This window comes from Mesorhizobium sp. M1423, from assembly GCF_040317575.1.
Classification (GTDB): Bacteria; Pseudomonadota; Alphaproteobacteria; order Rhizobiales; family Rhizobiaceae; genus Mesorhizobium.
The window spans coordinates 1-56,709 of record NZ_JAMYKU010000019.1; the positions used below are offsets into that span (position 1 = coordinate 1).

51 protein-coding genes and 9 pseudogenes (1 of these 60 only partly in view) are annotated in these 56,709 nt (G+C 61.4%); 28 read left to right on the top strand and 32 right to left on the bottom strand.

The window, feature by feature from the left end:
• The 4 genes from NKG95_RS22310 to NKG95_RS22325 all read right to left on the bottom strand — a co-directional run.
• The coding region (locus NKG95_RS22310; protein ID WP_353042559.1) for an ArdC-like ssDNA-binding domain-containing protein at window positions 1–375 on the bottom strand (375 nt) is incomplete at its 3' end.
• A gap of 487 nt (window positions 376–862) precedes the next feature.
• Window positions 863–1,183 carry a sunset domain-containing protein gene (locus NKG95_RS22315; RefSeq protein WP_352468497.1) on the bottom strand — a complete coding sequence of 107 codons (321 nt, stop codon included), beginning with the start codon at window positions 1,181–1,183 and terminating at the stop codon, window positions 863–865.
• A gap of 58 nt (window positions 1,184–1,241) precedes the next feature.
• On the bottom strand, window positions 1,242–1,469 hold the full coding sequence (locus NKG95_RS22320) for a hypothetical protein (protein ID WP_353042561.1): 228 nt from the start codon (window positions 1,467–1,469) through the stop codon (window positions 1,242–1,244).
• A gap of 135 nt (window positions 1,470–1,604) precedes the next feature.
• Window positions 1,605–1,856: a helix-turn-helix domain-containing protein gene (locus tag NKG95_RS22325; protein ID WP_023722035.1), complete on the bottom strand. Its 252-nt coding sequence runs from the start codon at window positions 1,854–1,856 to the stop codon at window positions 1,605–1,607.
• Between the two features lie 117 nt (window positions 1,857–1,973).
• Between NKG95_RS22325 and NKG95_RS22330 the strand changes: the two genes are divergently transcribed.
• Window positions 1,974–2,243: a DNA -binding domain-containing protein gene (locus NKG95_RS22330; protein ID WP_023722036.1), complete on the top strand. Its 270-nt coding sequence runs from the start codon at window positions 1,974–1,976 to the stop codon at window positions 2,241–2,243.
• Window positions 2,244–2,338: 95 nt separating this feature from the next.
• On the opposite strand, the gene NKG95_RS22335 is transcribed toward NKG95_RS22330, so the two are convergent.
• The 11 genes from NKG95_RS22335 to NKG95_RS22385 all read right to left on the bottom strand — a co-directional run bounded on the left by NKG95_RS22335 (window position 2,339) and on the right by NKG95_RS22385 (window position 15,504).
• Window positions 2,339–4,246, bottom strand: coding sequence for a putative bifunctional diguanylate cyclase/phosphodiesterase (locus tag NKG95_RS22335; RefSeq protein WP_353042563.1), 1,908 nt, complete (start codon window positions 4,244–4,246; stop codon window positions 2,339–2,341).
• Window positions 4,247–4,548: 302 nt separating this feature from the next.
• Entirely contained in the window at window positions 4,549–5,730 is a 1,182-nt protein-coding gene (gene ubiM, locus NKG95_RS22340) for a 5-demethoxyubiquinol-8 5-hydroxylase UbiM (RefSeq protein ID WP_353042648.1), read from the bottom strand.
• Between the two features lie 422 nt (window positions 5,731–6,152).
• The gene (gene ccoS / locus NKG95_RS22345; protein ID WP_023679633.1) at window positions 6,153–6,305 is read right to left on the bottom strand and encodes a cbb3-type cytochrome oxidase assembly protein CcoS; all 153 of its coding nucleotides are present in this window, start codon (window positions 6,303–6,305) and stop codon (window positions 6,153–6,155) included.
• A complete protein-coding gene (locus NKG95_RS22350; RefSeq protein WP_353042565.1) occupies window positions 6,302–8,590 on the bottom strand; it encodes a cation-translocating P-type ATPase in 2,289 nt (762 codons plus the stop codon). Before NKG95_RS22350 ends, ccoS begins: the two co-directional genes overlap by 4 nt.
• Window positions 8,587–9,084 carry a FixH family protein gene (locus tag NKG95_RS22355; protein WP_353042567.1) on the bottom strand — a complete coding sequence of 166 codons (498 nt, stop codon included), beginning with the start codon at window positions 9,082–9,084 and terminating at the stop codon, window positions 8,587–8,589. The genes NKG95_RS22350 and NKG95_RS22355 overlap by 4 nt, the downstream gene beginning before the upstream one ends.
• On the bottom strand, window positions 9,081–10,640 hold the full coding sequence (gene ccoG, locus NKG95_RS22360) for a cytochrome c oxidase accessory protein CcoG (RefSeq protein WP_352780551.1): 1,560 nt from the start codon (window positions 10,638–10,640) through the stop codon (window positions 9,081–9,083). Before ccoG ends, NKG95_RS22355 begins: the two co-directional genes overlap by 4 nt.
• Before the next feature lie 131 nt (window positions 10,641–10,771).
• A complete protein-coding gene (gene ccoP / locus NKG95_RS22365; RefSeq protein WP_352780553.1) occupies window positions 10,772–11,635 on the bottom strand; it encodes a cytochrome-c oxidase, cbb3-type subunit III in 864 nt (287 codons plus the stop codon).
• 2 nt (window positions 11,636–11,637) lie between these two features.
• A complete protein-coding gene (locus NKG95_RS22370) occupies window positions 11,638–11,787 on the bottom strand; it encodes a cbb3-type cytochrome c oxidase subunit 3 (protein WP_352690201.1) in 150 nt (49 codons plus the stop codon).
• An 11-nt stretch (window positions 11,788–11,798) separates the two neighbouring features.
• Window positions 11,799–12,530 carry a cytochrome-c oxidase, cbb3-type subunit II gene (gene ccoO / locus NKG95_RS22375; protein ID WP_352780557.1) on the bottom strand — a complete coding sequence of 244 codons (732 nt, stop codon included), beginning with the start codon at window positions 12,528–12,530 and terminating at the stop codon, window positions 11,799–11,801.
• Entirely contained in the window at window positions 12,521–14,152 is a 1,632-nt protein-coding gene (ccoN, locus tag NKG95_RS22380) for a cytochrome-c oxidase, cbb3-type subunit I (RefSeq protein ID WP_352468490.1), read from the bottom strand. Before ccoN ends, ccoO begins: the two co-directional genes overlap by 10 nt.
• A gap of 605 nt (window positions 14,153–14,757) precedes the next feature.
• Window positions 14,758–15,504: a Crp/Fnr family transcriptional regulator gene (locus tag NKG95_RS22385; protein WP_353042570.1), complete on the bottom strand. Its 747-nt coding sequence runs from the start codon at window positions 15,502–15,504 to the stop codon at window positions 14,758–14,760.
• A 154-nt stretch (window positions 15,505–15,658) separates the two neighbouring features.
• Here NKG95_RS22385 and hemN point away from each other — a divergent pair, with 154 nt between their 5' ends.
• Window positions 15,659–17,008, top strand: a complete 1,350-nt coding sequence (gene hemN / locus NKG95_RS22390; RefSeq protein WP_353042572.1) for an oxygen-independent coproporphyrinogen III oxidase — start codon at window positions 15,659–15,661, stop codon at window positions 17,006–17,008.
• 558 nt (window positions 17,009–17,566) lie between these two features.
• Here the strand turns inward: hemN and queE are convergent.
• The 3 genes and pseudogenes from queE to queC all read right to left on the bottom strand — a co-directional run bounded on the left by queE (window position 17,567) and on the right by queC (window position 19,351).
• Entirely contained in the window at window positions 17,567–18,301 is a 735-nt protein-coding gene (gene queE / locus NKG95_RS22395) for a 7-carboxy-7-deazaguanine synthase QueE (protein WP_352453860.1), read from the bottom strand.
• Complete coding sequence (queD, locus tag NKG95_RS22400) at window positions 18,298–18,654, bottom strand: 6-carboxytetrahydropterin synthase QueD (RefSeq protein ID WP_023722053.1); 357 nt, start codon at window positions 18,652–18,654, stop codon at window positions 18,298–18,300. The genes queE and queD overlap by 4 nt, the downstream gene beginning before the upstream one ends.
• Window positions 18,654–19,351, bottom strand: a pseudogene (queC, locus tag NKG95_RS22405) (7-cyano-7-deazaguanine synthase QueC). The gene queD and the pseudogene queC overlap by 1 nt, the downstream one beginning before the upstream one ends.
• Window positions 19,352–19,962: 611 nt before the next feature.
• Here queC and NKG95_RS22410 point away from each other — a divergent pair.
• From NKG95_RS22410 to NKG95_RS22425, 4 genes and pseudogenes are all read left to right on the top strand, one after another.
• Window positions 19,963–20,352 (top strand): hypothetical protein, encoded by a 390-nt coding sequence (locus tag NKG95_RS22410; protein ID WP_023722055.1) that lies wholly within the window; start codon window positions 19,963–19,965, stop codon window positions 20,350–20,352.
• Window positions 20,353–20,384: 32 nt separating this feature from the next.
• Window positions 20,385–20,513 carry a hypothetical protein gene (locus tag NKG95_RS22415; RefSeq protein WP_352593363.1) on the top strand — a complete coding sequence of 43 codons (129 nt, stop codon included), beginning with the start codon at window positions 20,385–20,387 and terminating at the stop codon, window positions 20,511–20,513.
• Window positions 20,514–21,027: 514 nt separating this feature from the next.
• Window positions 21,028–21,912 (top strand): annotated as a pseudogene (locus NKG95_RS22420) (IS1380 family transposase); the annotation flags it as partial.
• A 168-nt stretch (window positions 21,913–22,080) separates the two neighbouring features.
• A pseudogene (locus NKG95_RS22425) lies at window positions 22,081–22,245 on the top strand (LysR family transcriptional regulator); the annotation flags it as partial.
• On the opposite strand, the gene NKG95_RS22430 reads toward NKG95_RS22425, so the two are convergent.
• Window positions 22,232–23,437 (bottom strand): beta-ketoacyl-[acyl-carrier-protein] synthase family protein, encoded by a 1,206-nt coding sequence (locus tag NKG95_RS22430; RefSeq protein ID WP_352453892.1) that lies wholly within the window; start codon window positions 23,435–23,437, stop codon window positions 22,232–22,234. The pseudogene NKG95_RS22425 and the gene NKG95_RS22430 overlap by 14 nt on opposite strands.
• Window positions 23,438–23,713: an acyl carrier protein gene (locus NKG95_RS22435; RefSeq protein ID WP_353042575.1), complete on the bottom strand. Its 276-nt coding sequence runs from the start codon at window positions 23,711–23,713 to the stop codon at window positions 23,438–23,440. It lies immediately after the preceding gene.
• 576 nt (window positions 23,714–24,289) lie between these two features.
• Between NKG95_RS22435 and NKG95_RS22440 the strand changes: the two are divergent.
• Window positions 24,290–24,391 (top strand): annotated as a pseudogene (locus NKG95_RS22440) (LysR family transcriptional regulator); the annotation flags it as partial.
• Between the two features lie 97 nt (window positions 24,392–24,488).
• Window positions 24,489–25,829 carry an IS1380 family transposase gene (locus NKG95_RS22445; RefSeq protein ID WP_353042577.1) on the top strand — a complete coding sequence of 447 codons (1,341 nt, stop codon included), beginning with the start codon at window positions 24,489–24,491 and terminating at the stop codon, window positions 25,827–25,829.
• Between the two features lie 695 nt (window positions 25,830–26,524).
• Here the strand turns inward: NKG95_RS22445 and NKG95_RS22450 are convergent.
• The 8 genes from NKG95_RS22450 to panB form a co-directional block, all read right to left on the bottom strand.
• Complete coding sequence (locus NKG95_RS22450; RefSeq protein ID WP_352496595.1) at window positions 26,525–26,785, bottom strand: helix-turn-helix domain-containing protein; 261 nt, start codon at window positions 26,783–26,785, stop codon at window positions 26,525–26,527.
• 415 nt (window positions 26,786–27,200) lie between these two features.
• Window positions 27,201–29,021, bottom strand: a complete 1,821-nt coding sequence (glmS, locus tag NKG95_RS22455; protein ID WP_353042579.1) for a glutamine--fructose-6-phosphate transaminase (isomerizing) — start codon at window positions 29,019–29,021, stop codon at window positions 27,201–27,203.
• Window positions 29,022–29,836: 815 nt separating this feature from the next.
• Complete coding sequence (locus tag NKG95_RS22460; protein WP_353042580.1) at window positions 29,837–30,148, bottom strand: DUF2285 domain-containing protein; 312 nt, start codon at window positions 30,146–30,148, stop codon at window positions 29,837–29,839.
• 158 nt (window positions 30,149–30,306) lie between these two features.
• On the bottom strand, window positions 30,307–30,681 hold the full coding sequence (locus NKG95_RS22465; RefSeq protein WP_353042582.1) for a transcriptional regulator domain-containing protein: 375 nt from the start codon (window positions 30,679–30,681) through the stop codon (window positions 30,307–30,309).
• Window positions 30,682–30,684: 3 nt separating this feature from the next.
• Window positions 30,685–31,326, bottom strand: coding sequence for an acyl-homoserine-lactone synthase (locus NKG95_RS22470; RefSeq protein ID WP_353042584.1), 642 nt, complete (start codon window positions 31,324–31,326; stop codon window positions 30,685–30,687).
• 93 nt (window positions 31,327–31,419) lie between these two features.
• Window positions 31,420–32,145: a LuxR family transcriptional regulator gene (locus NKG95_RS22475; protein ID WP_352518022.1), complete on the bottom strand. Its 726-nt coding sequence runs from the start codon at window positions 32,143–32,145 to the stop codon at window positions 31,420–31,422.
• 94 nt (window positions 32,146–32,239) lie between these two features.
• Window positions 32,240–33,100 carry a pantoate--beta-alanine ligase gene (panC, locus tag NKG95_RS22480; protein WP_353042586.1) on the bottom strand — a complete coding sequence of 287 codons (861 nt, stop codon included), beginning with the start codon at window positions 33,098–33,100 and terminating at the stop codon, window positions 32,240–32,242.
• Window positions 33,097–33,957 carry a 3-methyl-2-oxobutanoate hydroxymethyltransferase gene (panB, locus tag NKG95_RS22485; protein WP_352458526.1) on the bottom strand — a complete coding sequence of 287 codons (861 nt, stop codon included), beginning with the start codon at window positions 33,955–33,957 and terminating at the stop codon, window positions 33,097–33,099. Before panB ends, panC begins: the two co-directional genes overlap by 4 nt.
• Before the next feature lie 173 nt (window positions 33,958–34,130).
• Here panB and NKG95_RS22490 point away from each other — a divergent pair, with 173 nt between their 5' ends.
• From NKG95_RS22490 to NKG95_RS34340, 11 genes and pseudogenes are all read left to right on the top strand, one after another.
• On the top strand, window positions 34,131–35,099 hold the full coding sequence (locus tag NKG95_RS22490; protein ID WP_353042649.1) for an NUDIX hydrolase: 969 nt from the start codon (window positions 34,131–34,133) through the stop codon (window positions 35,097–35,099).
• Window positions 35,100–35,165: 66 nt separating this feature from the next.
• Window positions 35,166–36,140 (top strand): quinolinate synthase NadA, encoded by a 975-nt coding sequence (gene nadA / locus NKG95_RS22495; RefSeq protein ID WP_352610560.1) that lies wholly within the window; start codon window positions 35,166–35,168, stop codon window positions 36,138–36,140.
• Window positions 36,137–37,678, top strand: coding sequence for an L-aspartate oxidase (locus tag NKG95_RS22500; protein WP_352610563.1), 1,542 nt, complete (start codon window positions 36,137–36,139; stop codon window positions 37,676–37,678). The genes nadA and NKG95_RS22500 overlap by 4 nt, the downstream gene beginning before the upstream one ends.
• Window positions 37,678–38,532 (top strand): carboxylating nicotinate-nucleotide diphosphorylase, encoded by an 855-nt coding sequence (gene nadC / locus NKG95_RS22505; RefSeq protein WP_352503117.1) that lies wholly within the window; start codon window positions 37,678–37,680, stop codon window positions 38,530–38,532. The genes NKG95_RS22500 and nadC overlap by 1 nt, the downstream gene beginning before the upstream one ends.
• Before the next feature lie 95 nt (window positions 38,533–38,627).
• Complete coding sequence (gene bioB, locus NKG95_RS22510) at window positions 38,628–39,626, top strand: biotin synthase BioB (RefSeq protein WP_352972412.1); 999 nt, start codon at window positions 38,628–38,630, stop codon at window positions 39,624–39,626.
• Window positions 39,623–40,762: an 8-amino-7-oxononanoate synthase gene (locus NKG95_RS22515; protein WP_352503071.1), complete on the top strand. Its 1,140-nt coding sequence runs from the start codon at window positions 39,623–39,625 to the stop codon at window positions 40,760–40,762. Before bioB ends, NKG95_RS22515 begins: the two co-directional genes overlap by 4 nt.
• A gap of 11 nt (window positions 40,763–40,773) precedes the next feature.
• On the top strand, window positions 40,774–41,409 hold the full coding sequence (gene bioD, locus NKG95_RS22520) for a dethiobiotin synthase (protein ID WP_023679599.1): 636 nt from the start codon (window positions 40,774–40,776) through the stop codon (window positions 41,407–41,409).
• The gene (locus NKG95_RS22525) at window positions 41,409–42,674 is read left to right on the top strand and encodes an adenosylmethionine--8-amino-7-oxononanoate transaminase (protein WP_352503072.1); all 1,266 of its coding nucleotides are present in this window, start codon (window positions 41,409–41,411) and stop codon (window positions 42,672–42,674) included. The genes bioD and NKG95_RS22525 overlap by 1 nt, the downstream gene beginning before the upstream one ends.
• The gene (gene bioZ, locus NKG95_RS22530) at window positions 42,671–43,654 is read left to right on the top strand and encodes a 3-oxopimeloyl-[acyl-carrier-protein] synthase BioZ (RefSeq protein ID WP_353042589.1); all 984 of its coding nucleotides are present in this window, start codon (window positions 42,671–42,673) and stop codon (window positions 43,652–43,654) included. Before NKG95_RS22525 ends, bioZ begins: the two co-directional genes overlap by 4 nt.
• A gap of 51 nt (window positions 43,655–43,705) precedes the next feature.
• Window positions 43,706–44,037: pseudogene (locus tag NKG95_RS22535) on the top strand (aspartate 1-decarboxylase); the annotation flags it as partial.
• Between the two features lie 71 nt (window positions 44,038–44,108).
• Window positions 44,109–44,272: pseudogene (locus tag NKG95_RS34340) on the top strand (NrtR DNA-binding winged helix domain-containing protein); the annotation flags it as partial.
• Between the two features lie 343 nt (window positions 44,273–44,615).
• Here NKG95_RS34340 and NKG95_RS22540 read toward each other — a convergent pair.
• Entirely contained in the window at window positions 44,616–45,086 is a 471-nt protein-coding gene (locus NKG95_RS22540) for a S46 family peptidase (protein ID WP_353042591.1), read from the bottom strand.
• A 536-nt stretch (window positions 45,087–45,622) separates the two neighbouring features.
• On the opposite strand from NKG95_RS22540, the gene groES reads away from it, so the two are divergent.
• The 7 genes and pseudogenes from groES to NKG95_RS22575 form a co-directional block, all read left to right on the top strand.
• Complete coding sequence (groES, locus tag NKG95_RS22545) at window positions 45,623–45,919, top strand: co-chaperone GroES (protein WP_353042593.1); 297 nt, start codon at window positions 45,623–45,625, stop codon at window positions 45,917–45,919.
• Between the two features lie 62 nt (window positions 45,920–45,981).
• Window positions 45,982–47,637 (top strand): chaperonin GroEL, encoded by a 1,656-nt coding sequence (gene groL / locus NKG95_RS22550; RefSeq protein WP_353042594.1) that lies wholly within the window; start codon window positions 45,982–45,984, stop codon window positions 47,635–47,637.
• A gap of 209 nt (window positions 47,638–47,846) precedes the next feature.
• Window positions 47,847–48,080, top strand: coding sequence for an ABC transporter permease family protein (locus NKG95_RS22555; RefSeq protein ID WP_353042650.1), 234 nt, complete (start codon window positions 47,847–47,849; stop codon window positions 48,078–48,080).
• Window positions 48,077–48,340: an ABC transporter permease family protein gene (locus NKG95_RS22560; RefSeq protein ID WP_353042595.1), complete on the top strand. Its 264-nt coding sequence runs from the start codon at window positions 48,077–48,079 to the stop codon at window positions 48,338–48,340. Before NKG95_RS22555 ends, NKG95_RS22560 begins: the two co-directional genes overlap by 4 nt.
• A gap of 721 nt (window positions 48,341–49,061) precedes the next feature.
• Window positions 49,062–50,144: an HPP family protein gene (locus NKG95_RS22565; RefSeq protein WP_352753200.1), complete on the top strand. Its 1,083-nt coding sequence runs from the start codon at window positions 49,062–49,064 to the stop codon at window positions 50,142–50,144.
• A gap of 1,570 nt (window positions 50,145–51,714) precedes the next feature.
• Window positions 51,715–53,370, top strand: coding sequence for an MFS transporter (locus NKG95_RS22570; protein ID WP_352915566.1), 1,656 nt, complete (start codon window positions 51,715–51,717; stop codon window positions 53,368–53,370).
• 32 nt (window positions 53,371–53,402) lie between these two features.
• Window positions 53,403–53,820, top strand: a pseudogene (locus NKG95_RS22575) (ABC transporter ATP-binding protein); the annotation flags it as partial.
• Here NKG95_RS22575 and NKG95_RS22580 read toward each other — a convergent pair.
• Together NKG95_RS22580 and NKG95_RS22585 are read right to left on the bottom strand one after the other, a co-directional pair.
• Window positions 53,795–54,412, bottom strand: a complete 618-nt coding sequence (locus NKG95_RS22580; protein ID WP_353042596.1) for a cold-shock protein — start codon at window positions 54,410–54,412, stop codon at window positions 53,795–53,797. The pseudogene NKG95_RS22575 and the gene NKG95_RS22580 overlap by 26 nt on opposite strands.
• Before the next feature lie 261 nt (window positions 54,413–54,673).
• A pseudogene (locus NKG95_RS22585) lies at window positions 54,674–54,890 on the bottom strand (3-methyl-2-oxobutanoate hydroxymethyltransferase); the annotation flags it as partial.
• A gap of 147 nt (window positions 54,891–55,037) precedes the next feature.
• Between NKG95_RS22585 and NKG95_RS22590 the strand changes: the two are divergent.
• Window positions 55,038–56,000, top strand: coding sequence for an NUDIX hydrolase (locus tag NKG95_RS22590; RefSeq protein ID WP_352452634.1), 963 nt, complete (start codon window positions 55,038–55,040; stop codon window positions 55,998–56,000).
• A 73-nt stretch (window positions 56,001–56,073) separates the two neighbouring features.
• Here NKG95_RS22590 and NKG95_RS22595 read toward each other — a convergent pair.
• A pseudogene (locus NKG95_RS22595) lies at window positions 56,074–56,373 on the bottom strand (transposase); the annotation flags it as partial.
• A gap of 119 nt (window positions 56,374–56,492) precedes the next feature.
• On the opposite strand from NKG95_RS22595, the gene NKG95_RS22600 reads away from it, so the two are divergent.
• Window positions 56,493–56,709, top strand: the 5' portion of a protein-coding gene (locus NKG95_RS22600) for a hypothetical protein (RefSeq protein ID WP_352690235.1). Its footprint extends 68 nt past the window's final position; the window shows 217 of its 285 coding nt (coding positions 1–217); the start codon lies at window positions 56,493–56,495; its stop codon lies off the right edge, out of view.

Consider the following 56,709-nt stretch of genomic DNA (forward strand, 5'->3'; position numbering starts at 1 on the left):
GCGCTCCTTCTCGTCCTTGGGGACAAAGCGGTCGGCATGCACGATGGTCGTGCCGCGCTCGCCCTTCCTGACATTGCCGCCAAGGACGAGCGCCTGCCGGAAGGTGAGCCAGTTCTGGCTGGGATAGCTGCGCTCGATGACCGCGCCCCACAGGATGAGGATATTGATGCCGGAATAGATGCGCCCCGTAGACGCATTGCTCGGCAGGCCAAGGCCTGCCTTTGCGCTGCCCCATGGCTTGACCCATGGCACGGTGCCGCGCTCCAGCTCGGCAATGATGCGGTCTGTGATCTCCTGATAAAGGCTGGCGCCGGGGCGCCCGCCCTTGCCTGCGCCAGCCTCTCCGCTGGCGGAACGCTTGCTGTTTGCATGCATCGTCTCATCCTCCGCTCGCCAATCGCCGCGCCTTTCCCCGGAAGCGGGGTGGGCGGCGAGTCGCGACCGGAAAGGCCCGCCGTGGTAGGCGGACCGCATCCGAAGGACCGGAACGAAGAGCAGGACCCTGAGCGGCACGCGAAGGGTTGCGGGCTGCCGCGGCGGGCCTAGAAGGGAGTGCCGCCCACCCCGCGCCACCGGGAAAGGCCAACAGACAAACCGCGCCGCCCGCAAGGGCGGCGGCCGTCTCAGCCCGAAGGGCTGCCCACGCCAAGGGGCGAAGCCGAATGGCCGAGACCGCCTGAGCTTGCCGAAGAAAAGCGGGCTCGGTTCACGAGCACCTGGTGCGCGTCGTCAGGCGCGCGGGCGCCCGCCAGGACGGCAGGCTGGACAGATTTTTCGAACGGATCGCGATAAATACTTCAAATGAATGCTGCACCGAAAACATGTGCGATGCAGCATTTTCGCAAGCATTTACCACGGACGCTCAGACCCGAGACTTCCGCCACCCAGCCTTGCGCGCGGCTTCCTCCGAACAAAACCAGCGCTCGCCTTTCAACAGGTTGATGCGCGTCTCCCAGTAATATTCCTGTCCGGGAACATGATAGATGCGCTCGCCCGTGTTGTAGCTGATATTGGCTTTGATGTTGCAGCCGAGAGCGGCAGGGCCGATTTCGAAGGCAAGAAAGCCAGCCAGGATTGTTCCACCAGCAACGATCTTTGCCCACAACGGAACGTCCTTCGAACGATGGCGCTCGCCATACCTGCGACGGTTGTACCGATTGTCTTGATAGCGATGGTTGCCCACGCCCCTTCTCCCCGAAGAGAGAATGCGACGTTTGCAGCCTGGAGTCTATAAGTCTGGTCTAATTCACCGGTCCTGTTCCGAACCATTGAATGAACGGCGCATCCTTACCGGTGATATCCTTCACCGTCTTTAACAGCGCTTCATGGGTGCGTTGGAGAGCCCGGTAATGGCTGCTGCTAGGTGATAGAAGCGGCTGGACGATGCTCTTGTGCAGCCGTTCCGCCTCCGCCAGAAAGCGCTCGATTTCAGCCTGTGAAAGCTGCTTGGAAAGTTTGGTCCTAGCCATTGCGATCTCCGTTGAGGAATCGCCCCACCTAGGATTATCATCCTATATCGGCATGGCTTGGTAAAGACCCACCCGCAGCGGAATGGCAGCTTGCCGAAGAAAAGCACGCTCGGTTCACGGTACCGGCGCGAGCCGTTAGACGCGCAGGCGCCCGTTAGCCCGCAGGCTGGACAGAATCTCGCACGGATCAGCGTCAAGCGCCGCAGTTAAGTCGAGAAACTCGATGACGTCGAGACGCCGCTCTCCACCTTCGTACTTGGCCACGAAGGATTGGGGACGATCAAGCTTCTCGGCCACCTGCGCCTGAGTCAGGCCTTTGGCCTTGCGCAGGGAAACCAGCTGGGCCAGAAACCGCTGGTGGCGGGGCGAGCGAAGAGATTTGGGCATGTAGGCGAACCGGTCGGGTAAAGACCGGATCAGCGACTAATCCCGGTTTCGGATTATCCCATTTTGGGATATGCTGCGGGCGCTCAACAGGCGAGGTTCGCAGGCATGAATCGATCAATGGGAACAGATGAGACTCGAAACTCAACTCTGTGCGACGAAGTCCCCTGGTCGGAGAACCTCACGAGCTACGACAGGGAGCATTTCACGATCTACCTGCGGATCCTGGATGCCTGCGCCGACAATGCCAGCGAAGAGGAGATGGCCGATCTCATTCTAGGCATCGACCCGGCCCTTGAACCGGTCCGCGCCCGCAAGGCTCTTCGCAGCCATATCGACCGGGCGAACTGGATGGTGACGACCGGCTACAAGGAACTGTTCGCCGGCTGACGCACAGCACGGATTGTCATGCTCTTCAAACAAGGAAGTTCAGATACCCCTCACTCATGAGCGCACGGCCGCGAGAGACGGCGCGGCGGGAGCGGTCACAACTGGTTCGCGTGCTGTTTGACTGCCATTTCCAGTGCTTGGCTCAGAGGCACAGCCTTGGAGAACAGGAAGCCTTGAGCGGTTCGGCAGCCAAGCTTGTGCAGGGTTTGCCGATCCGCCTCCGTTTCGACGCCCTCGGCCATGACCTCGATCCCGAGCATGTTACCGAGATCGATGACCGATTTGACAAGCAGTCGGTCCTCTCGGGACTTGGCCAAGCCGCGAATGAAGCCCTGGTCTATTTTCACCTTGCGTATCCGACTGTCCTTGAGCGATGCCAACGTAGAAAAGCCGGTGCCGAAGTCATCGAGCGCGATGGAAATGCCGGCATGTGAAAGCCGTCCGAGCTTTTCATCCACTCTGTCCGGGTCCACCGGGGATTCTTCGGTAATCTCGATCTCGAACATTGTTGCAGGGAGGCCTTTTGCCGCCAGACCATCCAAAACCATGTCGTCGATATCGCCGGCTTCCAGTTCGCGCGGCGAAACATTCATCGCCACGCGGAGATCACGACAGTCAGCTTTCACCAAACCGTCGATAAAAGCACAACAGTCGGCGAATACGGTTTGCGTCAGCAGCTGAAGCATTCCGGTTTCGCGTGCAGCTGTGATGATTTCGGGTGGAGAGATGGCACCATGAGTGGGATGGGACCACCTCAGCAAGGCTTCAAAACCGACCACGGCCTCGGTGTCGAGTTTCACGATCGGCTGGAACCAAGGTTGCAAGCTTCTCGTCTTTATCGCCGAATGAAGGTCCCGTTCGACGGACTGGCGGCGTTGCAGTTCCCTGTCGAGTTCGGCATCGAACAGGCAAAATTCGTTCCTGCCACGACGCTTGGCCGTATAAAGGGCGATATCCGCCCGCAACAACATTTCGGTCAGGCCCGGGCTTTCCGCCAGGTATATTCCTATCGATGCCCCGACACGGACGGACGCGACCTCGATATAGGGTCGGGCAATTTTGGCTATGATATTGGAGGCGAGATCACTGGCAGAAAGCGAAACCCTCGTTGAGGGAAAAAACAGCACGAATTCATCGCCGCCGATACGAGCGAGCGTTGAGCCTTCCGGTGCTTCCTCCTCTATGCGGCGGGCGATCCTGACAAGCAGTTCATCACCGGTCCTGTGACCGTAGGTATCGTTGACGGATTTGAACCCGTCCAGATCAACCAGCATTGCCACGAAGGGGCCATCCGCGGTCTCGAAACGTCCGATTGCGTCTTCGAGGCCACGCCTGTTGAGAAGGGCCGTCAGGTGGTCCTGCCTGGAACTGGCCTTCATCTCCGCCGCAAGCCGCTCGGCCTCATGCCTCAGGCGGCTCGCTTCGCGGAACCGTGCTTGCCCAACAAACGAAGCTCGAACCAAGCCGCCCATGAAGAGCAGAACGGTAAAAGCCAGAATGTAGTCTTCAAAATTGCCTTTCGCCAAAAGGCAAGCCACCGTGATGAGGAGCGGAGGTGTGATGAAGTTGGTCGCCGCCGCGGCATACGAACTGCCGTATGTAACCGCACCAGCGGAAATGCCCGCCAGAATGACCAGATGCAGCGGTGCTTGAGGTGTCGTGTATCCAACAGTCAGGACGGCCAGGAAGGACCAGGCAAACCCTGCCAGAAGAGCAAGGATGCCAAACCAGCGAAGCCGCGGCAAAACCCCCACTAAACCGTCATGGCGCCCCGTTTCCTTTAGCTGATAACGCGCGAGTGCAAGGCGGGCGGCATTTATCGCATTGACGACCAGGAACCAGATTGCAGCGGCAAAGCCGCTGCCAGAAAGGGCGTGCACCGCCCAAATCAGGCCTGACAGGATACCGCTTATCGGCATCGACACGAAGAGGCCGGTCCTCAGGTCAGCAAGCTGATCCTGACGGATTTTGGCCTCCAGCGTGTCTACTATCTTCGGGGCCATGGACGGACCAGCTTGCTCCCATCGTTGTTCGCGAGGACAAGCTTACGCAGGCCCACTGAAGGACGGGTTAACTATCCAGCGGGGGTAACCAGTGCGCTCACCATGTCTTCGGGGCGCACGTCTGCTCTTGGCCTTGCCGTCTGACCATCGAGCTCTTGCCCGCAGGCGTGCCTTGATCGGAATCATCCCAGGATCGGCAACGTCACCATGGAAGCAGCCCTGCCAACGGTATCAACGCGCCCGGCGAGACAAAAGGAAGCCGGGCCGAGATAGCGTTCCAGAGCGGCAGCGCTGCCTGCGATTCACCGCCTGAGCATGGCCGAAATGCCATGGCGGATAAAGGGAAGATATTGGGCAAAGCGAAGCCCTGCATGTCTTGCAAGCCGTGCCGCCGGGTGCTCGCCTGAGTAGAGAGCGACAAGCGCATTCGTAGCATGATAGAGCGGTGCCGCCGACAGACGCAGCCGGCCTTCGTATCTGCCGAGTATGTCGGGATCAGCAATGTCGCGGCGCTCGCGACATGCCGCCAGGATTCTATCGGCGAGTTGCTTCTGGCCACTGAGGCCGATGTTGAAGCCATGCGCGGTCACCGGGTGCATGCCGAGGGCAGCATCGCCGATCAGTGCCGCACTCGGAGCCCAGAACTTGTGCGCCCAGGTCGTGACCAGCGGATAGGCATGGCGGGTGCTTGCCAAGGTCATCTCTCCGAGGCGTCCTCGACACCGGCTCGTCGATTCCATGAGGAACAAATCGTCGTCGAGAGCAAGCAGTCTGTCGGCCTCGCTTGAGCGCAAAGTGAGAAGCAGCGACGACACGCCTTCCATGAGCGGCAACATCGCTATCGTCTGATGGTGATCGAACCATTCGACCGCGATCTGGTGATGGGCGCGCTCGTGCCTCACCCGGCAAATCAGCATGGAGTTGCCAAGCCGATTGATGTCGGCGCCAATGCCGAGCAGGTCGCGCGTCGCGGACAAACGCGAATCCGCTGCAACGAGCAGCCGAGCGGCCAATTGCCTGCCATCAGAGAGCGTTATGACTGCTTCTTTGTGGCTGGTTGTTGCATTGACGACTGAGCGGCCGCACAGCAGCTGGGCATGATCCTGGAAGTGGACAAGTTTGAACAGGGCGTCGCGGATGCGACAATTTGGGACCAGAATTCCGAGTGGTTCCCCAGATCCGCTGGGAGAATCGAAGCTCAGGGCGAAAGGGCTCGATCCGTTGAGCACGCGCGCGCCTTGTAGCGGTGATTTGTCCGAAGCGGGGATGGCATCCCAGGCGCCGAGCTCGCGAAGGATTCCAACCGATGCGTGGGTCAGCGCGATCTCGCGACCGTCGAAAGCCGGATTCGCCAGGCTTTCGAGCGACTGCCGTTCAACCACTGCCACCTTGAGTCGGCTCTGGGCAAGCGATGCGGCGAAGGAAAGTCCGACCGGCCCGGCTCCGACGACAATAACGTCGAATCTATCGACAGAGCCGGCCATCAGCGTGCGGCCATTGCGTCGGCTATCTGCGACGAAGGGCACTGGAACGCATCGCAATCGATCCACGGTTTGCGGCTCATCTCCCCAAGCGTCTCCACGCGACCTAACCGTCCGTTAGACATCCGTTCTCCGTTCAAAAATGCTCAATAAACCATGCCTATGAAGAGATAACCCTGATGTGGATCAACCAGGCTCGATAAACGCGGCAACGGCGGGTTCACGGTCGACTGGTCGATCGCCACGCCATGGTCTGGTCAGGTCATCATGGAATGGCCGGCCTCCCGTTCGGTGCGGCCCTTTCCTGGCCGAAAGTTCGGCAACGTATTCTGGCTGATCCGTTCGCACCCGTCGCGCGCCGAAATCGGCATGACGCGAAGCAACCGCGGAAAATATTCGAGCGAGTCGTCGCAGGGCAGGCTGGGTCAGCTGCGTGGCTCGTCGCGGTCGATCAGGATCCGCTCGGCGGCGCCATCGAGATCTTCATATTGGCCGCTCCTCAAGGCCCACAGGAACCCGGCCAGCCCAAGCGCTCCGAGGAACAGGGCCACAGGTATGAGGTAGGCGAGCGTCGTCATGAGGATTGTGCCAGTGCGCCAATGTCGGAGTGCCTGTCATGTCGGGCATCTTGCACCGATGCATTTGACACGAAACCTTGCAAGCGTAGCGCATTGCCGATGACCAGGAGGGACGAGGCGGACATCGCGACCGCCGCGATCAGTGGCGTAACGTGCCCCAGAATGGCGACCGGCACGGCGATGCCATTGTAAACGATCGCGATGGCGATGTTCTGCCGGATCAGCCGTCCGGCCTTCCGCGAAATGTCTAAAGCAAGTGGGACCGCCAGAAGACTTTTACGCAGGAACACGAAATCCGCGGCGTTGCGACCGATATCCGCCGCCGTGGCCGGAGCGATCGAAACGTGTGCGGCGCCCAATGCAGGCGTGTCGTTGAGCCCATCGCCGACCATCAGCACCTTGTGGCCAGTTCGCGTCAATGCTTCGATGTGTTCGACCTTCCCGGAGGGAAGCAACGCGGGAACGAAGCGCTCGACGCCCAGTGCTTCCGCGACTTCGCCGCAGGCAGCTTCTGTGTCGCCCGACAGCATCTCCACCGACACGCCGGCGCCGTTCAGTTGCTCGATGGCCGCCTTGGCATCGGCACGCAGCTCATCCTCGAAATCGAAAGTCGCGACAATGACCCCGTCCTTCGTCAGAACGGTTCCGCCATAGCCTTGTTTGCCTTCGCCGCCGGTCCGAGCTTTCCACTCACGCCATCCGCGGCGACCCAGCCGCCAGGTACTGCCCTCGGCGATGGCTTCGATGCCGAAGCCCGGATGCTCGCTGACGGACGCGAGTTTCGGCTGGCCGGCAAAGGCTGCATTGCCAGCGATTGCCTTCGAAAAGGGATGGCGGGAATGCGCTGCCATCTCGGCCGCCATGGCGAGCATCGTCGGATCGATGGACGGCGCATTGATCAGCCTGGGCAGTCCGAGCGTAATCGTGCCGGTTTTGTCGAACAATGCCGTGTCGATCCCGGCCAGGCGCTCCATGGCGGAGCCGTCCCTGACCATGACGCCGCTTTCAAACAGCCGCCGCGCAGCGACCACCTGCACGATCGGCACGGCGAGACCGAGCGCGCACGGGCATGTAATGATCAAAACGGCGATCGCGATTGTTATTGCCCGGTGCCAGTCGCCGGTCGCCGCCATCCAGCCGAGGAACGTCACAAGGGCGGTGAGGTGGACCACGGGGGCGTAGAGCGCGGAGACGCGATCGGCGATCCTGCGATGGCGGGCGCGGCCGCCCTCTGCCGCTTCCATCAGCCGAACCATTTCGGCCAGGAAGGAATCCTTCGCGGCGGCCGTCGCCTCGATGGTCAGCGGACCGGTGAGATTGAGTGTACCGGCCTGGACCTGCGCCCCCGGGCCCACCGTTCTGGGCGTGCTTTCGCCGGAAACCAGGGAACAGTCGAGATCCGACGCCCCGCCAATGATCCTGCCGTCGATGGGCATCCTCTCGCCGGCCGCGATCAAGAGCTCCATTCCTGATTCGATCTCGCCAACCGGCAAGTAGTCGCGCGAACCATCCTCGCGCAGCACCATGGCGCCGCGCGCCGCCAGCCGAGCCAGTCCGTTTACGGCCGTCCGAGCCCGTTCCCGCATCACGTGATCCAGCGTGCGGCCGATCAGCAGAAAGAACAGCAGCGACACCGACGCGTCGAAATAAGCATGGTCGCCATGGTTGATCGTCTCGTAGAGGCTCATGGCGTAAGCGAGCGATACCCCGACCGCGATCGGCACGTCCATGTTCATGCGGCTGTGGCGCAGCGCATTCCAGGCCGAGCGAAAATAGATGCCGCCGGCGAAAGCGAGCGCAGGAATGGCAATCAAGGCCGAGACCCAATGGAACAGGTCGCGGGTCGCGCCTTGCGCGCCGGACCAGACGGAGATTGATAGCAGCATGATGTTGCCCGCCGCAAAGCCGGCGACCGCGACGGCGCGGATCAGTTCCGAGAGCGCCTTGTCCTTCCCGTCAGCCTCGGGATCGAACAGGTGCGCGCCATAGCCCAGCCGTCCAAGTGTGGCGACGAATGGCGGAACCTCGTCGCCGCGCCACCGGACCGAAACACGTTTCGTCGAAAGATTGACACGAGCGCCTTCGACCCGATCCAGCTTGCCGATCGCCGTCTCGATCGTCTGGATGCAGGCGGCACAATGCACGGCCGGCACCGAGAGGTCGGTCTGGCGAAGATTTTCGCCAATCGAGCGGCTCGCCAGTCTGATTTCCTGGCTAGAAGGCCGGACGAGTGCGACCTTGTCCAGGTCCAGCGCCATTTCGGCGCCTGGCGCGCAGCAGCTCATTGCAGCGCTCCATCGGAGATCATGATCCTGCGCACGTCGCGGAAAGGTCTTGCCAGACCGGCATCGGCGTCGATGTCGACGATCCACACACCGTCCCTTGGGATGTGCTGCAGTACAAACTCCTGGCCCGAGGCGGCGGCGAGCGTGATGGACTCATCTTCTTTCTCGTAGGCGGGATGGCGAAACAGCACTTTGACGCCATGCAAGGGAACCGCCTTGCCGGCGGCGTCGGTGACGCCATAGCGGACCTCACCGCCTGCGATGGTCAGTTTGCCAGTCCAGCCGAGGGCTGCCTGAGCTCGCCCTTGCTCGGCCTTTTTGTTGAATTGCTGGCTCGCCACATAGGTGTTTTCGACGACAAGGCCGGTCCAGCTCGTGTTGGCGAGCGTCGCCATGGTCAGATTGACCGCTATGACCACGCCGAAGAAGCCAAGGATGGTGAACAGCATATGCCTGCCGGTGAATTCGCGGGATTGTCGCGAGGTGTCGCTCATCTGGCGATCTCCGGTGCGTTGAAAGTGGCCGTGTATTCGTCCGACTCGAACGTTGCCTTGTTTTCGACCCGGAACTTGAAGCTTTGCGCTGCACCCCGAACCTGATCTGCCGGCTGACGCACGAAAACCTTGAGCATCTTCAGCCGGTCGGGTTCGACCGGGATGGCGAAGGAGCGATCCGCCGGCAGGTCGATGCCGACAACGCTCATTTCGGCTCCATGCAGGCCCTGCATCGTGACAATGATCGTTCTTGGTTCGGGGATCATGTTGAGCAGCTTGACGATGTAGCCGTTGCGGATCGAACCGTCGGACAGCGTCACGAACTGCGGGTTGCGATCGTGCAGGACATTCAATTCGAGCCGTTCGCGGGTCAGCAGCGAATAGAGCAGCGCGAGACCGACTGCCGACCAGGCGCCCATGTAGATGAAGGTGCGCGGGCGAAAGATCTTGCGGATATGGAAACGGGCCACCTTGTCGGAGAACAGGCCGTCAGCGCTCCTGACCAGTGACGGGTTGACTGAACCGGAGCCGCCCGGGGTCGCCAGCATCATGTTGGCGTTGTAGTCGGCCAGCGTCGCATAGGAAATCAGTCCGCGCTCCCTGCCGAGCTTGTCCATGATACCGTCACAGGTATCGATGCAGAGCGCGCAGGTGATGCATTCAAGCTGCTGGCCATCACGAATGTCTATCCCCATCGGGCACACCGCGACACAGGCATTGCAGTCGACGCAGTCGCCGACGGGCTGCCCGGCGGCAAGGACCCTCTTGGCGTGACGCGAGCGCGGTTCGCCGCGCCAGTCATTATAGGTGACGGTGAGGGAATTCTCGTCGAGCATGGCCGCCTGGATGCGCGGCCATGGGCACATGTAGGTGCAGACCTGCTCGCGCATCAGCCCGCCGAACGTATAGGTCGTCGCCGTCAGCACGGGCACGGTGATGTAGGCAACGGGGGCGGCGGTGCCGGTGAAGAGTTCCCCAAGCAGCGTCGGCGCATCGGCGAAATAGAAGATCCAGGCGCCGCCGGTCAGCACCCCTATGACCAGCCAAATGGCGTGTTTCGATGTTCGCACCACGAGTTTGCGCGCAGTCCAGGGACCGGCATCGAGCTTGACGCGCGCGTTGCGGTCGCCCTCGATGGCTCGCTCGACGACCAGAAACAGATCGACCCACACGGTCTGCGGGCACGTATAGCCGCACCAGGCCCGGCCGACGGTGGATGTGATCAGGAAAAGGCCGATACCGGCCATGACCAGCAGGCCGGCGACGTAGTAGAATTCCTGCGGCCATATCTCGATGAAGAAGAAGTAGAAGCGGCGGTTGGCAAGATCGACCAGCACGGCCTGGTCCGGGGCAAATGGCCCGCGATCCCACCGCAGCCAGGGCGTCAGGTAGTAGATCCCCAGCGTGATTGCCATCACCGACCACTTGAAGCGGCGGAAACTGCCAGAGGCCCGGTTCGGGAAGATCTTCTTGCGTGCGGCATAGAGCGGCTGACGGGTCTTGGCGGAGTTGACCGCATCGGCTTCGAGCCGTTCTATTTGCGTGTTATCGAGCACGAGAAGCTCCAGTCACCAGCGACGATTTTGCCGGAAGCCCAACCCATCGGTTTCTGGATGATGCCGAGGCCCGGCTCGCGCCGGGCCTCGTCGCTTGGCGGTGGGGGGAGGACGAGAATAGGCTTGCGTACCTATTCTCCGCCACCAAGCGAATGGATATAGACCGCGAGTTCCTTGGCCTTGATCTCGCCGAGACGCCCGATCCAGGCCGGCATGACGCCGTGCTTCGGCGCGCGGACCTGCGCGGCGATGGCTGTTTCGCCAGACCCGTAAAGCCAGATCGCGTCGGTCAGGTCGGGTGCGCCGAGCTCCCTGTTGCCCTTTGCATTCTCGCCATGACAGGCCGCACAATTCTCGGCGAAAACATTGGCGCCGAGTTCGATCTGGCTTGTGTCCTGAACAGGATCGGAGAGGCTTGCGACATAGGCGCCGACCTGCTTGATCTGATCCGTCGTGATGATGTCACCAAAAGCAGGCATTTCCGACAGGCGCGTATCCGGGTCTGATGCGAAGCGGATGCCGTGCGCAATCGTTTGCTGGATCTGTTCGGCGTTGCCACCCCACAGCCAATCGTCGTCGTTTAGGTTGGGAAAACCCTTGGACCCTTGAGCGCCCGAGCCATGGCACTGCACGCAATTGACCTTGAACGCGGCGCCACCTGCGGCGACGGCGAATTCGCGTAGCGTATCGTCGGCAGTAATCTCGGAGACGGTCTTCGCCTGAATGGCAGCGACAAATTTACCCTTGGCCACTTCGGCCGCCGCCAGTTCATTCTTGACGTCTCTGCGGCTCGAATACCCCAGCACACCCCTGGTCGCGGAAGTCAGCATCGGCCATGCCGGATAGACGACGGTGTAGCCGATCGCCCAGGCAATGGTGATGTAGAAGGTGATGACCCACCAGCGCGGAAGCGGGTTGTTGAGTTCCTTGATGCCGTCCCACTCATGGCCGGTCGTCGAGATACCCGAAACCTCGTCGATATGCTCGCTGCCCATGATCAGTCGTCCTTGAGAGGAATGTGAGCGGCTCTCTCGGCTTGCCTGCGGCTGCCGGGGCGAAGTGCAAAGGCAACGCATCCGACGAAGAAAAGCGCCATGGCAAGCAGGCCCCAGCTGTCGGCAAACTCCCGCATGAAATTGTAGGTCATCGCCATTCTCCTCAGCGGTAGCCGGCGGCTTCGTCATAAGTCCTGAAATCGACCAGCGTGCCGAGCATCTGGAGATAGGCGACCAGCGCATCCATTTCGGTGACCTGCTGCGGATCGCCGTCGAAGTCCCCAACCTTGGCTTTCGGATAGCGTCTCTCCAGGCCCGATGTGTCGGCATTCGCATCGGCCTGCGCCATGAGATCGGCATTGGCATGAGCGATCATGTCGTCTGAATAGGGCACACCGACACGGCTGTTGGCGATCAGATGCGTCGAGAAATTCTTCACCTCGATTGGCATGTCCTTCAGAAACGCGTAGCTCGGCATGATCGATTCCGGCACCACGGAGCGTGGTTCGGTGAGATGCTGGACATGCCATGCGTTGGAGTAGCGGTCGCCGACCCGGGCGAGATCCGGCCCCGTGCGCTTCGAGCCCCACTGGAACGGGTGGTCGTACATCGACTCGGCCGCCAGGCTATAGTGGCCGTAGCGCTCGACTTCGTCGCGGAATGGCCTGATCATCTGGCTGTGGCAGAGGTAGCAGCCCTCGCGCACATAGATGTTGCGCCCGGCGAGCTCGAGCGGCGAATAGGGCCGCATGCCTTCGACCTTCTCGATGGTGTTGTCGAGATAGAAGAGCGGTGCGATCTCGACGATGCCGCCGACCGTTACGACCAGCAGGGACCCGAGGAGAAGCAGTGTGGCGTTCTTCTCGATGACCGCGTGTCTGTCCATCAAGCCCATTTTCTGGCTCCTGATCGCACAGGCTGGAGGGCGGGGATGGAGCGCGGCATCGGATCCTCCTCGCGCCGGTAGCCGAGGATGGTCATGGCGATGTTCCAGGCCATGATGAGGGCGCCCGACAGATACATCGCGCCGCCGATGGCACGCATGATGTAGTAGGGATGCATGGCTGCGACGGTTTCGGCGAAGGAGTAGACCAGGAAGCCCTGCTCGTTGTATTCGCGCCACATAAGGCCCTGCATGACGCCGGAGACCCACATCACCGCGGCGTAAACGACGATCCCAAGCGTCGCCAGCCAGAAGTGCCAGTTGACGAGCCGCAGCGAATAAAGCCGGTCGCGGTTCCATAACTTCGGGACCATGAAATAGATCGCGCCGAACGAGATCATGCCGACCCATCCGAGCGCGCCCGAATGGACGTGACCGATGGTCCAGTCGGTGTAGTGCGAGAGCGAGTTGACGGCCTTGATTGACATCATCGGGCCTTCGAAGGTCGACATGCCGTAGAAGGCGATGGCCATGACCATCATGCGGATGATCGGGTCGGTGCGCAGCTTGTCCCAGGCGCCCGAGAGCGTCATCAGGCCGTTTATCATGCCACCCCATGACGGCATCCAGAGCATGATGGAGAACACCATGCCGAGCGTCTGGGCCCAGTCCGGCAGGGCGGTGTAGTGGAGGTGGTGCGGACCGGCCCAGATGTAGAGAAAGATCAAAGCCCAGAAGTGGATGATCGACAGCCGGTAGGAATAGACGGGTCGGTTGGCCTGCTTGGGAACGAAATAATACATCATGCCGAGGAAGCCGGCGGTGAGGAAGAAGCCGACGGCATTGTGGCCGTACCACCATTGCGTCAGGGCGTCCTGTACGCCGGAGAAGGCTGAATAGCTCTTGGAGCCCAGGAAGGAGACCGGCATCGACAGGTTGTTGATCACATGCAGCATTGCGATGGTCACGATGAAGGCAAGGTAGAACCAGTTGGCGACATAGATGTGCGGTTCCTTGCGCTTTAGGATCGTGCCGAGGAACAGGATGAGATAGGCGACCCAGACAATGGTCAGCCACAGGTCCACATACCATTCGGGCTCGGCGTATTCGCGGCTCTCGGTTATGCCGAGCAGGTAGCCGGTCGCCGCCATGACGATGAAGAGCTGGTAGCCCCAGAACACGAACCAGCCGAGATCGCCGCCGAACAGCCGAGCGCGGCAGGTGCGCTGGACGACATACAGCGACGTGCAGAGCAGCGCATTGCCGCCGAAGGCGAAGACGACGCCCGACGTATGCAATGGCCGTAAACGGCCGAAATTGAACCAGGGCTGGATGTTGAGATCCGGGTAGGCGAGCTGCAGGGCGATGACCACGCCGACCAGCATGCCGACGACGCCCCAGAATACGGTGGCGATGGCACCGTAGCGGATCGGCCCATCCATGTAAGCGGCGGGGTCGATCGGAACTGCCGGCTTGAACTCCGTGTTGCGCAACAGAATCGCCGTGAAGCCAGCCACGGCGAAGAACAAAACCCACATATGCCGCCGAAAAGGTTCATCTACGCCGAAGCCGGCAGCCACCAGGGCCGCAAACGCAAACAGGCTTAGAAGGACGATCTCTGTGCCGAATTTCATCGCAAGCCCCGATTTCCGATTCCGGCGGGCGCCAAACCGCAGTGCCTTATTGCGCAGCCGTGGCCTGCTCGCCCTGATCCATGTCAGAGCCGCACGATTTTGCTTCGAGCAGGATCGAGTTCGGTGCGATCAGACTGTGGAGATCGAATGTGGAAGCGCGGCACCGGCCGCCACGCTTATGGACAGGCCCGGCGTCCCAGGTCGGGCCGGGTTTGGAGGCGATCGCGGGCGTGTGGGAAGCGCGCCTTCTGTGACGCTGGAAAGTAGGCCGATGCCTTGCCGAACGTCGATCGTTTCAATGCCTTGGGACAGCCAGCGCCAGCGTTGCGCTAACTTCGTGACATACATGGTTCGGGGAGACGGCGATTTTCCCCTGCGTATGAGGCGTATTGACTTCGGCCGAGTGCGATCCTGCCTGGAACAGCCGGTTGCACGTCGAGCACGTCGAGGATGGATGCTTCGCCGACGAGTTGGCCGAAACGCACCTGGCTCATGCGATCGGATCGAGAGCGGGCTGTCGCTATGCGACTTCTTCTAACGCCCAACGCGAGCATGCCCTGCCCCGAACGAAGTAAGTGACGTAGGCCATGCAGCTTCGGTGTCATTCAAACGGCGGTTGCGCCTCGGCCGCCGCAGCGCCGTTCCAGCCGGCTCATGCTGTCCACGGTGATACGGCGGTTGTTCTCGATCCGAATCACGCCGTCCATTCTCAGGCTGGTCAGCTGACGGCTCACGGTCTCGTTTGTAATTCCAAGGAAATCAGAGATGTCGGCACGCGTCATCGGCAGCTCGAAGCACGCCGACCTGGCCGCCGGGTCAACACTGGAACCGATGTTCCGGGCGATCATGAGGAGAAAGCTCGCCACCTTCTCCGGTGCGGTCTTGCGCCCCAGAGTCACCATCCATTCGCGTGCCTCGTCGAGTTCGTTCAGCGCCTGCTTGAACAGGCGATGCACAAATTCCGGTGATTCATTCATCAACCGTTCGATGGCCGCTCTCGGAAACGAGCATAGCGAGACAGCTGTTGCCGCTTCCGCATTGATCGCGCTTTTCATCTTGAAGGGCCGTCCCAGAAAATCCGGCGCGAACTGGAGACCGACGATCTGCTGGCGGCCGTCCGAAAGGCTCTTCGTGAGCTTCACCACGCCTGAAAGCACGTTTGAATAACAGTCGACCGCCTCGGCGTCGCCGATCAGTTCGACCCCCGGCTCGATATTGTGCCGCGACGACGTCTTGGCGAGCTGAGCCAAATGGTCTGGTTCGAGCGCACCACAGACACCGCGGTGCCGTGCCTCGCAAGACAGGCAAAGAACGGGAATGCCGGAACTGTGAATGTCCTGCCGTAATGTCATTCGATCGCTCTACCGGTCCAGTGCGGGCAGGATAGCAATCGACGGTAGAAAAATCCTTGCGGCAGTTTGTCCGTGCTGAACGTTGATCGAAATCAGGGCTTAGGCTCATCCAAGCGTCCACAGTTCCGGCGACGCAAACACGGTGGACCACGACATGCGACTGCAGCTAGCTGCCAGACTTGGCGAGAACGTCCCGCGCTATACCAGTTATCCGACAGCGCCGCATTTTCATACCGGCATTGATGCTGCAATTTGTCGTGGCTGGCTGCAGGCGCTCAACGATGGCGATGAGATCTCGCTCTATCTGCACATCCCGTATTGCGACAAGCTTTGCTGGTTCTGCGCTTGCCATACCAAGCAGACACGCCACTACGAACCAGTGACCACATATCTGCGCTCACTGCATGCCGAGATCGCAACCGTCTCCAGTCTTGTCGCAGGCAAGGGCCGCGTGCGTGCCGTCCATTTCGGCGGCGGTTCGCCAACGATGCTCAAACCGGAGGATCTGGTGGCGCTGGGAACCGTCCTGCGCAACAGCTTCACGTTTCTCCCCGGTGCAAAGATCAGCGTCGAGATCGAACCCAACGATATGGACGATGCCCGCCTCGATGCACTTGCCGAAATCGGCATGACAAGGGCGAGCCTCGGCGTCCAGGATTTCGACCCGAAGGTGCAGAAAGCGATCAACCGCGAGCAGAGCTTTCTGCAGACCAAGACGGTTGTTGATGGCGTTCGTTCGCGCGGCGTCGAATCCGTCAATCTCGATCTGCTCTACGGCCTGCCGCATCAGACCAGGGAGAGCGTCGCCTCCACGGTTGCACAGGCACTGACCCTGGAACCGGATCGGATCGCGCTTTTTGGCTACGCCCATGTGCCGTGGTTCAAGAAACATCAGACGATGATCGACGAGGCCTGGTTGCCGGGTCCGGCGGAGCGGTTTGCCCAATCGCAATTGGCGGCGCGGGCGATCGTGGACCAGGGATACGAAGCAATCGGCCTCGACCATTTCGCCAAACCGGGCGATGCCCTGGCGCTTGCCGCCCGCGCCGGAACACTGCACCGGAACTTCCAAGGCTATACCGAGGACCGCTGCGAGACCTTGATCGGCCTCGGCCCATCGTCCATCAGCCAGTTTCGCCAGGGCTATGCACAGAATATGCCTTCGACCGCCGAGTATGGACGCATGGTTGCTGATGGCGGGCTGGCCGCTGTTCGGGGTATCGCGCTTTCCGACGACGACCGTGTTCGCGGCTGGATCATCGAGCGATTGATGTGTGACTTCGCCTTCTCGGCGATTGAGCTGGTGGAGCGCTTTGGCGAAGCCGGCCAAAGACTTCTCCTCAAGGCGAGTTCCACGGCCCTCCAAGATCCTGCGCGGTTGCTTGAACTTGATGGTGACCGCTTCGTCGTGCCTGCGGAAAGCCGGCCCTTTGTCAGGAGCATCGCGGCAAAGTTCGACAAATATTTCGAAAGTGGAACGGCCAGGCACTCAGCGGCAGTCTGAGCACCGCAGAGGAACGGTCATGGTTCTCAGTCGATCGTGGACCGATTGCGCTACATTTTTCACTGTTGATCGGCGACCGTCGTGTCGAGACAGGATTCGGAGCGGACCAGACGCGTCTTGGCATAGCGACGATATCGTCCGGTCGTGCCTTCCGGCGCCGTATTCCATTTCGCAGTCCCTGAAGCGCCACGTCGAGTCCGGCCTCTTTTCTGTATCGGAAGCAGTCGACAATCGTCCTGGCCAGATCATGGTTGTCGGCCGACAGCTCCCTTCGGCCTTGCAACAAGAAACCGCAAGGACCGTGCCAGCTGCAGCAGGCGCCGCCGAATCGCACCACCATACTATCCACCCGTGGCTCGCACTAACCTTTGATTGGTTCGCGCCAGGCCGACGCCCGTCGAAACCGAGCCTCGGCAACAATCCGAGTCGTAAGCGGCTGGCCACGCTCTTGGTGCCGGTGGCAGAAGTCCGCAAGCATCCCGGCAGCGCCGTAAAGCTTGGGACAACCCGTCCACCCGAATATCCGCCGGCGCAGTTTCAGTGAAAAACGGGCCTAGGCTAGACGGCTCTCTTGTTACCCCAGAGCATAACGTGCAGCTGCGGCAGCACGCGGGCTTCGAACCACCTGTCGCGGGTCACGCTATCAACCAGCCACTCCATGCGCTTCAATATTCCGTCAAGGTCGACAGGCGCGTCTTCATTTGCGGGGCGTGGCGGCGTGTGATTGCCGGGTTGCAGATAGATCGGAAGTCGCGGAAATCTCGCAGCGGCGTCTTTCGCGTAGGCGTAGTCCCTTTCGTCGAAAACAATGAGCTTGAGCACGACTTGCGGCCTGCCTTGTGCCGCCTGGAGGCACGCCTCGAAAGCGGCCCAATCGGTCGTCATTTGGCTTGACGGCGGCTTTGGGCTGAGGACTAGCACGTCAAGGTCGGCAAACCAGTCCCTGGCCACCGAACCTTGGGTTTCCAGCGCAAAACGGTAACCTTCACCATGGCCTCGCTCGATGAGCGCGCCGAGCGGCTGGATGGCCGGATTGCCGCCTGACAGCGACACCATCAGCGGGCGGCCACCGGAAAGCGCAAGCACGTTTTGCCACACCGCGCCAATGGACATCATCTCCCATTCATGGCGGAATTGATTGTCCACCGCATGCAGGCTGTCGCACCAGGAACAGCGATAGTCACACCCGCCGGTTCTGACGAAGACCGTCGGCAAACCGATGAGCACGCCCTCGCCCTGGATCGTCGGCCCGAAAATCTCACTCACGCGGATTGCGGGATGCGTATCGGTCATGGCCGGTATTCCGCCCAGGTTTTCGGTGTTTCGCTCACCCGCACGGCCGAGGTTTCGCGCAGGCGTGCCTTGCACCATTCATAAAAATGTCTGGCCAGATATTCCGCCGTGACTTGCTCATGTCCCAGCACGTCGTTGAGATGTCGATGGTCGAAGCTCTCGTCGATGTAGCGTTTGAATGGCGCCAAATCGTGATAGTCGCGCACGAAGCCGTTGTCGTTCAGTCCATTCGCTGAAAGCTCCACTTCAACGATGTAGTTATGCCCGTGCAGGCGCGCGCATTGGTGATCGGGTGGCAACGAGGTGAGCTGATGCGAGGCTGAGAAGTGGAATTCCTTGGTGATGCGGAACATTACGCGGTCCTCCTGCGCAGCGCATCGAGCCAGAAGTCGGAGTCCTCGTAGTCGGTGGGGTCCGGCTGCCCAGAGAGATGAAACGCCTCGCGCCGCTCGACGCAGGTCCCGCACCTCCCGCAGTGACGCTCGGCGCCCTTGTAGCAGGACCAGGTCTGCGCAACGGCGTGCCGTATGCTGCTCCATTCCTAACAATGTCCGCCTTCGTGAGATTCACATAGGGTGCATAAATGCGAATCTCCGCGTAGCCGTCGAGCGCGTGGTCCTGCATCATCTGGAAAGCGTCGATGAAGGCCGGACGGCAGTCGGGATAAATGAAATGATCCCCACCATGCACGGCCGTCGCCACCGCCTCAGCGCCGTGCGCTGCGGCGAAGCCGAAGGCAATGGCCAACATGATGGCGTTCCGGTTCGGCACCACCGTCACCTTCATCGTGTCTTCGGCGTAGTGCCCGTCGGGCACGTCCACATTATCGGTCAGCGCGGAGCCGGAAAGGCCGCCGCCGATCTCGTGGATGTCGATGATGCGGTGCGGGACGCTCAGTCGCTCCGCGCAAAGGGCGGCGAAGCCCAATTCCTTCCTATGCCGTTGGCCGTAATCGAAAGATAGGAGGCCGGCGAGTTCGTGCTCCGCTGCCACCTTGTGAGCAAGGGTAACGGAGTCCAATCCGCCGGAGCAGACGACGAGAGTCTTCATTTTTGGGTCCTTGTTTTAACCGGGTAGGCTGCGACCGGAGATTTCTCTGCGCTCCCAGTACTTCAGGAAATCCATTTTGTGAAGTGAACGGGGGACGAGTTTCATGCGCTGACGTGCAGCTGTGTGCAAGGCGCCCTCGCGGTGAGCCTGCAAGGAACACTGACTAGCGAAACGTCACGCTTCAGCGGAATGCTCAAAGGCGAGCGCACCAGAATAAGCTCTGCAGGAGGTCCGGACCTTCGTAAACAAAGTTCTCGACGATCAAGCGCCCGGCGGTCCCGAGCTTCGAGGGACGCCACCGCGAGGGTTTCAGGTACTAGACGGCCCAAGGATGGGCTTGCCGCAAACAACGGACTTACCAGTGGGATGTTCAGCGACGCCGATGCAGATGTCTGGAATGATCACGACATCAATTGTCGCGGCAACTTTGGCCGGCCTGCTCCTCGGGTTCCGTAGATCCAGCGCATTCCGCTTCAGGATCGGTTCGAACCGGAGCACTCCCTCGGTCAATGGACGTCCGGCAACAACCTGAATGATCGGTCGTGAGCCGACATCTGTGAACAAGCGGTGTGGTCGATTGCTATCACCCATGTGTTGCGCGCAGGTACCTTATGGCAGTGGATGAACTGGATTTGATGGTTTTACAGCTGGCGGTCGAAAGCGTCCGCTCGCTCTCCTTAAGCTTCGCTGAAAAGGCCGCCGAGGTAGCCACCAGGAGCCGCGGCATCCTGCTTTTCGACGTGCGGGTCGACGGTGATGCGGGGGTCCAGCGGGTCGCAGCCATCCGATATCAGGGCGACCAGATCGGCGTGCTGGCGTTGGACAGACAGGGCCTTGTTACCCACCATTGCATCGTCAACGGTACGTTCTCACATTTCATTGCGCCCTTGGAGAACTGGCACAGCATGCCCCTGTCGATGCAGGCCAAGATCGATGCCAACGGCCATGCCAGTCTCTTCCTAGGGGCCTTGCGAAATGCCGGACATTTGCTGGGCAGCTAGCATTTGGCCAGAATGCATCTGTGAATTTTTGCATGCGCATCGCTGCCGACAGCGCCGGCATGATTGTCGTGCTCGAAAACGGCTGCGGCGATCGCGGCAAAGCGATCGCCGCGATGATGGCGATCCACGCGTGGGCGTTGCATCGATGCGCGATCGTTTAGACAGAGGTCTCCGCCTGGCATCGAGCAACATGCACGGAGGTACGCAAAGCGCAAATGCATCAAGTATTTGAAGGGACGAGCCCCTCGCGCAAATGGAGCTTGCGCTGCCGTTGTCGTCCCATCGTGCCGCCGAACTCGGGGGCGTGACGATCGACCACGATGGCCTATTTTTTTGCAAAGCCGAATGTCCCGATTCCGAAGCCAAGGAAAAAACTCCGACCCCAGCGAAGAATAGTAACAACACGGGCGACGCAAGCCGCCTTGCCCTCTAGCAGGGGAGGTGCTTGCGGTGCTCTCACCGACACAAGATCGCAAATGGCACGTGGGTGAGCACCAGAACTGGCGACACGCATGGTGATCGGCTTGACTCGCTGGAGGAAGCACAAGGCCTCAGTGGGCGGAGGCGCCAGCGACGGTCGAATACTGGCTGGCTGCTCGGGATCTGATCGTTGAAATGACGTAGGATTTGGTTGCTTAAGCCGATCCGAACCATTTCCCGGAGACCACACCCACCATGAACGATCTTGCGCTGCCGCTGAGCGGTTTGTCATCAGTCGGCGGCAAGTCCGTCGTCGCCCGTTTCGACGGCGGCATGCTGTCGTCCAACAGCGGCGTTCTGGCCTTGGCCGAGGTGGAAAAGCGGTTGCGGGTGGCCGAGCGTCTGGCGCGTTGCATCGACGATCCGCGCTGCCCGGACCAGGTCGTCCACAGCCTGGCGGACATGATCGGCTTTCGCATGAAGATGATCGCCGCCGGCTACGAGGACGGCAACGACGCCAACCGGCTGCGCCGCGATCCGGTCTTCAAGATGGCCCAGGATGCGCTGCCGTCGGGTCGGGATCTGGCGTCGCAATCGACGCTGTGCCGGCTGGAGAACCTACCCGGCGTGCGGGAGCTGGTCGCGATGGGACGGGCGATGGTCGATCTCTATTGCGCCTCGTTCCGGCAGGTGCCGAAGCGGATCGTACTCGACATTGACGACACCTTCGACGCTGTGCACGGAGGCCAACAGCTTCGCCTGTTCAATGCCCACCATGACGAGTACGGCTTCCAGCCGATCGTCGTGTTCGATGGTGCGGGACGGTTCGTCAGCGCGATCCTGCGACCGGCCAAGCGGCCGAGTGGGGCTGAGATCCGCCCCCACCTGCGCCGTCTGGTGCGGGCGATCCGGATCAACTGGCCGAACATTCGAATCCTGCTCCGCGGCGATAGCCATTATTGCAACCCGCAGGTCATCGACTGGTGCCGCGCCAACGACGTCGACTTCATCTTTGGCCTCGCGCCCACCACGACCCTGCGCAAGCATGTCGCGGATCTGGAGGCCAGCACGACGGCGCGCTTCGAAGCGTCGGCCAAGACAGGCAAGGTCCGCAGGTTCAAGGAGTTCGTTGACGGCGCCCGCGGCGCGGCCGGGCCGGCAGCACTCAGGCGACTATAACGGGCGCAGAGCCGACCCTGCGGCTTCCAGACATTGTCGTGTACAGCTTCAGACCCTCAAGCCGAGCCCGCAGGGCCTCGCTTACCTTTTACGGGGCGGCGGTACGTCCAAGCCGCTTCAACAGTTAAGAATTTCGCAAAGACGATACCCCCGGATCGTCGAGCTTCCGCTGCCACTTCCCGCATTCGCCGAGGCGGTCAATGACCCGCCCTTCACAATAGTTATCCGGCAAGCATCTGGATGCGAGAGATAATGTTGCCGGAGGCATCTCTCATGGCTTCTACACCTGCCTGAACGCCAGAACCGCGTTCGTGCCGCCAAAGGCGAAGGAGTTGCTCAGTGCCACGCGCACCTTGCGCTCGCGTGCCACATTGGGCGTGACGTCGAGATCGCAATCGGGGTCCAGCTCACGATAATTGGCAGTCGGCGGCACGACGCTCTCGCGGATAGCCATCACGCAGGCGATCAACTCGAGCGCGCCGGACGCGCCGAGGCAATGCGCGTGCATGGACTTGGTAGAAGAAATGGACATTGAGAAGGCGTGCTGACCGAAGACGCGCTTGATCGCCGCCGTCTCGATCTGGTCGTTGGCCTTGGTGCCGGTGCCGTGCGCGTTGAGATAGTCGACATCCTCGGCGTCCAGCCTGGCATCGGCAAGGCAGGCCCGCATTGCTGCCTCCGGCCCCTCGACAGTCGGCGCGACGATGTCGGACGCATCGGCGGAAAGGCCGGCACCGGCAATTTCGGCAAGGATGGTGGCGCCCCGAGCCAGGGCATGCTCGTAGCTTTCCAGCACCGCCATGCCGGCGCCTTCACCAAGCGACAGGCCCTGGCGATCGGCCGAGAATGGCCGGCAAGTATCGGGCGAAAGCACGCGGATCGCTTCCCATGCCTTCAGCACACCCCATATGAGCGGCGCTTCGCTGCCGCCGGCAAGCATCACGTCGGCCCGGCCGAGCCTGATCTGGTCCACCGCGCAGGCAATCGCATGGTTTGCCGAGGAACAGGCGGACGTGACGCCGAAGACCGGCCCGCGCAGGCCGAGACTCATGCTGACCTGGCCGGCAGCGGCACCCGGCATCGCCTTGGGTACAGTCAAGAGAGCGGCACGCTTACCGCCCAGAAGGATGGCGCGGTAGGTTTGCTCGATCGCATCCCACCCGCAGCCGCCAACGCCCACCGTCGCACCGAAGCGATAGCTATTTCCCTCTTTGGAGGAAAGTCCGGCCTGACGCATGGCTTCGCGCGCCGCAAGCACAGCGAGCAGGCTGAAGCGGTCCATGGAGATGAGTTGCTTGCCGTCGATGTCATGCTCCGGCAGCGCCTTGATCTCGGCACCGATCCTGACCCTCAATTCATGGAGCTCGGAGTTGACGATTGGGCCGATGGCGGAGCGGCCTTCTCGCATCTCTGTCCAAATGGCGGCGGCGTTGGTCCCAAGCCCGCAAATACCGCCAATCCCAGTAATCACGACGCGCCTGTCCATTCACACCCCCTTAGCGAGCAAGCTGCGCACGGCTTCCACCATGTCCCCAACATTCTGGAGATCCGACCATGCCTCGGCCGTATTCATCTCGATCTCGATGCCGTAGGCCTGCTCCAGGTCCCAGAGAACGTCCGCCAATCCCAGTGAATCGATACCGAGCGAAGTCAGTCCCGTGGCAGCCGTTATCTCGCCGCCTGTGGCAGGCGCTATGCCGCCCTGCGACGCGGCGCGCTTCTTGATCACGGCGATTATTTCGTTGGCGAGTTGATCTGCCATCTTGTTCCTTTCCAGCTTGCGTTTTCGGCGTCGTTCAAAACCCGAGTCGCGTCGCGTTGCCAAAATTGCCCCTCATAGAGCCTGTGCGACCGAACCAAGCCCAATGCCCATAGGAACCGGACGAGTTCCGGCTTCTGCGGCGTCAGCCCGATGACGAAGAAAAGTCGCCGGCCTCTCGCTTTTGCGCCAGCACATCATGAATCTGCGTGTAAATGGATAGGAACCGTCGTCAAACGTCAGCTAAACGCTGCGACGGTGGGTGCTGTCAGCGTATTCACTCGGCACCTCATATGTAATCGAGATGTTTCATAGCTCCGGACCAGTTGCGATCAACTATTGTACCGGTCCGCCATTCGTCGGAGAGTTCAACATGATCGGAGCGCTGCCTCTCATTCCCAGTACAATCTCCACCGCACGCGACAGATTTCCTCTTTTGGGCTCTTCTCAAGGGACTCGCCACGCGATAGAGGCAGTGATCGGCGCACGTGAGGTCCTGCCAAGTCCATGCGACATTCCGGAAAATTGGTAAAATCGTTTGTTTCAATCAAATGCATCCACGCTATGGATAGCTAAGACATGCGTTTCAAAGGGCTCGATCTGAATCTTCTCGTCGTTCTCGACGCGCTGCTGAGCGAGCGCGGCCTCACGGCGGCGGCACGCCGCATCAACCTAACCAAATTCATGGGGGTTGGTGGATGTGGCGCAAGCCGTTGAAATGACGTAGGATTTGGTTGCTTAAGCCGATCCGAACCATTTCCCGGAGACCACACCCACCATGAACGATCTTGCGCTGCCGCTGAGCGGTTTGTCATCAGTCGGCGGCAAGTCCGTCGTCGCCCGTTTCGACGGCGGCATGCTGTCGTCCAACAGCGGCGTTCTGGCCTTGGCCGAGGTGGAAAAGCGGTTGCGGGTGGCCGAGCGTCTGGCGCGTTGCATCGACGATCCGCGCTGCCCGGACCAGGTCGTCCACAGCCTGGCGGACATGATCGGCTTTCGCATGAAGATGATCGCCGCCGGCTACGAGGACGGCAACGACGCCAACCGGCTGCGCCGCGATCCGGTCTTCAAGATGGCCCAGGATGCGCTGCCGTCGGGTCGGGATCTGGCGTCGCAATCGACGCTGTGCCGGCTGGAGAACCTACCCGGCGTGCGGGAGCTGGTCGCGATGGGACGGGCGATGGTCGATCTCTATTGCGCCTCGTTCCGGCAGGTGCCGAAGCGGATCGTACTCGACATTGACGACACCTTCGACGCTGTGCACGGAGGCCAACAGCTTCGCCTGTTCAATGCCCACCATGACGAGTACGGCTTCCAGCCGATCGTCGTGTTCGATGGTGCGGGACGGTTCGTCAGCGCGATCCTGCGACCGGCCAAGCGGCCGAGTGGGGCTGAGATCCGCCCCCACCTGCGCCGTCTGGTGCGGGCGATCCGGATCAACTGGCCGAACATTCGAATCCTGCTCCGCGGCGATAGCCATTATTGCAACCCGCAGGTCATCGACTGGTGCCGCGCCAACGACGTCGACTTCATCTTTGGCCTCGCGCCCACCACGACCCTGCGCAAGCATGTCGCGGATCTGGAGGCCAGCACGACGGCGCGCTTCGAAGCGTCGGCCAAGACAGGCAAGGTCCGCAGGTTCAAGGAGTTCGTTGACGGCGCCGCTAGTTGGAGCCGCGTCGAGCGCATCATCGCGCGGGTCGAGGTCGGCGCCCAAGGTGGCGATATCCGCTTCGTCGTCACCAACCTTGCCGGTGGGAAGGCCAAGGCGCTCTACGAGGATGTCTACTGCCGGCGCGGCGCGGCCGAGAACCACATCAAGTCGTGGAAGACGCATCTTGCCGCCGACCGCACATCCTGCACCAGAGCGACGGCCAACCAGTTCCGGCTATTCCTGCATGCCGGTGCTTACTGGTTGATGTGGGGCTTGCGGGCCGCGATGCCGAGGCGCTCGAGCTTTGCCGTCGCCCAATTCGACACGCTGCGATTGCGCCTCATCAAAATCGCTGCGCGGGTGGTCGAGATGAAATCGCAAATCCGCCTGCACCTGCCGACATCGTGCCCCGACCAGCGCATCCTGCGCATCGTCCTCGATCGCATCCCCCAACTCGCGACATAACGATGGGGGCAGACGCCCCGAAACGAACCCGTCGACCGCAACCTGCAAACCCCCGCCTGCCATCACGACGGAGCAATCCCGGCGCCTGACGAGGCGCGTGGAAAAGCACCGCAACGGCGACCACAACGTCGCTTCAGGCCTTCAAAAGCTTATCGCCGTGCATCAAGGCGGCTAGAAGCGCGCCGGCAGCCTGGCGGGGGGCTTGGGGTTAGACTGCCGGCGCCCGCCACTCATGAAGAGCGGCCCCTTTTTTCCGGTTCCGACACCCATAGTCAACCCGGCAGCGTCTGGATGCCCGCTGTGCTCTTTTCAGAGCGGCTCGCGATGCCGGCCATGTCGGCCGATCCTGCCTAGGATGGGGGGCCACTCTCGTCGGCCGAGTTGATGCTCCAGCCAGTATCGCCTTGCCGACCAGCATGGGTTCGCCGTTAGCAATCCATCCTCGCGAGCCAATGCTATCGTGCACGTGTCGCAGCACTCCGGGCGGCTATATCGCCTAAGACAGCATGACGAAGCGTTCCAACTTCCTGTTCGGCGAGCCCGTGTGCAGTTCCTGACTCGGACAGTGGACGAGAATTCTCTTGGCGGTACTGCGCCAGAAGGCATTCGCGTACAACGGAATCAAGCGACGACTATCAGCCGCAAACGTCACATCACAAGAGCGGTCTTCCACCCATTGCAGATTATCCGACTGATCAGGCGGCGTCCGATATGTCCGACTCTGCCTCAAGAATTCCCACAGGTATGGACAGCGATCTCGCTATCCGATTCCGATAGCCCTTATTGTACTTTAGACCCCGCTCGATGTTTTGGATTTCCTGAGCGGCAAGCCCGCACGCGACCGCGAGGTCCTCGATTGAATACCCAAGGTGCTCACGATAAGCGCGGATGATGTGGGTCCCCTGCGACATAGCCGTCAAGACTGGCTCGGGAATGCGCGAATCCTTCATAAACATCTCCAAGAAGATGGGAGCGCCTGACAAATCGGGAGATTTCCTCCCCGACCCTGGCGCACACCCAGCAAATCAAAAAAATGGACGTCCATTCGGCCGGACCGGCCTCATCCATGGAATGGGCCACTTGAAATTGGCAGCCGGGTCGGAATATGGCGGCTCACCTGCTTTTGATCAAGTTCTAAGAACCTGCCCGCCATGAGATGGCCTGATCGGCTGTAGCGCATTCGACCTGCGATCCTACACGACTCATTCTCCCCGATGGCTTTCTTGAACAGCAACTCGAACTCTCACTGACGCCTCCAGTGGCTATTCGCGGCACCGTCCACCCAGCCTCGCGGACGCTGATACCTTCGACCAATTTCCACCGCCGATGCAGCGAAGATGGGCAAGCATCGCCACCTATAAAGGTTCACAATCACTCGACCGTGACCGATTTTGCGAGATTGCGCGGCTGGTCTACGTCTGTGCCCATGAAGAGCGCCGTGTGGTAGGCAAGAAGCTGTATCGGCAGCGAGAAGATCATCGGCGCGATAATCTCGTCGACAGCCGGCAACACGAGCGTGTGCATGGTGTTGAGTTTCGATGCGGCTGCCCCTTTTTCATCGGTGATGAGGATAATCCGCCCTCCACGGGCAGCCACTTCCTGCATGTTGGAGACGGTCTTGTCGAAAAAGCGATCATGGGGCGCGATGACGATCACTGGCATGTTGTCGTCGATCAATGCGATCGGACCGTGCTTCAATTCACCCGCCGCATAGCCCTCGGCATGGATGTAGGAAATCTCCTTGAGCTTCAGCGCACCTTCCATCGCTAGCGGGAAACTGGTGCCACGGCCGAGATACAGGACGTCACGACACTTTGACAGTTCGCGCGACAGGAACTCGATCTCCGGCTGGATGCTGTTGAGTACCTGGCCCATGACGCGCGGCACTTCGGCGAGGCTCCTGACGAGCGCCTGCAGCTCGTCTTCGCTTACGGTCCCGCGGGCTCTGGCGGCACCGATGGCGAGTGCGGCTAGAACCGCAAGCTGGCAGGTAAACGCCTTGGTGGAGGCGACGCCAATCTCCGGTCCGGCAAGGATCGGGAAGACCGCATCGGCCTCCCGAGCGATGGTCGATTCGCAGGCATTGACGATAGCGCCAATTTTCAACCCACGCTCCTTGCAGTACCTCAACGATGCGAGCGTATCGGCGGTTTCGCCGGACTGCGAAATGAAAAGAGCCGCCGACTGCGGCGACAACGGGATCTCGCGGTAACGGAATTCGGACGCAACGTCGATTTCAACCGTCAGGCGCGCATAGCGCTCGAACCAGTATTTTCCGATCAGTCCGGCGAGATAGGCGGTCCCGCAGGCCGAGATCGCCAAGCTCGGGATCCTGGCGAAATCGATGCCAGAAACCATGTCGGCTTTCTCTATGACGTTGCTATAGTGACGGAGAGCATGGGCGATGACTTCGGGCTGCTCGTAGATTTCCTTCTCCATGAAATGGCGATGGTTGCCCTTGTTGGCCAGATCGGCCGCGGCCGTGGAGGTATGGCGCGGACGCTCGACGGGATGGCCGTCGAAATCGAAGATATGGGCGCCCGAATTGCCGACAACGGCCCAGTCGCCCTCGATGAGATAGGTAATTTCATTGGTGAAGGGAGCGAGCGCGATCGCGTCGGAGCCCAGGAACATCTCGCCGTCGCCGTGACCGATCGCCAGCGGTGGTCCGTTGCCCGCCGCCATGATGGTCGACGGATCATCTTCGAAGAGGACGGCAAGCGCATAGGCGCCCCTGACGCGTTTCAGCATGGCACGCATCGCCTCTTGCCGCCTCATGCCCTCCCGGCGGTGTCTTGCCAAGAGATGCGCGACGACCTCGGTGTCGGTATCGGTCTGGAACTCGGCGCCAGCCGCCGCCAATTCGTCCTTCAGCTCGGTGAAATTCTCGATGATGCCGTTATGGACGACGGCGACACCGTCGGCAAAGTGCGGGTGCGCATTGCGTTCCGTCGAGGCCCCATGGGTTGCCCAACGCGTGTGGCCGATGCCGATGTTGCCGCTCAGCGGCTCTTCCTTCAGTCTCCTCTCGAGATTGACGAGCTTGCCCTCGGCGCGCCGGCGGTGCAAGACACCTTCGGTGATCGTCGCAACGCCGGCGGAATCATAGCCGCGATATTCCAAACGCTTCAATGCGTCGACCAACCGATCCGACACCGTCTGTTGCCCAACGATGCCAACAATCCCGCACATGTTCGTCTTCCCATTCTTGCCGGCAGCTTCAGCCTACGCGAGACGGATACCCATCCGGCCGCTTTCATTGGGGGATCTTCTAGTAGTATTGGGTAATATTGGTATAATTGATTGTAGGGATAGCTATCATCCACCCCATGGATAAGCCGCGTTTGGGGCCCTGATCTAACTTCCTCGTTGCGCCTGACGTCCTCATGACCGAACGCAAGCCCACACCCCGCGGCACGAAGGAACAATCGGCCATGCGCGATCATCCCGGCCACGCACCTGACACGAAGCGCCGCCGCTCGTGGTCACGCGGTGATCGGCATGATCACACAGCACTGTAGTTAGGCAGCATCAGCGACGCATGGTCGGCATCATCATCATCGGCAACGTCGGCGCCGTCGGCATGATTCACGTGTTCGTCACGTTGATCATAATCATCGTCGCCGCCGATCTAGTTTCTGATTGCCTGCCGCTTTGACGCGGCTTTCGCCGGTAGAGCTTAGCCCGCGATGGCCTATCAATACGCTGTTAGTCGGCATAGCCGAAACCGAGAGTCAGGCGGCGCAGGCCACAGAGCACGTTCAGCGACCGTTTCAGTCAGCGCCGGCTTTGTCGGGGTTCGTAACGGTCATCAGGATTCTCGGGGCATGAATGCACTATCACGAAAACGTTGGTTCTCAGTGCTTCGTCCGTATTACTCAAACCCGATTCCCGCAGCGGAAGAAGTAGGCGCGTGTCACGTCTTGTACAAGGCACAATAGCAGTGAGAAATGGAGATTGATGCCTGCGCGTTTTCGAATAAGACAATCACCAAGCTGTCACCCGAATTACATCAGGAACTGTCTATGGCCGCCGCCCATCAGGTAGCGGCCACGTTGGATGGCGCGACGCACCTGATCGCGAAGATGGCTACCTGGATGAGACCAATCTTCTTCGACACGGCGTCTCCCGAACAGGGCAATGGCGATCTCCTGATGAGATGCTCCCGCAAGCGAGCCATCCAAAGCCTGGAGCACGATACGCAGACGCGCTCCGCGGGGTTCCGGCGGAAAGCAAGCAGCTGCCAGGCGGCCGCAACCATTGATGTCGTTCAGGAACTGAAGGGCAGCGACATGGAACTTCAGGTGCTGCGGCTGCACGATCGCGTCGACATATAGCCGCAACGGGCGGAGAACGGATGCACCGGAAAGGGCGATCTGCAGACTCCGGCAGTTCCTCCCTCAGCAGCACGTGCTGCACGCCGGCAGGTGTCAGCAGGATGTCCTTGCAGCATGAGAGCGAAGGGAGATCAAGCGGTTCAAAATCGTGGTCGAGCCCAACCGGCTCCGCGGCCGCTCGTAGAATACGGGCGCAGTCGCGCGGATCCCAAAATACCCTTGCCGACGTAGCGTCCGACTGTGGCGCGTCCGCGAAAAAGGAGGCTCCATTGTCTTAGGAAAGATGATCCTGTCGTCAACTCGATTATCTTCATGTCGGCCTGGGCTCCGACAATGTAGGCGGACGGTGCCATTTTGGCGTGGTCGCGCTGAAATTGTGGATTGCGCCGAAGAAACTCCCAGGCCCAGGCAGTGCGTGGCAATCGTCTGGCGTAGTGGTAAGCTTCGTAACGACGCCAGTCCGGCCAGCATACAAGACCGACCGTCGCTTCCTTGGGCAGACCAGCATCCTTCACGGCTCAGGTGTCCACAATGCCGACGGGCCTAACCGGTTGCCACAGTACCGGTCCGCTCAGACGTCCCCTGCTGCGGATGCGCAAAAGGCTCGCGCGGGAAATCTCGAGAAACCCGGCCACCGCCTCCGTTTTGCCGACGGACTTGGGTTGTCCGATGCGCGACAATGGCCACGTCGCGAGGCGAAGGATCCGTTCCATGCGCGTGTCCGTCACCGTTACTATCCGGGTCAGATCCTTGGGCAAGCCGAACTCGATCATGCCCGCGAAGAGCTCGTAGGTTGCCTGGGCCAGTCCGCCCGCTGCCTTGGGCGCCGACGGAGGAAGATCGAGCGCGAAACGACTGCTCTCCCATATGTCGGAGGTCGAGGGCACGACGTCAGCACCCAGCAGCACCGGGAACGTGTCGCGCAACATTGTGGGTCCGGTGCTGGGCAAAAGACGCACGCAACCGCGAATTCGCCAGTCGGATCCCTTGAGGAGCAGATAGACAGGCTTCAGACCATCAAACGGGTCTGTTTCCATCTGGTCTTCGGTATCAACTTCCCAATCGAGCCTTTCCTTGAACACCCTAAACCTGAGCCCGTGCATCTCTTTGAGCTCGCTTGCGAACTCGTCGTAAAGGTCTGGTGTTATCAGCTGCATCATGGTCGCCTCCGTGCGGGATGTGTTCCCGCCATCGAAGGGCAAAGCCGGCAGCGATGCAGCCTGTAGAGGTTTACAGCTATCGTGGCCGACGAATCAGGATCTCGCCTGGCCGGAGGCAGCCAGTCGTGCAACGGCCTGGTTGATCGTTCGAACGCCAAGCTTTGCCTTGGCGTTTTCCAGATGAAAGGTCACGGTGCGCTTTGAGACGCCGAGAAGCTGGCTGATAACCCAAGCCGACTTGCCGCGCGCCGCCCACTTCAGGCACTCGAACTCCCGCGGGGTGAGCGTTACACCATCCACCACGCGATCGTCGGCGAGCCTGCGCCGGACATGGATATGAAAGTTGATGGCCACCAGCTGCAATGCTTTTTCGTAACGTGTCAGTGACCGCAACAGAGGCGGGCGGGACTCGTCGGAAGCAAAGGTCAGGGCAGCAAACCGGCCGCAATGATCATGCATGGATATCGTCAGGCCGCCGCGGATGCCAAACTCAGCCGCACTCTCCAGAATTTGTTGCTGCGAATTCGGCAGACAGTGCCGAGCGCGATCCACACCCCAATCAAAGGTATCCCAGCCTTGCAGCCCGCGCAGGATGACCGGATCAAGACTGTGGTACCGCTGTTGCAGATAACGTGATGTCCAGGATGAAGGATAGTTTGAGATCAATTGCGGGGCGTCGCCGGGGGCCGACGGGTAAGTGAAATAGGCGAATAGCGGAAAATCGAAGCCGGCTGCAGCGGATGCCATTGCCTCACGGAGATCGGCAGCATCAACACTTGCAGACAGTTGCTCGACGAAGTTCTCAAACACGCGATGCATTTGCGCTTTGCGTAACCTCCGTGATCGCTCGATGCCAGGCAGAGACCTTGTTTTAAACGATCCCGGACGGATACAGCGCGTGCCGAGAACCCCGTTAATCTGTTGAAACCCGTGATATTCTGACGTTGTCTATGAGCCGTGTGCCGCCGAGCCAGGCCGCGACAAGCAAGCGTGCAGGTCGGTCAAGGCTTGTCATGGGTCGCAGATCTGCCTCGTCGCGAAGTTCCAGGTATTCGACCTCGCGATAGCCCGCAGCCAGAATTGCTGCGCGCGCTTCGGCAAGCGTTGGCAGGACGGGCGAGCCGCGGGCAAGCCGCTCAGCCGTCTCGAGCAAGACCGATGGTAGCTCGGGGGCAACAGCACGCTCTGCTGGCGAGAGCCGGACATTGCGCGATGATAGTGCAAGACCGTCGGCTTCGCGGACTGTCGGACAAGGAACAATGGTGATTGGAATATCCAGGTCCCGGGCCATACGCCTGACTAGCTGAAGCTGCTGAAAGTCCTTTTCGCCAAAGAAGCCGAAGTCAGCGCTGGTCTGCAGGAAGAGCTTGGCGACGACGGTCGCCACGCCATCGAAATGTCCCGGCCGGAAGGCACCGCACAGGCCCTCGCTGACACCGGACACCGAAACGGTCGTGGCGAAGGCCGCCGGATACATTTCCTCTGCATCCGGCGCATAAAGCAGGTGCGCGCCAAGCGGTGCCAGCTTGGCGGCATCCTCGTCCTCGGTGCTCGGATACGCGGCGAGATCGGCCTGGCTGTTGAATTGCTTCGGGTTGACGAAGAGCGTCACGATCACCCGGTCGGCCTTCTCGAGTGCCGCGCGCACCAGGCTGAGATGGCCCTCATGCAGGACGCCCATCGTTGGCACCACGGCAATCCCCACGCCCTCGCCGCGCCATGCGGCGACGATTTGGCGAAGCTGGGCAACGCTCCTGACAATCGGCACGCTCACGCTGCTTCTCCGCTCTTGGTGGCGTCCCCGTCGGCGGGCTTGGGCGCATCGGCAAACACGTGCTCGGCGGCCGGAAACTGGCGCTCCTTCACTTCCCGCGCATAGGCCGCGATCGCAGCCGCAGCGGCCTCCCCCAGTTCAGCATAGCGCTTGACGAATTTGGGCCGGAAGTCGCCGAAGAGGCCCAGCATGTCGTCGACGACGAGAATCTGGCCGTCACAGGCTGCCGAGGCACCGATGCCAATGGTCGGGGTCGCCACCTCCCCGGTGATCCGGCGGGCGAGCGCCTCGGGAACCTTCTCCAGCACGACCGCAAAGGCGCCCGCTTCGCTTACCGCAAGCGCGTCGCGCCTGATGCGCTCGGCATCCCCGCCTCTGCCCTGCACGCGGTAGCCACCGATGGTGTTGATCGCCTGCGGCGTCAAGCCGACATGGGCCATGACCGGCACGCCGCGCGCGGCGAGGAAGCCGATCGTCTCTGCCATCGTTTCGCCGCCTTCGAGCTTGACGGCCGCGCAGCCGGTCTCGGCCATGACGCGCGCGGCATTGCGGAAAGCCTGCTCGGGGCTTTCCTCGAAGGAACCGAACGGCAGGTCGACGACCATCAGCGCCTGCTCGAGGCCACGGCGCACGGCCTGGCCGTGCGTGATCATCATCTCCAGCGTCACACCGAGCGTCGAGGGCAGGCCGTGGAGAACCATGCCGACGCTGTCGCCGACCAGCACCACATCGCAATGGGGATCGACAAGCCGGGCGACTGGCGTCGTGTAGGCGGTAAGGCAGACGAGCGGCGTCCCACCTTTGCGCGAACGAATATCCGGCGGTGTGATCGCCTTGGTGTCACCAAACGCACTCAATGGACCCTCCTTCCCCAACGTTACCAACCGCGGGTGTCGCGTTTGCCACATTTTTGTGCAAGTGCGAAGAGCTAAAAATGGCCGTGCAGCTGTGCGGTGTTGACGTGCGGACAGGCGCGCTTACACTTAAATCGATTCAGGCGCCCCCGAGCTGGCCAACCACTTTCGCGAACATGGACGATCAGGCAAAAGGACCCAGGAAAGACAGAGCCGCCGTCAAGGCCGACGAAGTCAAAGTGGACCTGATCGCCTTTGTCGTCGCCGTAAACGACAGTGAACCCTGTGTCCTCACCATCGGCCAGGCGGACACCCTTCCCTCCGGACCATTTGCGCTTGAGCACCGATCGCTGCAATCCGGTTTGAGGGGGTGGGTCGAGCAGCAGACCGGCCATCCCCTGGGGTATATTGAGCAACTCTACACCTTCGCGGATCGGGATCGCATCGGCGCCGAGCGCCAGCAGCGCGTCATCTCCATCAGCTATCTCGCATTGACCCGCAAGGAACAGGCAGCTGGCTCGCCCAAGTGCGGCTGGCAGAGCTGGTATGAATATTTTCCATGGGAGGACCACCGCTCCGGCACGCCTCCGGTCGTGCTGGACGTTCTGCGACCGCGCCTGATTGAATGGGCAGACGGCGTCAGCGACGCGGCCACGCGACGTGAACGCTGGCAGCGGGCGACGATAGCCTTCGGCTTCGACGACCGCCTTTGGAACGAGGAACTCACGCTTCAACGCTATGAGTTAGTCTACGAAGCAGGCCTGGTCCAAGAGGCCGGAAGCGGACGGGACGCGACGCTGCCTCCGCTGGTGCCCAGCAAGTCTATGGTCGCCGATCATCGCCGCATCGTGGCGACCGGCGTTGCGCGGCTGCGCTCCAAGATCAAATACCGGCCGGTCGTCTTTGAGCTGATGCCGCCGGTCTTCACGCTTTTGCAGCTGCAGCGAACCGTGGAGGCGCTTGCCGGCAGGCTCGTGCGTAAGCCGAACTTTCGCCGGCTGATCGAGCAGCAGGAGCTGGTCGAAGAGACCGGAGAGGCAACCGCGGAGACCGGCGGCCGGCCAGCGAAGCTTTACCGGTTCCGCCACGCCGTTCTCGACGAGAGGGTCATCGCCGGGACAAAATTGCCGCTGGCGCGGGGTTGACATCGCTTATACTCACAGCAAGTATATGCTGGTTATTTTCAACTAGAGTATAAGCTGGAGGGGTCGATGAGCGCCGTGCTGCCTGCGACCGCGTTTCTCTACGAGCGCGTCCGACGAGTGATCCCGCCGATCGAATGGCCGGCTTTCGTCGAGGATATCGAGGCGATCCTTGCACTGAAGCGCGAGCGCAACGCCATCATCCTGGCGCACAACTATCAGACCCCCGAGATCTTCCATTGCGTGGCCGACATCGTCGGCGACAGCTTGGCACTGGCCCGCACGGCTGCGACGATCGAGGCGCAAGTCATCGTGCTGGCCGGCGTACATTTCATGGCCGAAACGGCCAAGCTGCTCAATCCGCAAAAGACGGTGCTCATTCCCGACCTGCGGGCAGGCTGTTCGTTGGCGGAATCGATCACGGCAGAAGACGTGCGCTTGATGCGCCAGCGTTATCCCGGCGTGCCGATCATCACTTATGTCAACACGTCGGCCGAAGTGAAAGCCGAGTCGGATATCTGCTGTACATCCGGCAACGCCAAGGCGGTCGTCCAATCCCTTGGCGTTCCCCAGGTGATCATGTTGCCGGACGAATATCTGGCCCAGAATATCGCCGCCCAGACCGATGTGCAGATCATCGCCTGGAAAGGGCATTGCGAGGTGCATGAGCGCTTTACACCGGCCGACATCCGCGAGTTGCGCGAAAGCCATCCCGGCGTGATCGTGCTCGCGCATCCCGAATGCCCGCCCGACGTCGTGGCTGAAGCAGATTTTTCCGGCTCGACCGCTGCCATGTCCGACTATGTCGAAAGGCAAAGGCCGGCACGTGTCGTGCTGATGACGGAATGTTCGATGAGCGACAACGTCGCGTTAGCGCACCCAGAGGTCGAGTTCATCCGGCCCTGCAATTTGTGCCCGCACATGAAGCGGATCACGCTTGCCAACATCCGCATGGCGCTCGAGCAGAACCACCATATCGTAACCATCGAACCCGGGATCGCCGGGCGCGCGCGGCTTGCGGTCGAACGGATGCTGGCAATTTGAGCGCCGATGTCCGCAGCATCTTCGGGCGGCCGATCATCATCGGCGGCGGCATCGCCGGACTGATGACCGCGCTTCAACTGGCGCCGGAGCCGGTGCTGCTTCTGTCCAGGACGCTGCTGGGAGCTGACAATTCGAGCACGTGGGCACAGGGTGGTCTGGCTGCAAGTTTCGGCGAAGACGACGATCCGGAACTGCACCTGGCCGATACGCTTGCCGCCGGGGATGGTCTCTGCGACACAGACGTGGCGAGCCGCATCCTCCAAGCCGCGCCCAAGGCGATAGAGGGGCTTGCGGGCTTTGGGGTTCCCTTCGACCGTACGTCGAAAGGATCACTGTGCCTCGGATTGGAGGCCGCACACAGCCGACGTCGCATCGTTCATGCGCATGGTGACGGCACCGGGCGTGAGATCATGCGTGCCCTGATCGCGGCTGTGCGTTCCACTCCGTCGATTGTTGTCGTGGAGGGCGTGGAAGCGCGCCGACTGGCGGTGCGAGAGAATGCGATCCGAGGCGTCTGGGCGAGCGGTTCGATAGGACCTGTCTTCTTCGGCTCACGGCGGGTCGTCCTCGCCACCGGTGGGATCGGGGGACTGTTTCTCGACACCACCAATCCTTCGGGCAGTTGCGGACAGGGCCTGGCGCTTGCGGCCCGCGCTGGAGCTGTCCTTGCCGACCTCGAGTTCATCCAGTTCCACCCGACCGCGCTTGACGGCCCGGAACGCCCTATGGCGCTGGTCAGCGAGGCCGTCCGCGGCGAAGGTGCTGCCCTGATCGACGAAACCGGCCAGGCTTTTCTCCAGAGCGTGTCAGGGGCGGAACTTGCGCCTCGTGATGTCTTGGCGCGCGCCGTCTGGAACCATCTTGCCAACGGCCACCGTGTTTTTCTCGACGCGCGGCAACGGCCTGGCCCGGAATTTGCTCGACACTTCCCGACAATTGCATCAGCCTGTCGTGGAGCCGGCATCAATCCCGCGCGCGATCTCATCCCCATTCGTCCGGCCCAACACTACCACATGGGTGGCGTTGCCGTGGACGGCTCCGGTAGGACGTCCGTCAAGGGGCTGTGGGCCTGCGGCGAAGTCGCTTCGACAGGACTGCATGGCGCCAACAGGCTCGCCAGCAATTCCTTGACCGAGGCCGTCGTGTGCGCGCGCTGGGTCGCTGAAAGTGTCGCCGGAACGCCTGCTCGCAGAACAAGGCCTGCGGTTGCGGACGTTCACCCATCGCCCGCTCCGATACCCGTGCGTGTTTTCCTGTCGCGCGCACTCGGCATCGTCCGGGATGGTGAAGGTCTGAAAGCAGCCGCATATGCCTTGTTGCCGCTCGCCGAAAGCAAGGACGCGGCCTCGGATCCGGCGGCTGTCGGGCTAATGATCGCGGTTGCCGCCCTGTTGCGCGAAGAAAGCCGCGGCGCTCATTACCGGACAGACTTTCCTCATCATGCGACTGTCGCCCGACGGTCCGAAATCACCCTCGAAGCCGCCTTGGCCGCTGCGCGGGAACTCGGACACTCGCCAAGCCTCGAAGGGGCAAAATGATGACGCTCTCACCGCTTCCCACGGTCATGCTTGAGCCGCTTGTAAGGGCAGCTCTTCTTGAAGACCTTGGCAGAGCCGGCGACTTGACCACGGAGGCCATCATCCCGAAGGCACACCAAGCGGGAACCGTGCTGGCGGCGCGCCAGTCCGGAGTTGTCGCCGGCCTCGATCTGGCGATGCTCGCTTTCCGCTTGATTGATCCTGATGTCGAAATTTCGGTGGAGCGGGCAGACGGCTGCAATGTCATGGATGGAGAGGTCATTGCATCAGTGGTTGGCCCTGCCCGGGGCATTCTCACAGCCGAACGGACGGCACTCAATTTTTTGTGCCATCTGAGCGGCATCGCTACAGCAACGGCATCGATCGTCGCTGCGGTTCGTGGATATGGCGCGAAGATCGTCTGCACGCGCAAGACGACGCCCGGATTGAGGGCAGTCGAAAAGTATGCGGTGCGCGCGGGTGGCGGATCCAATCACCGTTTCGGCCTCGACGACGCAATTCTGATCAAGGACAACCACATCGCCATCGCAGGCGGCGTTCGCCCGGCGCTCGAGCGAGCACGAAGACGGGCCGGTCATCTCGTCAAGATCGAAGTCGAGGTCGATACGCTGGCTCAGTTGGAGGAGGTACTTGGCTTCGCTCCCGATGCGATTCTGCTCGACAACATGTCCCTCGCCGATCTTCGCCGGGCCGTCGCAATCGTTGGCGGCCGTGCTATCACCGAGGCTTCTGGCGGGATCGCATCCGATACAGCGCGAGCGATTGCCGCGACCGGCGTCGATCTGATTTCGGTCGGCCGACTGACCCACAGCGCGCCGATCCTGGATATCGGCCTCGACTATTGGGGCTCATGATTGTCTGAGGAACGAACAGGATCGAATCAACTGTCCTTTCCGATCGTCATCAATCAGACAGCAAAGCAAGGCAGAACCGGAGGAACAGCATGGACATGCAAACAGCCAGTCCAACGCAGACATCGCCACAGGCTCAATCCCCTGACTCTGGAGCGTGGACCCTGGAGAAGGCTCGGGCACTTCACGATGCCCCCTTCAACAATCTCCTCTTCCTCGCGCAAACCGTGCACCGCCAGAATTTCGATCCCAACAAGGTCCAGCTCAGCCGGCTTCTCAGCATCAAGACAGGCGGATGTCCGGAGGATTGTGGCTATTGCAGCCAGTCGGCGCAGCACGAAACCGGTCTGAAGGCGTCGAAGCTGATGGAGGTCCGGCGCGTCATCGCCGAGGCGAAGAAAGCGCGTGACGCCGGCGCCACCCGCTATTGCATGGGTGCGGCCTGGCGAAACCCCAAGGCGCGCGACATGGATGCGGTAGTGGCCATGGTCGAAGGCGTCAAGGCGCTCGGTATGGAGACCTGCATGACGCTCGGCATGCTCGATCTTGCGCAAGCCTCTCGTCTGAAGCAGGCGGGCCTCGACTACTACAACCACAACATCGATACGTCGGAACGCTACTATAGCGAGATCATCAGCACGCGCAGCTTTGCCGACCGGCTCGAGACGCTCGAGCACGTTCGCCAATCCGGCATCAAGGTCTGCTGCGGCGGCATTGTCGGCATGGGCGAGGAGCCGGTGGACCGGATCGGCATGCTCGTGACGCTGGCCAACCTGCCGGAACATCCGCAAAGCGTTCCGATCAACATGCTGATCCCGATCGCCGGCACCCCGCTTGCCGACGCCAAGCCCATCGAGCCGATCGAATTCGTGCGCGTGATCGCGCTGGCGCGCATCATGATGCCGAAATCGCATATCCGTCTTTCCGCCGGCCGCACCGCCATGACCGACGAGATGCAGGCGCTGTGCTTTTTTGCCGGCGCCAACTCGATCTTCGTCGGCGACACGCTGCTGACGGCGGACAATCCCGGTGAGGACAAGGATACCCTGCTGTTCCGGCGCCTTGGCATCGAGCCGATGGAACTCGAGGCGCAATGAACGGGGCACCGCTTGCCCGCTATGAGGCGACCTTGCAGGGACTGGCGCGCAAGGACCGGCTGCGGACGCTGAAGCCGCGCGCCGGGCGCGACTTCTCGTCGAACGACTATCTCGGGCTTGCCGCCTCCAAAAGGCTTGGCGAAGCGGTTGCGGCGGCGATTGCGCGTGGCACGCCGGTTGGCGCCACCGGGTCGCGGCTGTTGCGCGGCAATGCGCCGGAACACGAGCAGCTCGAGGCAGACGCGGCGGCATTCTTTGGAGCCGACCGCGCGCTGTTCTTCGGCAGCGGCTACATCGCCAACTTCGCTCTGCTGACGGCGCTGCCGCAGAAGGGCGACCTTTTGATCCTCGATGAGCTCGCCCATGCCAGCATGCATGAGGGTGCGCAGGCCGGGCGCGCACAGTTGGTGCTGGCCGCGCACCACGACGTCGATGCTGTCGAGGATGCGATCACACGTTGGCGCGCCGAAGGCGGCATGGGATGCGTCTGGATCGCGGTGGAAAGCCTTTACAGCATGGATGGCGATTGCGCGCCTTTGGAGAGCCTGGTCGCGCTTGCCGATCGGCACGACGCATTCATCGTCATTGACGAGGCGCATGCCACCGGCGTCTGGGGACCGGACGGCCGGGGGCTGGCCGCCGCTTTCGAGGGCCGCGACAACATCGTCGCGCTCCACACCTGCGGCAAGGCGCTCGGCGCATCTGGTGGGCTCGTGACCGGGCCGAGGACACTGTGCCAGTATCTGATCAACCGTTGCCGCCCATTCATCTACGCCACAGCGCCATCGCCGCTGATGGCGGTCGCGGCGCGCGAAGCGCTCGCAATGCTCGCCGACGAGCCTATGCGGCGTGTTCAGCTACATGAACGCGTTGCCCTCGCAGGCCGCCAATTGGTGGATCGCTGCGGCGTCACGCCCAGCGGCTCGCAAATCCAGCCATTTGTCATCGGCGATGTCAGGCGCACCATGGCAGTGTCGGCGCGCCTGCAGGCCCGCGGCTTCGACATACGCGGCATTCGTCCGCCGACCGTGCCCGAGGGCACGTCACGGCTGCGCATCTCACTGACGCTCAATATCGGCGAAGCCGACATTTCCGCCATGGTCGAGGCGCTCGTCGAGGTGTTGGCCCAGACATGACCGGAGGCGACATGACCAAGCGCATCGTCATCACCGGAACAGACACCGGAATTGGCAAGACGGTGTTTTCGGCCGGGCTTGCCGGCCTGCTTGACGGTTTCTACTGGAAGCCGGTGCAATCGGGCCTCGACGGCGAGACCGACAGCGAGGCGGTTGCGCGACTTGCCGGGCTGCCGTCGGGGCGCGTGCTGCCGGAAGCCTACCGCTTGAAGAGCCCGCTTTCGCCGCATCGTTCGGCCGAAATCGACGACGTTTCGATCGAGGCTGCCGATCTTTCGTTTCCGGTCCTGCCGACACCGCTCGTCATCGAAGGCGCCGGCGGGCTGATGGTGCCGCTGAACCGCCGGACAAGGTTCATCGACATATTCGAGCAATGGCAGTTGCCGGTCATTCTGTGCGCCCGCACCGCGCTCGGAACAATCAATCACACCCTGCTGTCGATCGAGGCCCTGCGGGCGCGCGCTATCCCGCTGGCTGGCATCGCCTTCATCGGCGATGAGATGACCGATACGCAACGGACGATCGTGGAATTCGGCGACGTGCCGCAACTCGGCAGGCTGCCGCACCTCGATCCGCTGACGGACAAAACGCTGAGACAAGCGATGATTGCCGGCTTCGACCTCGCTTTGATTGCCGGAGGCGAGTGATGTCGCATTCCCGTGTGTGGCATCCCTTCACCCAGCACGCGCTCGAGCCTTCGACCCCTAAAATCCTGCTGACTGAAGGGGCCTATCTCCACAAGGCCGACGGAGCGCGCATTCTGGACGCCATTTCCTCCTGGTGGGTCGTCACCCATGGCCACCGCCATCCCCGCATCATGAAGGCCATCGAGACGACCGCGTCGAGCCTCGATCAGATCATCTTTGCGGGCTTCACCCACGAGCCGGCCGAACGGCTGGCCAGGGCGCTTGTCGACCTCGCACCCGCCGGCCTCGACCGGGTGTTCTATTCCGACAGCGGCTCGACCGCCGTCGAAGTCGCGCTGAAGATGGCGCTCGGCTATTTCCGCAACATCGGCGCGCCGCGCTCGCGCATCGTCGTCATGGAGCACAGCTATCATGGCGACACGATCGGCACGATGAGCGTCGGTGCCCGCGGTGTGTTCAACGCCGCCTACGAACCCTTGCTGTTCGAGGTCGACACCATTCCCTTCCCTGCCGCCGGGCGCGAACAGGAAACGCTAGATCGTTTCGAGGCCCTCAGCCGCGACCAGCGCGCCGCTGCGCTGATCGTCGAGCCGCTGGTGCTTGGCGCCGGCGGCATGCTGATGTATCCGGCATCGGTTCTGTCCGAATTGAAGAGGATCACTGAGGCCTCGGGCACGCTGCTGATCGCCGACGAGGTGATGACCGGGTGGGGGCGTACCGGAACCATGTTCGCCTGCGAGCAGGCGAACATCTCTCCGGACATGCTGTGCACCTCGAAGGGCCTGACCGGTGGCGCAATCCCGCTGGCCGCCACACTCGCCACCGATGCCATCTTCCAGGCTCACTATTCCGAGGACCGGAAGAAGACGTTTTTCCACTCGAGTTCCTACACGGCCAATCCGATTGCCTGCGCGGCAGCACTCGCCAATGTCGAGATCTGGCGTGACGAGCCGGTGGCCGAGCGGATCGCCACCCTGAGCGCGAGGCAGGCCGCCGGGTTTCGACGCTTTCGCGACAATGCCAACTTCACCGACAGCCGCGCGATCGGCACGATCCTGGCTCTCGACCTGCGCGCCGGCTCTGCCGGCTATCTGGCCGAGATCGGACCTAAGCTGCGGGCCTTTTTCCTCGAGCTCGGCCTGCTTGTGCGCCCGCTCGGCAATGTCCTTTATCTCATGCCTCCCTATTGCGTCACCGGCGACGAGCTCGATCGGCTCCATGACGCGATCGAGGAGGCCGGCGAACGCTTCGGTTCGAGCCCATGAGCAGGTTGTCGCGCCTTCTCGGGTTTGGCCATCATGCGCCTGGCCGAAAGGTGGCGAATGCCGAAATCGAGAACAATCTCGGCCTCGAACCGGGGTGGATCGAGCGGCGTACTGGAATTCGGTCGCGCTTCTGGGCAACGGATGAAGACACGCTGTCTGGTCTTGCTGCCCAAGCCGGCGCCATGGCGCTGGCCAGCGCCGGCATTGCGCGCCACGACATCGGTCTGCTGCTGCTTGCCACCTCGACGCCCGATCACCTCCTGCCGCCCAGCGCGCCCCTGGTCGCACATCGGCTGGGGCTCGGCCGCGCCGGCGCTGTCGATCTGACCGGCGCCTGCGCCGGCTTCATCTATGCGCTGATGTTTGCGGACGGATTTACCCGCCTGCACGGCAAAGCGAGCCTTGTTATCGCCGCCAATATCCTCAGCCGCCGCATCAATCCCTCTGAGCGCGCCAGCGCCGTGCTGTTTGCCGATGCCGCCGGCGCCCTCGTGATCGGTCCCTGCGAGGATACTGATCGGGGGATTCTCGGTGCCTCCGTGGATTCGGACGGCTCGCGATACGGGCTGATCCAGATTCCCGCAGGAGGAAGCAACAAGCCGTTCCACGGTGACCTCGACCTCGAGCAAACCCGAATGACGATCACCGACGGCCGTGAAGTGTTTAGCAACGCCGTAGACATGATGACTGCCTGCTCGCTGGACGCACTCGCCGCAGCCCGCATGCGGCCGCAAGACATCGATCGGTTCGTGCCGCATCAGGCCAATGCCCGCATTTTCGATGCGGTGGGGCGAAACCTCGGCATTGCGGATGAGACGATCGTGAAAACGATCGCCGAATATGGCAACTCTTCCGCCGCGACGATCCCGCTCTCACTGTCGCTCGCCAATCAAGCGGAGCCGTTTCGGCCGGGCGAGAAAATACTCCTGGCGGCGGCAGGTGCGGGACTCAGCGGCGGGGCGCTCGTCGTCGGGATTTAGCCCAGCGAAGCTGCTCACTGGCTCTGTGAGATGAATAGGACAACGGGACCAATGCGAAAAATAGTCGCCGGCAAGCTGCACGGCATCCACGTCACCGAAGCAAACCTCAACTACCACGGTTCGATAACGCTCGACCCTGACCACTGCGAAGAAGCCGGGATCCTTGCCAATGGATTCGTGGAGACATGGAGCAAGACTTCCGGCGCGCGAATCTCGACCTATGTCATCCTCGGCGAGCGCGGCTCTCGATGCTGCATCCTCAACGGCGCGGCCGCCCGGACCTGCCAGCCAGACGACCAGATCATTGTCTGCAACTCCATCCATCTGGACGAAGCGCACATTCCTCTCTGAAGCCGCGGATCGTTACGTTCGTCATCAACAATGTCGTCGGCTTCTCGCCGATGGAAATGCGCTGACGCGGACCGCGTTGACCATTACATCGGCAGGGGCGCTTCAGCAGAACTTTCGCCGGTTGATGGAGCAGCAGGAACTGGTGGAGGAGACCGGCGAAAGTGCTCTGATACCGGCGGTCGGCCGGCGAAGCCTTATCGCTTCCGCCACCATGTCCTCGACGAAACGGCGGTCGCCCGGACAAAATTGCCGCTGGCACGGGCTTGACTTCTTTTATACTCAACGTAGAAATATACCCTTATAATCAATTCGATTATAACGAGAAATTCATTCGCACCGTCCGAACCCACGGTCTCGCTCGGGGGGAACTGTGGGTAAGAAACAACGCATCGTCCTGCTGGCAGCTGTTTTGGCGTCTGCCTTTGGCTTTTTTTGCTGATCCTGATCCTGCAGATGGTCAGTTTTTTGGTTGACTAGGCACGCGCAAGCGGGATGGATCGCGCAGAGACACGCGGAAGTTTTTTCGCCAGCGAAACCCAGTCGCGCCAGCAGGGTGGGCGCCACGTCCAGTGCCACCGACCATGCGAGATGCCGATTGTTGGCGCGTCTGTCAGTTCGCGCGGCCATATTCATTCTGGTGCCGATCTGTTGCCTTTTCTGCTTTTCCCATGCGTTTTAGGCCGAGCCATTTGTGAAGCGGGCGGTCGATGGATCTGCGCCTGGCGATTGCCTGCCGTTGCCTGCTTGATCTGGGCGGCATAATCCGAGAGCGAACGCTGCAACCGCGGTTCGAATTGCGCGAAGTTGAACCGACTTCATCCGCCGTCAGGAACTGGTGGGTTGCGCCGGGAAAGCCGGCGACCATCACAAAGTCGCCTTCCTTGACGCCTTCACAGGCTATGGGTAGCCAACTCTTCGGCCGGTAAGGCACATTGTCGCGCGCATATGGCCGGGAGGAACCATCAGGAGCGACATAGGCGCGATAAAAGCCGAAGTCGCCTGTGTGGCGCGGCCACATCCAATTGTCCGTTTCGCCGCCGAAGTTACCGATGCCGAGCGCGGGCGCATAGACAAGGCGCACGTCCTCGATTTCGTTCGTCCGCCGACGTAGCCTTGACCGTTCAGAGCAAGGCGATGGCAGTTGCTTTGGCCAAACATTTCAAATTCGAGTTCATGCTGACTGTCCCTCTCATCTTGCCTCCTGTTCTCCGCAGATTGGATTGGTGACCATCGGGTGGCCGGAGTCCTGGCGCCCGCGCGGCGGCCACACCGTAAATACCGAGTGGACCGTTAACGCAGGAATCCTGATGGCGCTCACCTCTCATTATATCGGTCGCGCGCAACGTTTGCGGATCATCCGCTGCACCGATCGTGCCAAATGAATAAGCCTTCAATTACAAATGGTGAGCCTCCCCATCCATGTCCTATCTCCGACGTCTTTCACGTAAAAGGCTCGGTGCTTCCACGCTCGTTTGCTCTTCGCCCGTCCCTCTTCCGTCTTGACTAGCAGGAGCCTACGGCCTATCTCACTGCCGCGTTAGCACTCGCTTCTGGTGAGTGCTAACCACGCTCCGGCAACGGAGAACCGTTCAACATCCGCACCAGGGAAATCCAAAAATGGCAAAGTCGAATTTCCGGCCGCTTCATGACCGCGTGGTCGTTCGCCGCGTCGAGTCCGAAGCGAAGACCGCCGGCGGGATCATCATCCCCGATACGGCGAAGGAAAAGCCGCAGGAAGGCGAGATCATCGCCGTCGGTTCCGGCGCCCGTGACGAGGTCGGCAAGCTCGTCCCGCTGGACGTCAAGGCCGGCGACCGCATCCTGTTCGGCAAGTGGTCGGGCACCGAAGTCAAGCTCAATGGCGAAGACCTTCTGATCATGAAGGAATCCGACATCATGGGCATCATCGGCTGAATATCGGCCTCACCCTCGTTTAAATCTTCGGGCTCAATCCAAGCCCCTGCCAGGAGCTAAAAATGGCTGCCAAAGACGTAAAATTCTCCCGCGACGCTCGCGAGCGCATGCTGCGCGGCGTCAACATCCTCGCCGACGCGGTGAAGGTCACGCTCGGCCCCAAGGGCCGCAACGTCGTCATCGACAAGTCGTTCGGCGCACCGCGCATCACCAAGGACGGCGTCACCGTCGCCAAGGAAATCGAGCTTGAAGACAAGTTCGAGAACATGGGCGCGCAGATGGTTCGCGAAGTTGCTTCGAAGACCAACGACATCGCCGGCGACGGCACTACGACCGCGACCGTTCTGGCACAGTCGATCGTCCAGGAAGGCCACAAGGCGGTTGCCGCCGGCATGAACCCGATGGACCTCAAGCGCGGCATCGACCTCGCCGTCGCCGACGTCGTCGCGACGCTGATCAAGAACGCCAAGAAGATCAAGACCTCGGAAGAGGTTGCCCAGGTCGGCACCATCGCCGGCAATGGCGATGCTTCGGTCGGTTCGATGATCGCTGAAGCGATGCAGAAGGTCGGCAATGAGGGCGTCATTACCGTCGAGGAGGCCAAGACCGCCGAGACCGAGCTCGAAGTCGTCGAAGGCATGCAGTTCGACCGCGGCTATCTCTCGCCCTACTTCGTCACCAATGCCGAAAAGATGGTTGCGGATCTGGAAGACGCCTACATCCTCCTCCACGAGAAGAAGCTCTCCAACCTGCAGGCCATGCTGCCGATCCTCGAGGCTGTCGTGCAGACCTCGAAGCCGCTGGTCATCATCTCCGAAGACGTCGAAGGTGAGGCCCTTGCCACGCTGGTCGTCAACAAGCTGCGTGGCGGCCTGAAGATCGCTGCCGTCAAGGCGCCGGGCTTCGGTGATCGCCGTAAGGCCATGCTGGAAGACATCGCCATTCTCACCGGTGGCCAGGTCATCTCCGAAGACCTCGGCATCAAGCTCGAGAATGTCGGCCTCAACATGCTCGGCCGCGCCAAGAAGGTGTCGATCTCCAAGGAGAACACCACCATCGTCGACGGCGCCGGCAAGAAGGCCGAGATCCAGGGCCGCGTCGCCCAGATCAAGCAGCAGATCGAGGAGACCACCTCGGACTACGACAAGGAGAAGCTGCAGGAACGTCTCGCCAAGCTGGCGGGCGGCGTTGCCGTGATCCGCGTCGGCGGTGCGACCGAAGTGGAAGTCAAGGAAAAGAAGGACCGCGTCGATGACGCCCTCAACGCGACCCGTGCGGCCGTCGAAGAAGGCATCGTTCCCGGCGGCGGCGTCGCCCTGCTGCGGGCTTCGCTGGCCATCACCGTCACCGGCGCCAACTCCGACCAGGCCGCCGGCATCAGCATCGTGCGTCGCGCGCTGCAGGCTCCGGCCCGTCAGATCGCGGCCAACGCCGGTGCGGAAGCTTCGATCGTTGCCGGCAGGATCCTTGAGAACAAGGGCGCGACCTTCGGCTACAACGCCCAGACCGGCGAATATGGCGACATGATCGCCATGGGTATCGTCGATCCGGTCAAGGTTGTGCGCACGGCCCTGCAGGACGCGGCCTCGGTCGCCGGCCTGCTGGTCACCACCGAAGCCATGATCGCGGAGGCTCCGAAGAAGGAGTCCGCTGGCGGCGGCATGCCGGCTGGTATGCCCGGCGGTGGCATGGGCGGCATGGGCGGTATGGATTTCTAATCCAGCCACCTATCAACCTACAGCGGAAAGGGCGGCAGCAATGCCGCCCTTTTTTGTGTGCCGAGCATGATCGACAGCTTTAGACGTGCAAGTCCTCTACCCAGCCTGATGGCGGCGAAGCGCAACGGCGTCGTCGTGAGACGGGGTCTGGCCGTGTCCTTTCGTTCAGCCGCTGGTCGAAACTCGTGCTGCCTTCCGCCGTGCCGTCGATCTTTACAGGGCTGCGAGAAGGCCTTGCCAACGGCTGGCAGACCCTGGTTGCGGTAGAACTCATCGCATCGTTCGAAAGGCTCCGATACCTGATCGCCTATGGTCGTCAGCTCTTTCAATTGGAACTCGTTCTTTCGGCCATGATCGTGGTCGGCCTGACCGGATTGGGACCCACGGCCTGCTCACGCTTGCCTAAAACCATCTGCAACGCTGGCGTCCGGAGACCCAGATGAGCCTGATCACGATTACAGGTCTGGATAGGCTGTCGCACGGCGCTTCCATCGCACCGCCGCCCTTCCGCTTCATCGGCCGACATCTGCGGCCGCTTGCGGAGCCGATGGCGCTGCTCGCGATTTGGGAGTTGCTCGCCCATGCCGGCGCTGCTGACCCACGTTTTCTACCGCGGCTGGAAGAGGTGGCGGCCGCGGCATGGCAGAGTTCAGCCGAGGTGGCCTTGGCTCCAATCTTCTGGCGAGCCTGGAACATGACCTGATCGGTTTCGTGTGTGGCAGTGTGGCGGAAACGCGTTTGGTCTGGTGATCGGATTTTCCCGCCTCATCGAACGCCTGAGAGGCTCGTGGTCGCGGTTGTATTACCGCTATTACGTGACCTGATCACGTTGACGATGCCAGCACCTTCATTGGCCACTTTCTGGACCATGTACGTCACATCAGGCTCCCCCGCCCGATCGACACGAGCCGGCTCTGTAACCAAGCCGCCGTCATATGGCGGTTCCACGACGGCACTGGCGGCAGTCGTCTTCTCAGCGGCTACAGGTGGACGTTTCAGCAGCCAACAACTCCGATGGTGGCAAGGACAGGCAGACCAAGCACCGCGTAGAAGCCGTACTCCGCTGGAGTTCGCCTCGGAAGTGGAGCGACAAGGGCCTGATTTGTCTTGCCACTGCCGACATTGTCAGCACGCTTTTCGAAGCCTCTGAATTCCTTAGTATCCATCCCAGCTCGACCTCCGACCATCCCCATTTCCGGCTGCCCGCGGCACGGCAGCCCTTGGCCTCTAGCTGCGCTCGAGCGGATCAGCGTGCCGTCCGCCTCCTCTGGCTGATCAAAATGTCTGCACCCATTTGGCAATGGCCGTTTCGCGCAAAAGTATTCCCCCGTGAGCCGGCTTTCCGAATTGGCTTAACTTCCAAATCTGTGGCTTTGCCTGCATTGCGGAGCGCGGAGTTCCGACCACTCGCCCAAGGGTATGCCATGGCGTTTCGTCTCTTTGTTCCGATCCTTGCCGGAGCAACGCTGCGCGAGCGGCTGCTCGCCTGCATCGGGGCCATGATCGGCATCGCATTGACTGGCGTGATCAGTGCGCTGGCGAACGGGTCTGGCCCACATGTCGCACTGCTGGTTGCTCCAATGGGAGCATCGGCCGTGCTGCTCTTTGCCGTGCCTTCAAGCCCGCTGGCGCAACCTTGGTCGATTATCGGTGGCAATACGATTTCGGCGCTGGTCGGGGTGATCGTGGCGCATTTCGTGCATGAACCCGTCCTTGCTACCGGCATTGCGGTGGCGCTGGCCATCGCCGCCATGTCGTTCACGCGCTGCCTGCATCCGCCGGGTGGCGCCGCCGCCTTAACCGCGGTGTTCGGCGGACCGGCCGTCTTCAGCTCGGGCTTGCTGTTTCCCTTCGTTCCGGTAGCGCTGAACTCGATCGTGTTGGTCGCACTCGGCTACGGCATCCATAAACTGTCGCGGCGCAACTATCCGCATGTGGCGGCCCCCGCCCTTAAAAGCGCGCATGGAACCATCGATCCGCCGGCGCGGGAGCGGGTCGGCTTCCAGCCCGAGGATGTCGATGCCGCGCTCGGCGCGCTGGAGGAAACCTTCGATATCGACCGCAACGATCTTGAGCGGCTGCTACGGCAGGTCGAGTTGCAGGCGATGGTGCGCTCCCACCGGACCCTGCTGTGCGAGGACATCATGTCGCGCGATGTGATTTCGGTCGATGAACATGCGCCCGCCGACCACGCGCGTCATTTGCTGCTCGATCACAACATCCGGACGCTGCCGGTGACCGACGCCGAGGGCGGGCTGGTCGGTGTAGTTGGCCTGCGCGAGCTGACGAAGGCGACCGACACGGTGAGGGCTGTGATGTCGAAGGCTAGCACCGCCTCTCCCGATACGCCGGCGATGAGCCTGCTGCCGGTGCTCACCGACGGCCGCAGCCATGCCGTGGTCATCGTCGATACCGAGCGACGCATTATTGGGCTGATCACCCAGACCGACCTGCTGACAGCGGCAGCGCGCGTGCACATGGCCGACACAACGCTGGCAGCGGCATAAAATAGTGATCCGGACTTGCTCAATCCGGGAACCCGATGGGGCGCCAATAGGATAGCGGTATTAAGTGCGGCCTTCCGCCTAAGACAATTCCTTTTTACGAGTAGATCAACCCTGAAACGCGACCGCGTGCTCAGGCATCTGGTTCACGTAGGCCAAGTACGACTGCAACAACGGAACACTCTTCAACCTTGCCGGTGGCCAGAGCCAGTCCGCTATGTCGACTAAAGGCGTGCGGACTACAAGTGCAACCATCTGGTGGACGGCTCCTCTGCAACGATGGTAGCGCGGTTCGCGTGTCCAAGGCTGGGTTGAAGCTCTACGTCGCGGGTTGAGTGATCGTTGGCAAGGGTCGCGGCTCAGACGCCGAGGACGCGGTTCGCAATTCCATGCAGGTGGTCCTTTCCTTTGGTTCCTGCATTTCGCCTCTGGTGAGGCGCGGCCGACTCCCGTCATGCATCACGCCGACGACCGTCGCTTCCTCGCCGCGCCAAGGGTTTGACTAGGCCGACGATAGACCATGCGATAAGCAATTCCGAAACGATGTGGCTTCCTTGCGCCAAGTCGGCTCTGTCGAACAGCGATGTCAACATGATCCTGAGTTCCGAGGGTTCGCCGCGCATCAATCCTATAACCTTGATGACGTTCCTGACTAGGAGGATGAGGCTGCTCCAACACGTCCACGGTGTTAGGAATTGCCATTGCACGAGTTGATCTCGGACTTCTTCGTCGCGCATCGCCAATTTCCAGCCCAATACCGCGCCTACGCTTGGTACCCCAACCACGCGGCCTATCGCCCTCATGCCCGCTTCGAGGACCCTCCAGGATCGGGCCTGTTCGGATAGGTGTGGGAGGCCGAGGCATCAGAGGGAACGGCCAGACGCTACCATGAGGATGCGCCATCTGCCGAAGAGCCGTACCGTTACCTTCGTCACTGTGCGGAACGCGGGGCGACCGTCGCTTCAGCCATCCGGCGTTGGGTGTCATTTCTCCCCTGGCGGAGTCCACCGCCCCGACAAAAGCCTGACCTTTGCCAGTCTTCTACGGGCAAGCGTTCGCGCCAAAAGTTCAAAGCCGTGTCCATAACATTCAACAATGAAAGCCAGCCTCATCAGATCGAGCAGAAATTCGGGCGCGTCAGACTTTTGTTCAAGCCGAAGCAGCAAGGCGCGCGCCTCTTCGATCGCGGCCTAGCAACCGTCTGCGTTTATCAGGAATCAATCCTGTCTAAGATCTGCAAGCCCTCACCTCGCCCCAAGCCAGACTCAGCGCATCGAACGCCGTTGGAGAGAGTTTCCGACGAAAGAACATCGTCGCGTTTCGCGAAAAGGCATCGCTCGGCAAAGTGCCCGTTGATGAAGCATGCTGCGTCAAACGACAAGCAAGATCCGGGCTCCACCCAGTGATGTCTTCGAAGGCGGGGTGAGCCGGCTCGGGCATGCGTCTCGGCCGCAACCCTTAATCACGAGGAACTGTGCCGCAAGGCAAACAGTTTCTCTCTATTCTTCTAGCCGCCACGGTTCAGCCTAGATTACATGGGAAACGACAATAACGCAAAGCAAAGGGTCGCAAAATGAGTAGGGCGGCTGGATTAAACGAAGATTTGGCTGCACCAACGACCTTTGGGCCACTTTTGCAGCCCACCTTTCGTTCGATCTGGCTCGCCACGCAGGTTTCGAGTCTCGGCTGGCTGATGCAGACTGTCGCCATCAGCTGGCTGATGGCAACGATCTCGACTTCGGATCTGATGGTTGCGCTGGTGCAGGCATCATCGAACCTGCCCGCTTTCGTCTTGTCCGTCTTCGCCGGGGCTCTCGCCGACAATTTCAGCCGGCGCCGGGTCATGTTCGCCGGTCGGTGCCTTATGGTGATTGCGTCCGCGATGCTGACCGCGTCCGTGGCGCTGGGCTTTGTTAGTCCGTGGATGATCCTTGGCTTCAGCTTCTTGATCGCAAGCGGCGGTGCTCTCAATGATCCGGCCTGGCAAGCGTCGGTCGGGGATATCGTGGACCGACGAGATGTTCCCGCTGCCGTCACCCTGCTTTCTGTTGGCTTCAACACTGTCAGGACTGTGGGCCCGGCGCTCGGCGGCATTGTGGTTGCCTCATTCGGCCTCATGGCGGCATTCGCCGTGACCACGCTCACCTATTTCGTACCCTTGGTCACTATTTGGCGCTGCAAGTGGAAGGTTCGCTCGTCCCCTCTTCCACGCGAGTCGATGAGGACGGCGATCTATGACGGACTGCGCTTCACGGCGATGTCATCGGAAATCAAGGCAGCGATCGCGCGCGGAACCCTCTTTGGCTTGGCGAGCATCGCCATACTCGCGCTGCTGCCGGTGGTTGTCCGCGACCAGCTGGGAGGAGGTCCGCTCGCCTATGGCGCGCTCATGGCTGGCTTCGGGACCGGTGCCGTCTTCGCCGGCCTCTCCAACAGCCTGTTCAGACGGAGCTTGTCGCAAGAAAGGCTGATGAGGCTCGCCTGCCTCGCCTGCGCGGCGTGCTCCCTATCCCTGGCTCTGACCTCTTCGATCGCTGTGGCGGCAATTGCACTCGCCCTGGGCGGCGCCGGTTGGGTCACCGCCTGGTCGGGGGTTGGCGTGAGCGTGCAGCTGGCGAGCCCGCGCTGGGTCGTGGGTCGCACAATCTCGATCTACTACGCATTGATAGACGGCGGCATCGCGGCCGGCAGCTGGGTATGGGGCACGGTTTCCCAGAACCATTCGCTGACCTGGGCGCTCGAGGGTTCCGCTGTAGCCCTTCTGATCGTCGCTGCAGCCGGCGTTCTGTTTCCTCTTCGCGAGCGCCGCGAGTCCGAGCCCGATCCTTTGGAGGAATTCGACGCCCCAGCTGTCGCTCTCAGTTTGAAGCCGAGAAGCGGCCCGATCGTGGTCAAGATCGAATATCTGATAGCCGAGAGAAATGTCGAGGCCTTCCTCGACCTCATGCGGCAGCGGCGTCATGTACACAGCCGCGTCGGTGCTCGGAACTGGACGCTCCAGCGCAACCTTCAGAAGCCTATGCAGTGGACAGAAACGTTCCGCACGCCGACCTGGACCGACTACCTTCGCCTCAATCATCGTCTCACGGAAGTAGACAAGGAACTGGACGAGCGTGTCTTCCAGTTACACGCGGGAGAAGAAGCGCCTCAAATGACGCTTTCGATTGAGCGGCCGACAAGCTCGGCCCGGAAACCCGACCGGTCAATCCTTCACCTTCCCCGTCATTGAAGCCTGACCTTCCCATATCTGGGCATCAGCGATCGTTAAAGATCCGGATGATGGATGAGAATCTCGGCGACATCCGTGTCGTGCGTGCCTTCGCGGCGCAGCCGCACGAGCTGGAAAAGTTCGACCGCGCCAAGCAGGACGCGCCTTGATCTCGCCAATGAGCTCACCTTCATGACCATTCTACAGATGCCGGTGCGCTAGCTCGGATTGATGGTCAACTCGTTCGCGCGCGCCTCGACCTGCGGCACGCGGCTGTTCGAGTTGCTCGACGCCGAACTTGACATCGAGGACGCGGCGGGCGCCAGGGATCTCGTCGTCACCGACGGCGTGCTGCGCTTCGACAATGTCGGTTTCTGCTACGCGGGCTCGGGCGGCCGCCCGACGCTCTCCGGCATCTCCTTCGAGGCGAGCAATGCATCGCCGTCTAGGCAAGGCGAATGCTCCGGACTTCCCAGCCTTTCTTGCCTTGCCCGCATTCGACAAACACCTTCTGTCCCGCCACCAGCACGCTGAGCCCTGAGCGCGTCAGGGCGCTGGCATGAACGAAGACGTCCTTCTCACCGTTGTCAGGAGCAATGAAGCCGAAGCCCTTTTCGGGTTTGTACCACTTGACCGTGCCCCCGCTCTCCAGCTGCGCACCGGTTTCATCGAAGGTCCCTCCAGCGACGCGCGTATGTGACGGAGTTTTCGCGCGGTGATCGCCGATCTCCAGCACCTGCGCGACTTGATGACCTTTTGGACTTTTTTCGACCGTGATCTTGAGAGGCGTTCCCGCGGCAACATCCCGCCTTCCGGCCGCCTCTAACACTCGCACGTGCAGATAGGCCTCGGTGCCGTCCGACAGTTTGACGAAGCCAAAACCCTTGCTGACTGTGAACCACAATACCTCCGCATCGACAGGATCTGCCGTCACGGTCGGCGGGCGCTGAAAATAGCTTGGCTCGGAAGTCCGTTCCGAAAAGGAAACGGGGTCATCGTCATAGCGATGCCGGCGTGGCTCGCGATGGTCTCGATATTTGCCCATGATCATCTCGACTGGCATGGATGGCGCACTGCGGTACCGTCAAGATAATCTCAATCGGGCGACGCGTTTATGTCAAAAAGGCCGTGAAGACCGCAGCTGTGCCCGGCCTATCGGCCGAACCCTTTGAGACTAGATTCATTTCCCCTGAAACAATAGTGCCGGCGAGTCGATTTACTGACTCGCATAGGTTGTGTTGGAGCGAGAGTGCGATGATGCTGGCGCGGGCGCACTGGAAGGGCTTTATCAGGCATTCCGGAAAGCCTGCTCCGGGTTTCTTCAAAAGGAACCGAACGGCGGGTCGACGACCATTTGCGCCGGCTCCAGGCTACGGCGCAGGTCTGACCGTGCATGATCATCATCTCCAGCGTCACGCCCAGCGTCGACGCCAAGCCGTGGAGAACTATGCCGCGCTGTCGCCGACGAGAACAACGTCGCAATGTCGATCGACGAGCTTTGAATCGGCGCACTCAATGGGCCTTCTTCCCCAAGCACGGATGTCGCGTTGGCACTTTTTATGCAGCTGCGAAGAGCTAAAATCGCCACGACGGGTGGTGTTGACGCGCCGACAATTATCAGACAAAAACGGAATTCAATCGGTTCAGCGGCCTACGCGGCAGGGCTCTGCTCAACAACCTCGGGGACCATGGACGAACGCGCAAAAGGGATTAGGAAAGGCGGAGCTGGAGGCAAGGCCAACGACGTCAATGCGGACTTAATCGCCGTTGTGGTCGCCATGGACAGCAGCGCCCCCTGCGTTCTGACCATCCCGCAGGCAAACGCCCTGCCCTCGGGCCCGTTCGAGCTTGCTCACCGTTCGCTGCAGTCGGGCCTCAGGGGATGGGTGGAACAACAGACCGGCCAGCCGCTCGGCTATATCGAACAGCTCTACACCTTCGCCGATCGCGACAGGGTTGGCGCTGACGACCGCGTGGTCTCTATCAGCTATCTGGCGCTCACCCACCAAGACGAAGCTGGCGACCCGGCCGGGCGACACTGGGGAAGCTGGTACGACTATTTCCCGTGGGAGGATCACCGCTCCGGCACACCGGCGGTCGTGTTGGACGAATTGCGGCCGCGCCTGATGGAATGGGCGGATGGCACTGACGACAGTACGACACGCCTCGACCGACGACGGCGGGCGGCGATCGCCTTCGGCTTTGACGACCGCCATTGGAACGAGGAACTCGCGCTTCAACGTTATGAGCTGCTCTACGAAGCCGCCCTGGTGGAGGAAGCAATACGCGCCGGACATTCCGCTGCGCCCACCTGGGTCTCGGGCAGATCGATGATCGCCGATCATCGTCGCATCCTGGCGACCGGCATTGCGCGGCTGCGCTCCAAGATCAAATATCGGCCGGTCGTATTCGAACTGATGCCGCCGGTCTTCACGCTTTTGCAGCTGCAGCGCACCGTGGAGGCGCTTGCCGGCAGGCTCGTGCGTAAACCGAACTTTCGCCGGCTGATCGAGCAGCAGGAGCTGGTCGAGGAGACCGGTGAGACAACCGCGGAAACCGGCGGCCGGCCGGCGCAACTTTATCGCTTCCGTCACGCCGTTCTCGACGAGAGGGTGATAGCCGGAACAAAATTGCCGCTCTCGCGGGCTTGACCCGCCTTGCGCCAGCAGCCCTGACGATGTCGCGGACGGCTTGGCCCTTGTGAGAACCGGGATTGTCGAGAATGACGATGTCGCCCGGCTTCAGTGTTTTGTTGAGTTCGGTTTCGACATAGACGCGAAAGGCCTGCGTATTGATGGGTCCGTCAATGACCCAAGGCGCCTCCACCCGATCATGCCGCAGCGCGGTGATGAAGGTCATCGTCTTCCAATGGCCATATGGTGCGTGGGCCATCAGCCGCTTGCCGCGCACACCCCAGCCGCGCAACGGCGCCATGTTGGTCTTGACCCATGTTTCATCCAGGGAGACCAGGCGCGTAGGGTCAATGCGGGTCTGATAGCGCATCCATTGCGCACGCCCGCGCATCAGCTTTGGCTTGAGCTGCTCGGCCGGCAGAACGGTTTTTTTGAAGCTCTTGCCCTCGCGGTGCAGGAAGCGACCGACGCTCGCAGGAGACCACGTTCAGCCAGTGCCGCCGTCAATTGATGAAGCGTCATGTTGGCATCTCGCTCAACCTCGCCCAGGACGAAAGCACGGTGCTCCCCGTCGATCAGATAGGGCCGATGACCACCCATCTTGCCGGGTGCCGCACTGCCACGGCGACGCTTGCGGCCTCGGGCGTTTCCTGGGCGAAGGCGGTGGCGATGAAAGCCGAGACGACGCCACAGACTGGGCTGGCGGATAGTAGTTCGCGAGTCAGCC

What these genes read in the sequence shown, in the direction of transcription:
- NKG95_RS22320 (WP_353042561.1), bottom strand. Translation starts at nt 1,469, where the DNA reads ATGGCTAGGACCAAACTTTCCAAGCAGCTTTCACAGGCTGAAATCGAG.
- NKG95_RS22325 (WP_023722035.1), bottom strand. Translation starts at nt 1,856, where the DNA reads ATGCCCAAATCTCTTCGCTCGCCCCGCCACCAGCGGTTTCTGGCCCAG.
- NKG95_RS22330 (WP_023722036.1), top strand. Translation starts at nt 1,974, where the DNA reads ATGGGAACAGATGAGACTCGAAACTCAACTCTGTGCGACGAAGTCCCC.
- NKG95_RS22335 (WP_353042563.1), bottom strand. Translation starts at nt 4,246, where the DNA reads ATGGCCCCGAAGATAGTAGACACGCTGGAGGCCAAAATCCGTCAGGAT.
- ubiM (WP_353042648.1), bottom strand. Translation starts at nt 5,730, where the DNA reads ATGGCCGGCTCTGTCGATAGATTCGACGTTATTGTCGTCGGAGCCGGG.
- ccoS (WP_023679633.1), bottom strand. Translation starts at nt 6,305, where the DNA reads ATGACGACGCTCGCCTACCTCATACCTGTGGCCCTGTTCCTCGGAGCG.
- NKG95_RS22350 (WP_353042565.1), bottom strand. Translation starts at nt 8,590, where the DNA reads ATGAGCTGCTGCGCGCCAGGCGCCGAAATGGCGCTGGACCTGGACAAG.
- NKG95_RS22355 (WP_353042567.1), bottom strand. Translation starts at nt 9,084, where the DNA reads ATGAGCGACACCTCGCGACAATCCCGCGAATTCACCGGCAGGCATATG.
- ccoP (WP_352780553.1), bottom strand. Translation starts at nt 11,635, where the DNA reads ATGGGCAGCGAGCATATCGACGAGGTTTCGGGTATCTCGACGACCGGC.
- NKG95_RS22370 (WP_352690201.1), bottom strand. Translation starts at nt 11,787, where the DNA reads ATGACCTACAATTTCATGCGGGAGTTTGCCGACAGCTGGGGCCTGCTT.
- ccoO (WP_352780557.1), bottom strand. Translation starts at nt 12,530, where the DNA reads ATGGGCTTGATGGACAGACACGCGGTCATCGAGAAGAACGCCACACTG.
- ccoN (WP_352468490.1), bottom strand. Translation starts at nt 14,152, where the DNA reads ATGAAATTCGGCACAGAGATCGTCCTTCTAAGCCTGTTTGCGTTTGCG.
- NKG95_RS22385 (WP_353042570.1), bottom strand. Translation starts at nt 15,504, where the DNA reads ATGACATTACGGCAGGACATTCACAGTTCCGGCATTCCCGTTCTTTGC.
- hemN (WP_353042572.1), top strand. Translation starts at nt 15,659, where the DNA reads ATGCGACTGCAGCTAGCTGCCAGACTTGGCGAGAACGTCCCGCGCTAT.
- queE (WP_352453860.1), bottom strand. Translation starts at nt 18,301, where the DNA reads ATGACCGATACGCATCCCGCAATCCGCGTGAGTGAGATTTTCGGGCCG.
- queD (WP_023722053.1), bottom strand. Translation starts at nt 18,654, where the DNA reads ATGTTCCGCATCACCAAGGAATTCCACTTCTCAGCCTCGCATCAGCTC.
- NKG95_RS22410 (WP_023722055.1), top strand. Translation starts at nt 19,963, where the DNA reads ATGGCAGTGGATGAACTGGATTTGATGGTTTTACAGCTGGCGGTCGAA.
- NKG95_RS22415 (WP_352593363.1), top strand. Translation starts at nt 20,385, where the DNA reads ATGCGCATCGCTGCCGACAGCGCCGGCATGATTGTCGTGCTCGAAAAC.
- NKG95_RS22430 (WP_352453892.1), bottom strand. Translation starts at nt 23,437, where the DNA reads ATGGACAGGCGCGTCGTGATTACTGGGATTGGCGGTATTTGCGGGCTT.
- NKG95_RS22435 (WP_353042575.1), bottom strand. Translation starts at nt 23,713, where the DNA reads ATGGCAGATCAACTCGCCAACGAAATAATCGCCGTGATCAAGAAGCGC.
- NKG95_RS22445 (WP_353042577.1), top strand. Translation starts at nt 24,489, where the DNA reads ATGAACGATCTTGCGCTGCCGCTGAGCGGTTTGTCATCAGTCGGCGGC.
- NKG95_RS22450 (WP_352496595.1), bottom strand. Translation starts at nt 26,785, where the DNA reads ATGTTTATGAAGGATTCGCGCATTCCCGAGCCAGTCTTGACGGCTATG.
- glmS (WP_353042579.1), bottom strand. Translation starts at nt 29,021, where the DNA reads ATGTGCGGGATTGTTGGCATCGTTGGGCAACAGACGGTGTCGGATCGG.
- NKG95_RS22470 (WP_353042584.1), bottom strand. Translation starts at nt 31,326, where the DNA reads ATGATGCAGCTGATAACACCAGACCTTTACGACGAGTTCGCAAGCGAG.
- NKG95_RS22475 (WP_352518022.1), bottom strand. Translation starts at nt 32,145, where the DNA reads ATGCATCGCGTGTTTGAGAACTTCGTCGAGCAACTGTCTGCAAGTGTT.
- NKG95_RS22490 (WP_353042649.1), top strand. Translation starts at nt 34,131, where the DNA reads ATGGACGATCAGGCAAAAGGACCCAGGAAAGACAGAGCCGCCGTCAAG.
- nadA (WP_352610560.1), top strand. Translation starts at nt 35,166, where the DNA reads ATGAGCGCCGTGCTGCCTGCGACCGCGTTTCTCTACGAGCGCGTCCGA.
- nadC (WP_352503117.1), top strand. Translation starts at nt 37,678, where the DNA reads ATGACGCTCTCACCGCTTCCCACGGTCATGCTTGAGCCGCTTGTAAGG.
- bioB (WP_352972412.1), top strand. Translation starts at nt 38,628, where the DNA reads ATGCAAACAGCCAGTCCAACGCAGACATCGCCACAGGCTCAATCCCCT.
- NKG95_RS22515 (WP_352503071.1), top strand. Translation starts at nt 39,623, where the DNA reads ATGAACGGGGCACCGCTTGCCCGCTATGAGGCGACCTTGCAGGGACTG.
- bioD (WP_023679599.1), top strand. Translation starts at nt 40,774, where the DNA reads ATGACCAAGCGCATCGTCATCACCGGAACAGACACCGGAATTGGCAAG.
- NKG95_RS22525 (WP_352503072.1), top strand. Translation starts at nt 41,409, where the DNA reads ATGTCGCATTCCCGTGTGTGGCATCCCTTCACCCAGCACGCGCTCGAG.
- bioZ (WP_353042589.1), top strand. Translation starts at nt 42,671, where the DNA reads ATGAGCAGGTTGTCGCGCCTTCTCGGGTTTGGCCATCATGCGCCTGGC.
- groES (WP_353042593.1), top strand. Translation starts at nt 45,623, where the DNA reads ATGGCAAAGTCGAATTTCCGGCCGCTTCATGACCGCGTGGTCGTTCGC.
- groL (WP_353042594.1), top strand. Translation starts at nt 45,982, where the DNA reads ATGGCTGCCAAAGACGTAAAATTCTCCCGCGACGCTCGCGAGCGCATG.
- NKG95_RS22560 (WP_353042595.1), top strand. Translation starts at nt 48,077, where the DNA reads ATGAGCCTGATCACGATTACAGGTCTGGATAGGCTGTCGCACGGCGCT.
- NKG95_RS22565 (WP_352753200.1), top strand. Translation starts at nt 49,062, where the DNA reads ATGGCGTTTCGTCTCTTTGTTCCGATCCTTGCCGGAGCAACGCTGCGC.
- NKG95_RS22570 (WP_352915566.1), top strand. Translation starts at nt 51,715, where the DNA reads ATGAGTAGGGCGGCTGGATTAAACGAAGATTTGGCTGCACCAACGACC.
- NKG95_RS22580 (WP_353042596.1), bottom strand. Translation starts at nt 54,412, where the DNA reads ATGCCAGTCGAGATGATCATGGGCAAATATCGAGACCATCGCGAGCCA.
- NKG95_RS22590 (WP_352452634.1), top strand. Translation starts at nt 55,038, where the DNA reads ATGGACGAACGCGCAAAAGGGATTAGGAAAGGCGGAGCTGGAGGCAAG.